We start from the raw sequence: 53590 nt of genomic DNA on the forward strand, positions 1-53590 counted from the left end.
GTTGAGCACTTCTCTCTGCACTTCACCCAGATTTGGAATTATGCAAAATGCTCATATAAATGCTTCTTTTGTTGAGTACAATTATTTTACATGATTTTATATCCGAGTATCAAGATGTGATTTATGGAGTTTAGGGTGGGAGGCTCACGCAAAAGAAGCCATCCCCCTAGAGATGGCTTCAGAGTGAAATAAGCAATTACGCTTGGAAAATCTGATCAATCCGCTCGATTTCCTCCGGAGTCAGCCGGACGGACAAGGTCTTCAGGTTGTTCAGCACCTGCTCCGGCCGCTTGGCGCCCGGGATGAGGACGTCGATGGCGTCCCGGGTCAAATACCAGGCCAGCACGACATGCGCCACTTCGGCCTGCTTCGCTTCCGCTATGTGCCGGACTTGCTCCACCTTCTCCAGATTCGCGGCGAACGTCTCGCCCTGGAACATCGGGTTGCGGGCGCGTCCGTCCGAGAACTGCGAATCCTTCGTATACTTGCCGCCCAGCAAACCTGACGCCAGAGGGAAGTAAGGGATGAACGAAATGCTGTTCTCCGCCGCATAAGGAAGAATATCACGCTCTTTGTCGCGTTGGATCAAGTTGTATTCGTCCTGGATGACGTCGACGTAGCCGTCCTTGTTCGCTTCCCGCAATTGCTCGATGGTGAAGTTGGATACGCCGATCGCCCGAATTTTCCCCTCGTCCTTCAGCTTCTTCAGCGCGCCCACGGCCTCGTCCTTCGGAGTCCGTTCGTCTGGAAAGTGAATGTAGAACAAGTCAATGTAGTCGGTCTGCATACGCCGCAGGCTGCTCTCGACGGCGGCCGTCAGGAAGGAGGGAGAGTTGTCGAGCTCCACTTTGCCGTCCACGAACTTGTGCGCCCCTTTGGTGGCGATCACGATGTCCGATCGGTTGCTCCTCTCCTTGATCACTTCACCGATAAGCTTCTCGGAGTGCTCCGGCCCGTAGATGAACGCCGTGTCCAGAAAGTCGATGCCCTGATCGAAGGCCGTACGGACGACCTCCTTGCCTGTCTCATCGTTCAAGTTCGGGTGAATGTTATGTCCCCCGACCGCGTTGGCGCCAAGCCCAATCGGATTCACCCATAAGTCCGTCTTGCCGATGCGCGTCTTCTCCGTCATTCCCCTTCACTCCTTTGTTCAATGTGCCTATAAGTATAGCAGTTGCGGAGTGCCCCTGGCAAACAAAGGAAAAACGTATACATGCATCATTTTGCCAAGTTCGCCATACTTGCGCCCTGTTCGTGTGGTGTTAAAGATGCGAAGATAGTAACCAAGAGGCCGAGCGGGCATTGGCTTGAGCGGCGCTCCCATCTTCCGGCTATTGCTAACCTTCCTTCTACGTCCCTTACCATGGTTTTAGGGTAGCAGCTTTCCGGAAGATAGCAGACTGCAGTCGCCAGGCTATCGTCTTTCTTCCTTCTACAACAACTTGGGTTATTAGAGGGGCGGCTTTCCTGGCGATGCAGTTCAATGAAAAGGGGTATGCCATTATGCAGAACGACATTTATTTGCGCAGAAGCCGAAAAGTAATCGTGGTCCCGGAAGAATCAAAGCTTCCGGACGCTCATTTGGCGACGGCAATGAAAAATATAGCAGCACTCGGCTTCACCTGCTCTCCAGCACTGCTTGCGGCTCTTCGCACACTATCGGAGGTTTCGTTTATCAGGTGGTACAAAGCATTGATCCATAGCTTGAAAAAGCTTGTTGGCGCACATGTTCCATATCGGCCGATGTATCCGAATTTCCCGCAGCAAGTCATGGAAACCAGCGATGCCGAGTTATATTTGAATGCATGGTTTCATTATGTGACGAATGAAGTGCCGGAGATGGAGCCGATCGATCGGGAGATATTGCAGAGTAAGGTGAATCTGGACATGATCGAACTCGGCAGCGAGGAGGGCTTCTTCCAGTTAATGCGTCAGCTGATGGAAGCTAATACTTCCATCTCGGACACGGACAAAAAGGATCTGGCTTGGGTCATTGAGCATGACCATGACATTGACGCTTTATTGCCGGATGCGATCCGGCATAAGGAGCAGGCTGGTTTTATCGTTGCTACATTGCTGCGTAGCGGCAAAGCGGACGTGACTCGCATTCAACGCTATGTGAAGACCGCGACAGATGTGCTGCGTCTAGCGGTTGCCTGGTCGGATGGCGATGTCAGCCTGGCGGCGAATACGCCATTTCGCAAGTTTACACGTGCAGAGCGGCGGTTGCTGCTTGGCTTGCTGGAGCAATGCCCGAATCCAATCGAAGATATGCTGCGTTATCGCGACCGATGGGTGCGTCTTGGCGAGATTTTGCATCCTTCGGAATACAAGAGCCGTTATCCGCTAAGCCAGGAAGCGTTCGATGTGCTGCGCAACAACCGGCCCTATGCGACATTCGGTCATCGTGTCGAGGAGGCGCTGCGCTATTTCGATACCGATCAGGCCGTGGAGCAGCTATTGGAGCGGCCGGGTGAATTTGCCCGGCGATTGGATCATTTGCTGCGCCTGGAAGGAGCGGAGGCGTCCTGGATTGCATCGTTTTTTGAATCGGTAGCGGATCGGGTGGCGACAGCGGTCTTGCTGCAGGTGATGACGCATTTCAAGTATCGCCAGTCTTCCAATGAACTGCGGCTGTTTTTCCCGAAAGGCAATGTGGCCAAAGCGTTCTCCTTGCCAGATACGCGGCCTCCCATTGCGTCGGATGCATGCGCTGCTGTAGTGGAGATTTGTGAGCAGACGCTGCTCGCCCGCTTCGCCAAGTTGCCTGGTCTCGGGAATGTCTATCTAGATGCCCAATTACAGAACTATATGGTGCCCTTCTCCCAGCGTTCCGCAAGCAAGGCCCTGCGTACGCTCGTGCGCGGCAGCAAGCTAGCCATGCCGGAAGGGGATACGATTCGTTTTTTCCTGTGGTGGAAAGAAGGAGTGGCAGACGGAAAGCCGACAGGCCGTACCGATATTGATCTCTCTGCCGGCTTGTACGATGACGTCTGGAATTACAAGGAGCATATCTCGTATACGAACTTGCGCTCTGCGCGCTACAAGGCGGCGCATAGCGGCGATATCGTAGCTGCACCGCATGGCGCATGCGAATTCATCGACATCGATATCCCCTCTGTCATCAAGTACGGCGGACGATATATTGTTGCCTCGCTGCATTCGTTCACGGGACAAGTGTATAGCGATTTGCCGGAATGCTTCGCTGGCTGGATGATGCGTCAGCATCCGAATTCAGGGGAAGTGTTCGATCCTGCAACCGTAGTAGATCGCATTGACTTGACGGCCAACACGCAGATAGCCATTCCAGCTATACTGGATTTGGCGGAGCGCACCGTGATTTGGTGCGATCTTGCTTTGACCCGTAATCCGAATTTCTATAACAATGTGGAAGGACATCAGACTGGAGTTGTCGCCATGGGCAAAGCGATGACAACGACAGCCAAGCCCAGTCTGTATGATTTATTTCGACTGCATGCGCTAGCGCGCGGACAGCTTGTAGAACGGGAAGAGGAGGCGCAGACGGTATTTGCCCTTCAGCGCGGGATCACTCCGTTCGATATGGAGGAGATTATGGCGTCGTTCTTGGCTTCGTAGGGGGCAGCTACGGTTTGTGTGTAATATCTTCGGAGATGCGGGAAACGGTCGGAGAGATTAGGGGCAGTCCCGTTCCTCTCCTTTCTATCATTTACTCCTATTTGTGAAAGTCAGCTTCCTGATTTGGATTTTTGTGAGGCCAGATAACTTAAAAATATTTGCTTGTGATATACTGAGAAAGACATGAAGACGCACTTGGTGCAAACGAGGGAGTATAAAAAAATGGAATAAAAATGCTGAAAACGGCCAGGTGCGAATGTGAAGCTCACATGAAATCCCGGGGGGGATTCGCACCAATTTTCTAGAAATATTATCCAAAAAAATTGGTGAAAATGGATTTGTTGAAACTTATTTCAATCTAGTTTTCCCATTTCCTATGAAGTTTTTTTAGTAAGAAATGATTGTTTTGTTATATCTTGTGCTATTTTTCGCTGTCGCATCCTACACGGATGCGTGGATTGAAATAACTTTCTCTCGATGTCTTCTCTGGTTGTTGGAAGTCGCATCCTACACGGATGCGTGGATTGAAATCTTCCTGCCCCATCACGATAACCACCACGATTATTAGTCGCATCCTACACGGATGCGTGGATTGAAATCCACTGTCAATCGTCTGTGAAAATGTCACTTTAACTGTGCTATGAAAATGTCATTTGTGTGATCAGAGGTCAGCCTTATCAGGTGACCTCTGCATAGCTATTATGTTGTGAGTACATTGCATCTTGGAATGCACTGTTATTTGTGGTACGCTTAGTTTTGGTTTTAGTATGTATCATACGTGGTTTTCCACGGATGATTCTGGGCGGGTTTGCGTGGCGACGCAGAACTCGCCTTTTTTGATCCAGACGTCCTGCGCTGTGGCTTCTGAGTTTCATTCAGTGCCCAGGGCTGGCCTTGGTGCCACAATAATACGTCCCCTGTTAACGTCTCCCGCACTTCAACCGTCATTTTTGCATCTAGACGAAGGGAAGCAGGCTGGGCAAGGGTATAGCACTTTCCGTTGTACGAGAGGGTGTTTCCGGTCCCGAGTTGCCGATAATTGCGAAGCGTGAACACATGATTTAAATCGATAGACGGCTCAAGCTTCAGGTAAGCCGAAACGGTCATTTTAGGCTCTATGGCAAATTTGTGATTGTGCTTCTGCAATAGGCTAGGCAGAGCCGCGTTCGCCTCTTCCAGCGTCTTGATGCCAAGAAGCCGCAGTTCGATCACCAAGCGATCCTGAAACGTTTGCCAGAGACGTTCCACCCGTCCCTTGGCTTGCGGTGTAATTGCCTTTATGTGCTCAATATGCAAGTCAGCCATCGCTTTGCCGAAGTGGGAGAGCGGTTTGGTCTCCCCAGCGAGCTCTTGCTCGAGCGTCAGCTTTTCGTTAGGCGACCGGAAAATCGTATGCCGATCACTGTAAAGCCCAAGGGGAATCCCGTATTTTTCTATCCCTTGCTGCATGACAAGGGAATAGGCCTCCCGGCATTCGTTCGGACGAAGACGGCACCGACAACCGTACCTGTTGCATCGTCAATCGCAGCATGCAGCGTAAAGGACGGAGCCCGATCCTCCAACCATGCATAAGGAGTTGCGTCAATCTGCCACAGCATGCCGGCTTGCGGTTTGCGTTCGCGTGGCGGATGGGCTTTACTGCGCGCCGTTGCTTGGCCTGCTTAAGCCCGCTAGTTAGAAGGATGCGCCTTACGCTGGAGGCACTCAGTGTCAGCGATTCATGCTCCTCAAGAAGCTCTGCGAAGTGACAGCAAGTGCTCCCGTGATACTTGGCTGTGTACAGCTCAATGACTCGTTCCTTCACTTCATTGGGTAGGGCGTGGCCGTTTCCCCCGATTCTTGTGTATGAGTACTTGTGCCCCTTTTCCGGATTGGTATTTCTTCTTTAATCGAATGACTTGGCGTTCTGATAAACCAAGCGCTGCCGCTCCCTCCCTATTGGTCATCCGCCCATCTATGATTTTCTCCACAACGAGTACCTTCTTCATTTCTGCTTTCGTCAATGTCATTATCTCCTGTCCCATAGTGACATTATCTCAGAACAGTTATAGGGTGACATTATCACAGAAGAACAACAGAGGGCGCGATTACACAGTTAAAATGTTACTAAAAGAAGTACCGGTTCATTTACATCGAAATGTTACCGAAGGGAAGTGTGATGAAAATGTCCATGAAAACACGATGTGAAGTGATTCATCCCCAGGTTACCTGCCCTTCGTTCTCCGAAGGCCAGACCGACGGTCATCAAGCGATAGCCAGTTGTCTAACTTCGCGCACAACCGCCCATGATTGCCTGCGATTGGAATGAAACACGTCCGGGGCGCTAGAAATCGATTTGGTCGAACACAACGGCGAATCTTCGCTCGACTCAAACGTAGAATGAAAAATAAGTAGAAAATTGATCTGATTTGTCGAATATGTGGAATCTATGATATCCTTAAAGGGTGAACGGATCGAGGAGTAGATAATTCGAGATGATACCGATTTCAAAACAACGTAGAGAAAGAAAAAATCCACATTATCCACATTATCAAAGAATAGCTACAATGGATGATGGAGATACGATACAGAATGAAAGAGGCGCATCACATGTTTAATGAGATCGAAAAAGAAGCAGTTTATAATGTCATTCATAAAAGAAGAGACATTCGGAATTTTCTTCCGAATCCTGTACCTAAAGAGATTATCGACCGAATTTTACAAGCGGCACACCATGCACCCTCTGTAGGATTTATGCAGCCATGGAATTTCATTATAGTGGATTCTATGGAAGTCAAAGAGAGATTAGCTTGGGCGACAGAAAAAGAAAGACGAGCTTTGGCGATTCATTACGAAGAAGAGCGCGCTACCCAATTTTTAAGTTTAAAAATTGCAGGAATTAAAGAGGCGCCCTTAACGATCTGTGTCACCTGTGATCCAACAAGCGGGGGCTCGCATGTACTAGGACGAAATTCGATTCCGGAGACGGATATTCTTTCTACAGCATGTGCAATCCAAAATATGTGGTTAGCGGCGTGTGTAGAAGGTTTAGCCATGGGATGGGTAAGTTTTTACAAAAAAAATGATGTTCGAGATATTTTGCAAATACCTCCGCACATTGACCCTGTTGCTTTAATTTCCATTGGATATACGGACGACTACCCTTCTGCTCCCATTTTAGAACAAGTGAAGTGGGAAAAACGAAAATCTCTTGAAAATCTAATATTTCATAATAAATGGGGAGAACAATAAGCGAATGGATTGTAACAAGCTATAGTTATTTAGCTTGTTACTTCTCATCGGCTTTGGTCTGGGCAATTTTGAACATATTACGGTACGAGCAAGGGAAGCGGAAAATTTGACTTAGCCGCTCGATTCATTCGTCACTGGGTGGGGGTAAAGGATTGCCGCCCTCAAGGTCTTAAATTTATTGAAAAACAACATGAAACAAGAACACTTTTTACTGTCAGTTAAAGAGAGCAGGTAGTACTCGAATGATTTCTCCCTCATACGCATCCTCATTTATAAACCGCCCAATCTCCGCCTTATAATACCGCGCTTGCGCAAAGTACAGCCCGTTCTCCTCATACGGATAGTCCGTATAGGAGATGTTCCAGTCCTGGAGCAGGTTCGCCTTGATCTGATCAAGATCGCACTCCGAAGAGTTCAGCAGAACGAAACCGTTAAAAATGCCAGATGATTCCTTTTCAGGCTCTGCAGCATCATTTTGCGCTTGTTCCGCCTCCAAAGCGGCCGCTTGCTTCATCCAATACTCGCGGATCATTTCGACCGTCGCAATCGCTTCCTGCTCCGCAGTAGCTGGATCATAGGGCTGCATCTCACTGAACACATGGCCGCAATGCTCCGTGTCAGACGGAGTTTCATAGCCGCCGCAGACGCCGAGGAGCCATTTTCCGAGCATTATCTTCTTATACTTGAATATGTAGTAGTGCATGTTGTGCAGATCAAATTCCCCTGCGATCTCAATCTTGCTAGGTTTCCGACCGAGTTCATGTTCATCAGCCAGCCATTCTATCATGGATTGCATTGCCGCCTGTTGTTGGGCTATCATTACATCTCTCCTCTCCCTTACCATAATATTGTAATGTGTCGGCGCCATCTTTCAAAGTAAACATTTGTGCGAACGTAGGTGACCAGGAGTCTGATTTTTAAGTTCGAAAGGTGTGCTCCGGTGCTATGGGAACAAAAAAACAGCCGTTTCAAATTGAAACGGCCGGAATATGAATCAATGGGATTCGTTGCTCAACTTTGTGATAATATCTAGTGGAAAGCCCGTGACTCTGGCGATCAATTGCTGCTGGCTGTCCTCAGGCAATTGCTGTATGGTATGCATCAGCTTGCCAAGCCGATTCAGTAGTTCCGCCTGATCAGCCGTCTGAACAAGCAAAAAGGCAGAACCGATGGTATTCGAAGGAGACAACAACTCTTCTTCTGTATATCGAGCAACATCAATGAGGACATATTCAAAATTCAGGAGTTCCGAACCGAACATCGTCTCATTGGCTAACAATTGGCGAAATTGGCGACTGACGGTCCAGCGTCTCTTCCCATTGTACAACACAATCGGCACAATGGGAGGCAGCGGAATGTTTTTAGGCTTGCCCTTCTTTTTTTCCTGTTCTTTCATAAGATACCGCCAGATCTGTACCTGATAAAGCAGCAGGCGGTAAGGCATGAGGAAGTCCACTTTGGACTGTATTTCCAGCAATAAATAAAACACAACATCTTGTCCATTCAGCTTCACCCGGTACAGCAAATCGGCTTCATTACGCTTGAAGTCTTGAAGAACGAAACAATGAGGGATTTCCTGTACGTTCGTTTCATCTATGCGCTCTACCCACTCTTTTTGAACAAAGGAGCGAAGTAACTCAACAAAGAGTTTTTTGCTGGACAACAGGAAGCGGTATGACATATCGTGGCGGTGATGTACCGTATTGTGTTCATCGGTTATACCTGATTATAATCGGTAAGGAACAGATGGGTAAAATCTTCGTCTGCCATGCAGGCGAGGATTTTTCGTTTCAAAAATGGTTGATATCTATGTTATAAATAAAAAAGTCCTGAAGCATATTGAACATCAGCTTAGAAAATGGGATGAAAGTAATACCAATTCATAAAGATAGAGGATTATTTACATAAAAATTGGTAGATCTTATTCGCAGTATGTCCACATGACACAAGCTGATCATTCAACAATGTGCAAAGATCGAGGTGCCGGACTGAGGCTTAGCCATCAGCCAGCGGTTGCGCCATCTCATGGGCAGGGCTATAGAGGTCGTAATCGAATCGGGGGCAAGCAGGTATGGATGGCACGCCTGCTGCAATGGCATGAAAAAAGGGAGATGCGCATGAATGAATAGTGGCATGAGGCAGAAAAGTACACAAGTGCTGGAGGAGAAAGCGGTGCTGGCCGCATTGGAGCAGTCGCTCGCCATGATCGAGTTTAACATCCAGGGTGAAGTTCTTTGGGCGAACAATCTGTTTGCTCAGACGATGGGGTATACGGCGTCAGAACTTGTCGGCAAGCACCATCGGATGTTTTGCACGCAACAGTTTGTCGGCAGTTCGGAGTATGATACGTTTTGGGAGAATTTGCGGAACGGTATAAAATTTCAACAGAAAATCGCCCGGGTAGCGAAAAATGGGGACCTGGTGTGGCTTGAAGCAACGTATATGCCGGTTCTGGATGATACCGGCCACACAGTGGCTGTCTTGAAGGTGGCGACCGACATCACGCCAAGGGAAAACGCCGCCTCCCGAATGAAGGACGAGCTGCGGCTGATGGCGGAAGAGTTGCTGAAGCGGACGGAAGAAGGCGTGGAGCGCAACCAGCAGGTTGCGGCAGCCATTCAGCGCGCGGTGACTGACAGTGAAGAAAACTTAACCCTCCTGCGGCAATTGGAAGATGAATACAAGTCCATCAAAGGAATTGTTCAGATGATCCAGGATTTTGCCTCACAAACCCACCTGCTGGGCCTGAACGCGGCGATTGAGGCGGCCCATGCCGGGGAGCATGGCCTAGGGTTTCAGGTGGTTGCCGCCGAGGTACGGAAGCTGGCGGAGCATGTCCAAGAGGCGGCCAAGGAAGTCCAAGCCGCCATCGAGGGAATCGCCGATAAGGTAGGACATGTCGGCGGGGGGACGAAGAGCTCCCGGGACGCAATCGTCGAATGTCAGCATCAAATTAGGCAAGCCACTGAGGAATTTGCCGAAATCGGTAAAGCAGCGGGTAATCTGGATGCGCAGGCGAAAACATTGAGTTTAATGATGTAACGAGGGTTGGACATTCATATCACAAAGAAATCAAAAAGAGCGTTTTAGCCCGTCAGCAGGCTTGAAACGCTCTTTTTATTGTCCGGCAAATCGACGTGCAATGAGTTCCGTCACAGGCGGCGCTATATCAATCAAGCTATGATTCATCATAGAGATTCACGCAATTCAATTACAGAAAATTCAACCTGATAAAAATTGAATAGAAAACTGAGCGGAGATCAGGGAAAGAGGTGCGATTCCTCTACAGGCCCTAGCTACTGTGAAGCGGACGAAATCCCATTGATGTCACTGGAACCATTTCCGGGAAGGCGGGAAAGTAGAATGATGCCAAGTCAGGAGACCTCCTCTGTTCAGCCTTGCAGCAACTTCTAAGGGAACAGTTGTCTATAGCAGAGAACCCAGGCACAAGTGTGTTCATTTCATAACATACTTGGATACTGCTTTTTCTTCGTATGGACACGAGACCTTTAGGTTTCGTGTTTTTTTGTTCCCTTTTTAGAGGTTGTAAGTTAACTCGGGACAGGAGAGGGAAAGATGGATTACATCAAAAATCCTAAGAAGATTGAAGAAAAAAGCTTTGAAATCATACAGGATATCATTACGGAAACAAGACCTGAATATGCGTTCCGCAATCGTGAAGAGGAGCTGGTCATGAAACGGGCGATTCATACGACGGCGGATTTTGATTATTTGGATAATCTCGTGTTCACGCATGATGCCTTGACGAAAATACGCGAAACGATCCGGCAGGGCGGCATCATTTTTACCGATACGAATATGGCCCTGAGCGGCATGAATAAAAAGCTGCTGGAGCAATACGGCTGCCGCTACCGCTGCTACGTCAATGAGCCGGAAACGGCGGAAGTTGCCCAACAGCAAGGCATCACTCGCTCCATGGCCGGGATTCAGCTTGCTGCCAGAGAGGCAGGGCGGAAATTGTTTGTCATCGGCAATGCGCCTACCGCCGTCTATCAAATTTTAGAGATGGAGGCTGCCGGCGAATTGGATGTAGAAGCCGTCGTCGGTGTGCCGGTTGGATTTGTCGGAGCGGCCGAATCGAAAGAAGCGCTCTATGAAAGTGACATTCCGGCGGTTGTTGCCCGCGGGCGGAAGGGCGGAAGCAATCTGGCTGCAGCCATCATGAACGCCGTGCTGTACGCGATGTAAGAAGAGGTGGCCCGATGGCAGACTATGTGTATTATGAGGGGAAAAAATTGCGCAAAGGCTATACGACAGGCACTTGCGCGGCTGCGGCGGCCAAAGCGGCTGCGGCCATGATCATCAAGCAGGAGAAAATAGCCGAAGTTACGATAATCACGCCGAACGGAACATGCTTGCAGCTTCCGGTGGACAAGCAGCAATTCGATCGGCATACGGCAACGGCCGCCGTTCAAAAAGACGGCGGCGATGATATCGATGCGACGCATGGAATGTGGATTTTTGCGCAGGTCACCTTGAATGCGAACGGGGACATCAGAATCGACGGCGGGCAAGGCGTCGGGCGCGTGACGCAAAAGGGCATTGCGGTCCCGGTCGGGGAAGCGGCCATCAATCCGGTGCCGCGCCGAATGATTACTGCGGCCGTGCGGGAAGAGATCGGCCCCGATCGAGGGGCGGATATCATCATTTTCGCGCCGGAAGGCGAAGAGCGCGCGGAGCGCACCATGAACAGCCGCCTGGGGATTATCGGCGGGATTTCCATTTTGGGAACGACCGGAATCGTAACTCCGATGTCCGAGGAGGGGTGGAAGCAGTCGCTGTCCATCGAACTCGAAATGAAAAAAGCGCAGGGTTTCCGGAAAGTGATTCTGGTTCCCGGGAATTACGGGGAGCGCTTCGTGGAAGAGCAGCTTGGCATTGACGGCAAATATGTGGTCTCCATGAGCAATTTCGTCGGCTACATGCTCAAAGAAACACAGCGCCTCGCGTTTGAACACGTGCTGATGGTAGGCCATTTAGGCAAATTAATTAAAGTGTCCGCCGGTATTTTCACAACGCACAGCAAAGATGCCGATGCACGGGCAGAAATTTTGGTGGCGAATCTGGCGCTTGCCGGCGCGCCTCTTCCCTTGCTCCAGCGAATTGCGGCCTGCACCACGACGGAAGCCGCCGGAGAAATTATGGTCGCGGAAGGGTATAGCGAGGTTTTTCAGACCATTGCGAACAAAGTGAAGCAACGGGCAGAAGAGTTTTTGAAATACAGCAAACCGATTGTGGATATCGACGTCATCACGTTTTCAACCGAACGGGGAATGCTGGCTTCCACTTGCGACATCTCAACCATCAGGGAGGCATGGCGATGATTCATATTGTCGGAATTGGCCCGGGAAGCCCGGAGCTGATGACAGGTGCGGGCGCTTTACTCATTCAGAAGGCAGACGTGATTGTCGGCTCGAAGCGGCAGCTGGGCGAAATCCCGCAGGGCAACCCGGCCGAACGCAAGCTTCTGCCCACGCAGCTCTCGGAGCTGGAAGCATTTTTGCTGGAAAGGATCGGTCAGGACATCGTGCTGCTCGCTTCCGGAGACCCATTAATATATGGCATCGGAAATTGGGCGTTGCAGAAGTTCCCGCCGGAACAGCTTCAGATTGTTCCCGGGATCAGCTCAATCCAATATTTGTGCAGCCGCTGCGGCATTGCCATGAACGACCTGTACATGACGAGCAGTCACGGAAAACAGCCTAACTTCGACTTTCTGCTCGCGCATCCGAAAGTGGCGATGGTCACGGACAGCAAGCTTGGACCGGCGGAAATCGCCCAGGAAATTTTGCGGCGGAAGCTGCACAAAACGCTCGTTATCGGAGAAAATCTCAGCTATCCCGATGAACGGTTGCACCGATTGAAGCCGGAGCAAGTTGCTGCTCAATATGATATGAATGTGGTGGTGATTTTGGATGAGGGATGAAGCTTTTATTCGCGGCAAGACACCGATGACCAAGGCGGAGGTCCGCGCCGTATCCATTGACAAATTAGCTTTGGACGAGACAAGCCGCCGTTTTCTCGACGTCGGAGCCGGCACGGGAAGCGTAGCGCTTCAGGTTGCGAAGATGTTTCCCCATGTATCGGTAACCGCGATCGAACGGAACGAAGAGGCGTTGACCTTAATCGAACAGAACCGGCGGCAGCTGGCGCTTGACAATGTGGAGATTATGGCGGCAAAGGCTCCCGTCCCGCTGGACAATACCGTGTTTGACGCTATTTTTGTCGGCGGCAGCGGGGGGGAATTAACGGGGATCATCGATTGGAGCCATGCCTTGTTGCAGCCAGGTGGCCACCTTGTGCTCAATTTCATCTTGATGGAAAATGCCCTCGAAGCGGCAGCCTATCTCGAAAAAGGGCCCTGGCATGAAGTCGAGGTGATCCAGCTGCAAGTGTCGAAGTGGCATGAACTTGGACAAGGGCATTATTTTAAGCCCCAAAATCCGACCTTTATTATCGCTTGCCAAAAAGAGAGGAGCGGGACAGCATGACGAAAGTGCATTTTGTCGGGGCGGGGCCCGGAGATAAAGAACTCATTACATTGCGAGGGTACAACCTCCTGAAAGAGGCGGATGTCGTCATTTATGCAGGTTCGCTGGTTAACCCGGATTTGCTGGAGTACTGCAAAGAAGGCTGCGAAATCTACAACAGCGCTATGATGGATTTGATGGAGATTATCGATTGCATGGAACAAGGCGTCAAGGCGGGGAAGCAAGTCGTCCGACTTCAGACCGGAGACTTTTCGATCTATGGGTCGATCCGGGAACAAATCGAGGAAATGAAAAAGCGGGATATAGAGTTCACCTGCACGCCTGGGGTAAGTTCATTCCTCGGGGCCGCCTCGCAGCTCGGTGTCGAGTATACCGTGCCGGAAGTGAGCCAAAGCGTAATTATTACGCGCATGGAAGGCAGAACGCCGGTTCCGGAGAGGGAATCGCTGCGATCCTTTGCCGCGCACCGCACTTCGATGGTTATCTTCCTGTCGGTTCAAGCTGTCGAGAGCGTGGTGTCGGAGCTTGTGGCAGGCGGTTATCCGGAAGATACGCCGGCGGCTGTTATCTATAAAGCGACCTGGGCGGATGAAAAACAAGTAACGGGAACCCTGCGGGATATTGCCGACAAAGTAAAGGTACAGGGCATCACGAAAACGGCGCTCATTATGGTAGGGGATTTTCTGGGCGAGACATTTTATTATTCCAAGCTGTACGACAAGGATTTCTCGCATGAGTACAGATAAGAACACCGCCATCATTGCGGTCACGGAACACGGCAAAGCGCTTGCAGCCACGATCAAGGAGGCGCTGGCGGCAGATTGCTTTGTTCCAGAAAAGCTGCAATCCGAAGGATTTGCTGCGCTTCAACCGGATTTTGCAACCGGGATGCGTCTCCTTTTCCAGCAATATGATGCTCTTGTCTGCATTATGGCTGCGGGAATTGCCATCAGGACGTTGGCTCCCGTCATCTTGGACAAGCTGTATGATCCGGCGGTGGTAGTGATGGATGAAAAAGGACATCATGCCATCAGTCTCTTGTCGGGACATGTGGGAGGAGCCAATGAATTGAGCCGGAAGCTGGCGGATCTTACGGGGGCGGTAGCCGTTATTACAACGGCAACGGACGTTCAGAAGGTGGCGGCGCTCGATATGATCGTGCCGTCCGTGCCTGCATGGATACCGGACTTTCGCGAGAACTGCAAGCGAATCAACGGTCTGTTGGCTGCTGGGAAAACAGTGGGCTTATATGAGGAAGTGTCGGTAGAGATAGACCGGCGGGGATTCATCTCGATTACGAATCCGCATGAGCTTCCGGAACAGGCAGAAGCATTGGTATGGGTCACACATCGATATCGTCTGCCGGAATCGAACGTATATACGGTGAAAATGGTCCCGCAGACACGCGTGCTTGGAGTCGGATGCCGCAAACAGACTGCGCCTGAGCACATGATGAAGGCCTTTACTGAATTTTGCATCCAGTATGATACCGATCCGCATTCCTTTTCTGCCATTGCCAGTATCGATATCAAAAAGAATGAACCGGCCATCAAGCAATTAGCGGAAAAATTGAATTGTCCCTTCATCACGTATACGGCAGATCAGTTGCGCGAAGTCGCGGGCAAATACCCGGTATCCGAGTTCGTCAGACAGACCGTGCAGGTTGGCAACGTAGCGTTATCCGCAGCCGATCTGGCCAGCGGGGGCCGGGTATTGACACCAAGGTTCGCCGCCTGCGGGATCACAATGGCCATGGGAGACAGAACGAAAATGAGCAATGGGGTGAAGGCATGATTTATGTTGTAGGAATTGGGCCAGGCGAGAGAGAGATGATGACCGGAGAGGCGCTGGCAGCCATTCAAAAAGCGGATGTGATCGTGGGATACATTACGTATATCCGGCTGATTGAAGAACTTATTCAGGACAAAGAAGTGGTCAAAACGGGGATGCGGAAGGAAATCGACCGCTGTCAGGAAGCCGTCGATATTGCGAAAACGGGAAAAACCGTGGCGGTCGTGTCCAGCGGAGATGCCGGGATTTACGGCATGGCCGGCCTGATTCTCGAGATTCTGGACAAAGAGCAAGCATCGATCGACGTCGAAATCGTGGCCGGCGTCACGGCGAGCATCGGCGCGGCGGCAAGACTGGGAGCGCCCCTGATGCATGATTTTTGCCATATCAGCTTAAGTGATTTGATGACGCCTTGGGAAGTCATCGAGAAGCGGGTGAAGCTGGCGGCGGAAGCTGATTTTGTCGTCTGCTTCTACAATCCGAGAAGCAAAGGCAGGGCGAATCATCTGAAGCATGCCTTGGAATTGATGATGGCCTATAAATCGCCGGCAACGCCTGTCGGCATCGTGAAGGATGTTGGCCGCAAAGAAGAAAGAAAAATCGTGACGACGATGGCGGACATCGACTATGAAGAGGTGGATATGACGACGATGGTTATCGTCGGCAATAAGGAAACCTATGTTTCCGGCGGCCGAATGATCACGCCACGGGGTTATTCTCTATGATCCTGATTTTCGGCGGGACCTCGGATAGTCTGGATATTTGCGATTGGCTGCATGCCCGCGGGCGGGATTATATCGTCTCCGTGGCGACCGAATATGGCGAACAACTGGCGAAGCAGCATGCCGAACATGTCATCTGTCAGCGGCTGGATGAAGCCGGCATGTGCCGGGTGATGCGCGAGAAGGCGGTCTCTCTGGTCATCGATGCGACCCATCCGTTCGCTGTGGAAGTGTCCGGGAATGCAATGAACGCAGCCGATAGCATGAATATTCCTTATGTTCGCTATGAAAGGTCATCCGGCCAGGCAGACCATCTGCATCTCGTTCGCGATATTGATGAAGCGTGCCGCGCCGCATCGGCGTTGGGCAATCGGATTTTTCTGACGACCGGAAGCAAAAACTTGCCGGAGTATGTCGCAAAGCTCCCTGGAAAGCATGTGATCGCGAGAGTGCTTCCTGTGGCGGAAGTCATTGCCGCCTGCGAACAGCTCGGTTTGCTGGCTGACCAGATTATCGCGATGAAAGGACCGTTTTCCCAAGCATTGAATAAAGAGCTTTTTCGACAAACCGGCGCGGAAGTGATGATTACGAAGGAAAGCGGGGCCAGGGGCGGCTTTGCCGAGAAAATAGCCGCTTGCCAAGAGCTCGGAATTCCTTGCGTCGTCATTCGGCGGCCGGCGCTGCCATACCCGGTTGTCATTACAGAAGTAGACGAACTTGAAAAATATGTGTGAAATAAAGGGGGGAAATCGATGAGCGGCAAGGTTGTTCTTATCGGAGCCGGACCCGGCGAAGCCGGTCTGTTAACCGTGAAAGCCCTGGAGTTCTTAAGACAGGCAGATGTTATCGTCTATGATCGCCTGGTGGATCCAGTGCTTCTGCAGGAGCGCAAACAAGACTGCGATCTGATCTACGTTGGAAAAGAGCCATCTCATCATCCGATTCCGCAAGCGGAAATCGAGCAAATTCTCGTGAATCAGGCTAAGCTGAACAAAAAATTAGTCATTCGCTTAAAAAGCGGCGATCCTTATGTGTTTGGGCGCGGAGGGGAAGAAGGTGAAGCCCTGTATGCCGCAGGCATTCCCTTTGAAGTCGTTCCTGGCGTCACATCGGCTATCGGAGGGTTGGCCTATGCCGGAATCCCGGTGACGCATCGGGATTTTGCCTCCAGCTTCCATGTCATTACCGGACATTTGAAGGAAGGAAGCGATCCGCTCGATTGGACAAGTTTAGCCCGGCTGGAGGGCACGCTTATTTTTCTGATGGGGATGACCCAACTTCCCTCGATCTGCACGAACTTGATCCAGCATGGACGCCGCCCCGACACAGCAGCAGCCGTTGTCGAATGGGCATCAAGATCCCGCCAGCGGACCGTTACCGGAGATTTAACGACGATTTGCGGCAAGGTGGCGGAAGAAAAAATCGGGGCGCCAGGGTTGATCGTCGTCGGCGATGTGGTCAAGCTGCGGGACAAATTGAACTTTTTCGAGCGGGCGCCGCTGTTCCGGAAGCACATTCTTCTTCCGCGCGCGCGTGCCGGGAGAAGCGAGCTGGCCGCCAAAATTACGGCGCTAGGCGGAGAGGTTACCCTTTATCCGGGTATTCGGATTGAAAAACTTCATGATCCGGCTCAAATGAACGCGATCATGGCATCATTGCCAGAGTATGAAGAAATACTGTTTACTTCTGCGGAGGCCGTATCCTTGTTCATCGAGGCATTGCTGGATTACGGGAAGGATAACCGCACACTGAGCGGTATCCGCCTGACGGCGATTGGGAAGCAGACGAAGGAGAAGCTGCGTGAATATGGGCTTGCCGCTGACAGCCTCATTGCGAGACGTTCCGTGGAAATCATCCGTCAAGCCTGTGCCGGGAACTGGCAACAAGGGACTAAGGTGCTGCTGGCAGGAAGCGCTAAGCATACGGCGCAATTGGCAGAAGAACTGGGTGGAGATGCTGAGTTCGCTGCTTTGCCGCTATATCGGGAAGCATTGGAAGCGGAGCGGCCTTTTGACTTGAACAGGTATGATATCGTCTGCTTTTCCAGTTCCGCTTCGGTAGATCATCTGCTCTCTGTGTTGAGCAGGGAAGAACAAGCGCTGCTTCGCTCAAAGAAATTGCTGTCCATCGGCCCGATGACCAGCCGGACGATACGCGAGAAGGGGCTGGACGTATATCGCGAGGCGGAAGCAGCGCTGCCGGATTCGCTTATTGAGTTGCTTTTAGAAGAAGCCGGGGAGGTTATGCCGACATGAAACAAGCGATACTGGTCGTCAGCTTCGGAACAAGCTATCCGGAGACGCGTGCCAAAACCATCGAAGCTTGTGAAAATAAGATCAGGGAAACGTTTCCCGATTACGATGTGTTCCGAGCATTTACATCCAACAAAATTAGAAAAAAACTGGCGGAGCGCGATGGCCTTCATATTGATGCGCCTGCGCAGGCGCTCGAAAAATTGAAAGCGGCCGGTTACGCCAAGGTCATTATCCAATCCCTGCATCTCATTAACGGCGAGGAGTTCGAAAAAATCGTATGTCAGGCTCTTCCATACCGGGAGCAATTCTCTCAATTGCTTATCAGCAAGCCTTTGCTGGACAGCTATGAAGATTACGGCAAAGCGATTCAAGCCGTCAAAGCGCAATCGCCGAGCCTGGCCGGGGATGAAGCGCTGGTGCTGATGGGACATGGCTCGGAGCATCATGCATTCAGCGCATATGCCTGTCTCGACCATATGCTTGCCGACGAGCCCATTTATATGGGCACCGTGGAAGGCTATCCCCCGCTGGAAGGTGTCATCGAACAACTCAAGGCAGCGAATGTCCGGAAGGTCCATTTGATGCCGTTCATGCTTGTGGCCGGGGATCATGCGATCCATGATATGGCATCGGACGATGGGGACTCATGGAAATCGCAATTGATGCAGCAAGGATTCGAAGCAGCCGCTTATTTGCAGGGACTTGGCGAGAACCCTCTCATTCAGACCCAGTTTATCGAGCATATCCGAACGGCGATAGAGAAGGAGATGGTAGCGCATGGCTAAGTTTTATGGCATCGGGACAGGTCCGGGAGATAGCGAGCTATTGACGATGAAAGCCGTTCATACTCTGGAAAAGCTGGATGTGCTCTATACGCCTGAAGCGAAAAAAGGCGGAGCCAGCCTTGCGCTGAAGATCGTTTCTCCTTATTTGCCGGAGAGTCTGACGGTGAAGCAGCGCCATTTTCCAATGACTTACAATCAGGAGGAAAAGGAGCAGGCATGGGAACGCATCGCTGCGGAGATTAAAGCGGATGTTTTGTCGGGCAAGAATGCCGGATTTATTACGCTGGGAGATCCGATGATATATAGCACGTACAGCTACTTGCTGGAGCTGCTGCGGGCGGAGATAGAGACGGAGACGATTGCGGGGATTTCCTCGTTCTCCTATATGGCCTCGCGTGTCAGCTGGCCGCTTGTTATGGATGAGGAATCACTGGCGGTCATTCCGGTCACTTCCGGGGAGGATGCGCTTCATCAGGCGCTGACCGGCTTTGACACGATTGTATTGATGAAGGCAGCGAGTAATATGCCGCTGGTGCTCCGGCTTCTGGAGCAGCACCAATTGCTGGAGAAGGCGGTGCTTGTCAGTGATGCATCCATGGCTTCCGAAAAGATTACGTACGGGTTGAACCAGCTTCATGGGGATGAAAAGCTTTCCTATTTCTCCACGATTATTGTGAAAACTGATAAACTTCGTTAAGCGTAATGAAATGCCGGCAAAAAAATGAGTCGCCATCTCTCTAAAACGTAATAATTACACATAAAAATGCTGAAGGTTGTGAAATGATGAAAGAACCGGCAGACTTCCGCCGCCGCTCCTTCTTTTTTACGGCCATTCTATTGGCGCTGACGGCGGGGCTCGTCTTATCGATTACAGTCGCGGTGATGCTGGGGCCTGTGCCGATCGCGCCTGCAACGGTCTGGAAAATTGCCTTCTCCCATATGCCGGGATTCAATGGATGGATCGAGGAGACGTGGGACACGGGACAGGGGCATATCATCTGGGATATTCGTTTTCCGCGCGTGCTGCTTGGCGTCGTCGTCGGAGCGGGGCTGTCCGTTGCCGGTACCGCCATTCAAGCGCTTATGCGCAATTCCTTGGCTGACCCGTACATACTCGGCGTGTCGTCGGGGGCGTCTGCGGCGGCCACGCTTGTTATTCTGTTCGGCGCGTTCCGCTTCTTCGGCCAATATGCGCTTTCCATATCCGCCTTTCTTGGTTCGCTTGCCGTGATGGCCATCGTTATGGTTCTGGCTCGCGTGGGGGGCAGGATGGCAACGAGCCGGCTTTTATTGTCGGGAATCGCGGTTTCCATGATGATGTCGGCCATCACCAATTTGATCGTGACGATGGCGCCTCGCGAAGAAGGTATTCGCTCGGCGATGTATTGGATGATGGGAAGCCTGACGGGGGCCAAGTGGGAGTATTTGACGCTCCCGGCCTTGATCGTGATTGCCGGAACGAGCTTTTTGCTTGTTCAGTACCGGGCACTGAACGCCTTGCTGATGGGGGAGGAGGCGGCGCTTACACTTGGCGTCAATCTCCATGCCTTCCGCAAATGGCTGGTCGTTGTGGTCGCTCTGTTGACGGGAACGATTGTGTCCGTGAGCGGCGCGATCGGCTTTGTCGGCTTGATGATACCCCATATCGTGCGGCTCATGGTCGGTTCGGATCATCGCCGCGTTCTCCCGGTCAGCCTATTGCTGGGGGCCATCTTCATCGTATGGGCCGATGTGTTGGCGCGGCTTGTGCTGGCGCCCGAGGAATTGCCGATCGGCATTGTCACCGCTTTATGCGGAGGTCCTTTCTTTATATGGCTCTTGCGGCGGAACTCATATTCTTTTGGAGGCGGAATATGAACGTCGAAGTGAAAGGCCTGTCGTTCAGTATTCAGGATAAAAGATTGATTGAATCGATATGCTTGGATGTGCGGGAAGGCGAGATGGTCGGCTTGATCGGTCCGAACGGCAGCGGGAAATCGACGCTGCTTAAAAATATATACCGTGTGCTGGAGCCCGATTCAGGCGAGATACTGCTGAACGGACAACGTGTCTCTCGGTTGCCGCAAAAGGAATTGGCCAGACAGTTGGCGGTGGTCGGCCAGGAGTCGTCCGCCGCGTTTGATTTTACGGTCCGCGACATCGTGATGATGGGACGCAGTCCGCATAAGAGAATGTTCGAAGCGGATTCGATGGAGGATTACGAGATTGTGGAGCAGGCGCTGACGCGCGTCGGCTTGCTGCATGCCGCGGGCAGCAGCTTCTCCAACTTGTCCGGCGGAGAAAAACAGCGCGTGCTGATTGCGAGGGCGCTGGCGCAGCAAGCCCGCGTTCTGATCTTGGACGAACCGACCAACCATCTGGATATCCGGTATCAGCTGCAGATGATGGATCTGGTAAAGGCGTTGAAGCTGACCTGTCTCGCCGCGCTGCATGATTTGAACATCGCAGCTTGCTACTGCGATCGCATCTATGTGCTGCAAGAAGGCCGGATGGCGGCTTCCGGAAGCCCTGAGCAAGTGATGCGGCCGGATCTGCTGTACGACGTGTTCGGGGTTAGGACAGAGATTGCAATCCATCCGTTGACGGGGAAACCGTCGATTACGTTTTTGCCGGACATGATCTCCAGCTTATGACAAAGGAAGGGAGGCGAAGCCGATGGCGATGACCCGATGCAGCTACTGCCAATTCATGTATGACGAGTGGTATGGCGATACGCGCAACGGCGTCCCTGCAGGCATCCCGCTCGAGGACTTGGCCGGTACGCTATGCTCCCGCTGCGGTATGCAGGGCATACGGCATGAATGGCAGCCGAGTCCGAAGTACGAGGGGCAGGAGGCGGAATATTATGACCAGTTCGCCGGGAAAGCGGGGATTGCGTTCTACAGACATTGGTTGGAGCAAGCGGCAGAACCGCCGAGCGTGCTGGAGCTTGGCGTCGGCACCGGACGCCTGGCGGTAGAGCTGGCCGGCCGGGCTGCCTGCTACTGCGGCATCGATTGGAGTCCCCTGATGATTAAGGTTGCGGATTCAAAGCGCAAGCGCATGTTCAAAGAGGAAGCGGAGCAGCGGCTGCAACTGGTGGAAGAGGACGTTCTCACGTTTCGCGCTGCCGGCACCTATACCCATGTACTGTGCCCGGACGGGTTATTGCAGCATTTTACGCAGATGGAGGAGCATATTGCTCTACTGCGCAATATTCATCGTTGTTTGCAGGCAGGAGGCTGGATCGCCGTAGATCTGCTCCTGCCTCCAGGCGGCGCCGCTTGGCAGACGCTGGAGCGCAAGCGCGTGCAGCCGCATAAGCTCGTTCATCGCCGGATCGACGGGGCAACCTCATTGTCCCGGCAGCTCTTTCATTGCGCCATCGCTTACGAGACTTATATCGACGGTGCCATGGAATCCCGGTACTTGGTTGAACGCGAATATGCGCTGATGACGCCCAAAGAAGCCGTACTGCTGCTCGCTTCGGAAGGATTTGAAGTGACCCGGATCATCCAGAATTACGGCTTGTCCACGCCGTGGCGAACAGCGCTTCCACCGGGAGTCAACGATAGAGGGATCGAGCCGGATGCCGGAGAGACGATAGAGGAGGCGATCGCGGCAGGGAAGTGTGTGCATCCGCATCGTGAGAATGCATGGGTGGACGGCGGATATCCGCTAGGCGGCGTGATGCCGGATCTATCGCCCGATGCCTCGGCAACGATGACGTTGATTGCCCGGAAGAAATGACAGATGACGAACGAATAGACGGAGGAAAGATTGTATGAATCGGAGAACGTTCACCAATAGGTTTCTACTGCTAGGGATGACCATGATGCTCGTACTGCTGTCGGCATGCGGCAGTCCGGAACAGCCAGATGCGAAGCGCCAGGCGCAAGCTCAGCAGCCGGCGACGCAAGTGTCCGAGAGCAGACCGGTCGAGCTTGAAAATATGGGGGAGAAGCTGAGCTTCCCGGACGCGCCGAAGCGGGTAGTCACGCTGAACCAGCATGCGACCGAAGTGATGCTGGCGCTCGGTCTGGAAGAATCGATGGTAGGAACGGCTTATCTCGACGACAGCATCCTGCCCGAATTCAAGGAGAAATACGACAAGATTCCGGTTCTCGCGGACAAATATCCATCGAAAGAAGTGTTCTTGTCGGTATCTCCCGATTTCGCCTATGCGGGATGGAAGAGCGCATTTGGAGAGAAAGCGCTTGGCTCGCGGGCGGATCTTGCCGATCAGGGCGTGCTGACTTATGTGCAGGAATCATCTAACAAGGCAGCGCCGACGCTGGAGGATGTGTATCAGGACATCTTGAGTATCGGGCGCATCTTCCGTGTGGAAGACAAAGCTGAAGCGGTCGTGAACGACATCCGCAAGAAGCTGGAAGACATCCAGGCGCAAATCGGCAGCGTGAGCGAGCCGCTTAACGTATTCGTTTTCGATAGCGGGGAAGACAAGGCGTTTACGGCAGCCAATACGTATTTGACCAGCTTGATTGCCAAGGTTGGCGGTAAAAACATTTTCGACGATATCGATAAAGGATGGGCCGAGGTCAGTTGGGAGGAAGTGGTGAACCGCGACCCGGATGTCATTGTCATTGTCGATTATGGCGACACGACGGCCGAACAGAAGCAAGAGTTGCTCTTGAACAAAGCGCCGCTTGCCGATGTGAAGGCGATTAAAGACAAGCGATTTATCGTGCTGCCGCTCTCGGCGGCTGCGGAGGGCATTCGCGCGCCGATAGCTTTACAGACGCTCGCTGCCGGCTTGTATCCGAATAAAGTGCAGCCATAAAAAGCAGCAGGGGGAAGGAGAAAATTCATGGCAACATGGAATTTGGAGGAGACCCGCCATCATCTGCTGATATGCAACGGCGGCAGCTGCATGAAGCAGCAGGCCGATGAAGTGACGCAAGCGATCCGGGATGAAATCGCGGCGCTTGGAGCGAAACAGCAGATTCATACGACACGCACCCGCTGCAATGGCCGCTGTGCGGACGCCTGTGTCGTCATCGCCTATCCGGAAGGGGTCTGGTATAAGGAGATGACTCCGGAGCGGGGAAGGGAACTGGTGCGCAAGCAGCTGGCAGGCGAGCGGCTGGAGGAGCATATGGTCTATTCGTACGATCGCCGCTTCATCGCTACCGGCCTCTCTGTGGCTGGAAAAGAAAAAGCACCGAGCTAGCCATTGCAATGGCCGAGTCGGATCCATCTTAGGCAATGTTCAGGACGTTGCCGTCTTTATGAGGGATCATGACACATGCCTGTCATAGTCCGCCTCCACAAGCCCAGGATCAGCTCCTGGGCTGCCGTTTTATATATGGAAATCATGCGGCCACCGGCATCGGCTCAGTCGATCATGCGGTTGATCTCGTCCACGATCAGTTGTGGTGCGCTGAACATGACGAGGTGGCCGGATTGAGCAGCCTCGATCCATCGTCCGTTGGCCAAGGCAACTCCCCCCGGAAGGCCTGCTTACTTTCTTTTATGCGGTCGAGGCGATGTATGAGGATGAAGAATTCTATAACAACCCTGCAACGTGCAGCGTTATTTATTCTACTCCTAAGCGGTTGGGCGGATTGCGACGCACATTCACCCGTCGGGTTAGCTGCGAGCGCCGCGGCTCGTTCCAACAGGTCTGAATGACCTATGGAGTGCCGCTCTTTTTATATTGATTCTATTGAGAGACTTGTCAGACGAGGCGAATTCCGTCTATAAACCTATAAAAAATAAAATTAAAGATTTACAATATATTATATTTTTGCTATATTAAAGAACATGAAATATCCATATATTTCATCAATTACAAATATTTAAGGAGTGATACAAAGTGAAGAAGTTTCTGATCTCCCTGTCAGTGTTGGCCGCTCTCGCTGCGGCTTCGCCGTCGTATGCTTCTCCTGCCCCTGTTCCTGTTGTCTCTGCCGAACCCGTAGTTCAAGAAGGACAGCAATTCATCAAGTACTATTCGCTGCGGCCGAATGAACTCAGTCCATGGGAAGGGGTCTATCTGAAGAAAGGCCAGCAACTAACTATTTATGCTCAAGGCAGCTACTCCTACTATTCGGTGTATGATTCAAGCTATCATCTCGGCGCTTTTTTCAATAGCAACGTAGGAAGAATTTTCACTGCGACAGAAGACGGCTATCTTTATATTCAATTTGCCGCCTCATCTTCGTATACGATGAATTACTTCACGGTTACATACAAGATCAGCTGATAGAAGACTAGAGGATGGTTAGGCTGCATGAAGCAACGTGCAGCTTGCCGCCAATGACCAGAAGGTGAGTCAGGGATGCCCTGATTCACCTTTTATGTGCGCCCAGCATGGGGGGCATCGCTACGGTGGCTGTCCGGAATGGGCAAGTGCGATGGATTTATTTCTGCAAGGATTTCAGGATAATCTTCCTTTTATAAGCTGAATAAGATATAATCGTTGGGGCTTATTTGTACATAAATCCTGTTGAGAGGGGAATATGGGTGAAGACTAGCAAATGGAATATGTTTAAGCGCAGCGTGGTCAGCGGTTTGGCAGTCTTGATCGCCATGCTCGGATTCGTCATACCGGCGCAAGCGAACGAAGGACCTGCGGCCGTTCCACAAATCAGTTCATGGTCGGTTAAAGTTCTGAACGAAGGGGAGAAGTACGGCATTTTTCCGCTTGCGTGGTACTATGACGGTACTTTTAAACAGCCGATCACGCAAGATAAGTTTCAATATCTGATCGAAGCGACTTCAGCCAAATTGGATGCGCTCGAATTAAAGAAAAAAGGGAAAGCCGTTGTACCGACTGGAACAAAGGAAATTACGAGAGAAACGGTAGTGAATGCTGTGTACGGCGTGTTGGCCCAGTATGAATTGCCTGAATCGCTAGAAATTGATAAGTACGAGCCAATCACGTTCTTGCAGAAGAAAGGCATTGTCAACGGAACGGACAAAGGGCTTGAGCTTGATAAGCCGAGCACGGTGGAGCAAGCGGCTGTAATCGCAAGTCGTCTTGTTGAATACACGTATGACGCTGTGGGAGGCGGAGCGAAGGGGCTTCTCTGGAAAGCAACGAAAGGGCAAAATACGCTCTACCTGTTAGGTTCGATTCATTTGGGTATTCCAGACATGTATCCCGTGCAAAAAAATGTAAGAGACGCATTTCAACAGTCCGATACATTATGGGTAGAAGTGAATTTGCAAGGCAACAAAGATATGGTGTATTTTCTTGAGTCGATGGCGTACAGCGACGGCACGGCATTGAAAGATCATGTCTCTAAAGAAACATACGAAAAGCTGCATAAAGTTCTGGAGCAACTGAAATTGCCTAAGGATACCTTTGACGCTTTCAAGCCTTGGGCAATCTCGAACAATCTCGTGCTGTCCAATATGACAGGTTCTTCTGAAGAAATGGCTCAGGCAGCAGCATTAGGCGTCGATATGTACTTTACGAGTTCGGCATTGTTAACTGGAAAGCCGATTCATGAGTTAGAAGGACTCAAGTTCCAAGCTGACCTCTTCAACAATGTGCCGGTTACAGTGCAAGAAAAAGAATTAAACGAAGCGTTGGATCAAATCCTGACGCCGACAGGAAAGCCTGATGATGCGCTTGAGCAGTTTAAGCAATGGCAGCAGCTATGGACCAAAGCTGAACTGGACCAATTCACCCAATCCTTCACGGGTTCGGAGGAAATGGTGAAGAGCGATTCAGCCCAAAGATTGTTCGGGGAACGGGACAAAAATATGACGAAGAAGCTGATGGAACTATTGGATAAAGAAGGTTCTTCCACCCACTTTGTTGTCGTCGGAGCAGGGCACTTCGTTATCAAAGATATGATTATCGATCAGTTAAAAGCGAAAGGTTACGACGTTCAGTTCATAAAATAAAATAATACGACCATGAGAGGCTAATCCGCACGTTATGAACAATGACGCAGGGTTAGCCTTTCTGATTCGTACAACGCACAGAAAGGGACGAACGCCGCATGCCAAGCAAGATCGTGAGTGAGACGCTCGATTGTTCGCCCATACGTATTATGATGAAGTTGCTGGATTGGTGCTGAGCGATGCCCGGCCCGATGATGATGCGCGGGAGATAGCGCCGATATTTATTGAAAATGATAACTATTATCAACTATAATAAAAATGGTTGACCATTGATGTACAGGCGGATCAAGACTGCCGAGGAGTTGATTGAACATAATGCGGTTACGCGAACAGCTTGTACTGTGGAATCAGGCATCCATTAAGGTGATGGATATTCGTCATATCACAATGAGAGCCAACGAGGAACTTCGCTCATATCCATTGCCAGCCAGCAGTTTCTTTTATACCGTGAACGGCAGCGCGAACATACAGTTGGATGACGTGATGCACCAGGCCAACCCATTTTATATCGTACATGGCGGAAAAGGCTGCTGCGTAGACATTTTTCCGACGGAAGAGGCTTTCGAATACTATATTCTATACTATAAAGCGTCAATTTCGCCTCGTGTCCACCAGAGGTTCGGCAAGATGCTGGAGCGAAGCAATCCATTTCTTATCCAGTATGGATTTGCGCCGGGTCATCCTATTTCATTGCTGCGCAGTGTACAGCTCATGCATAAGGAGTGGGAGGAGAACGGGGAGCTGGAACAGTTCCACGTGAAGGCGCTGTTCCATCAATTTGTATACGAGCTGCTATGGCAAATTCACAGCCAGCATATACCGACACGAAAGGCTGATGTGGTGGCACAAGCAATCCAATATGTGCATAGGCATTATGCTGACCTCATTACGATGGAGAAGCTTGCAGCAATGCTGGACAGCAGTCCGCGCCATCTATCCAGGTTGTTCAAGCAGCATACTGGCAGCAGCCCCGTGGATTACGTCATTCAGATTCGCATGGACAAGGCGAGGGAACTGCTCCTTTCAACAGGAGCGAACTTGCAGGAGATCGCAGAGAGTGTCGGGTATTCAGACAGCTATTATTTTGCGAAAATGTTCAAAAAACACGTGGGAGTCGCGCCAATCCGTTATCGCACGGAGAACAGAGGAAAGTCATGTCCGAATGTGCCATCTGCTGTGGCTCGATATGACATTGTGCAGCAGACAAGCCGCTATTATAGTGAATATGAGAATCATTATCACTATAAATCGGGGGGAAACCTATCTATGCATGACAGTCGAACATCTTCTGTGGCGGTCACTCTATTGCTCTGCCTTACTCTATTGCTTAGCGCTTGCTCGACAGGAACGACAGGGAGCACATCCTTGAACGGAAGCGCACAGTCCACACAAGCAGCATCGAATCACACTTCGGAAACACCAGTTGCCGGCAACGCAGATAACAAGCAATCAACAGGGACAGCAGAACAGCCCAAAACCAAAATTGTGTCCACCGTCAAAGGCGATGTAGAAGTGCCGGTTAATCCGAAGCGGGTTGTCGTCTTATATTTGCTTGGTGATGTGCTTGCTTTTGGCGTGGATCCTGTGGGTATCTCAGACGTGTATAAAGGGGCAGCATTTGAAAGTGAATTGGCAGGCATTCAATCATTGGGTGAATGGTTCCAGCCAAGTCCCGAGGCAGTGCTTGCGCTTAACCCAGACTTAATTATCGTTCCTTCCGAAGAAACCTATGCAATGCTCAATCAGATTGCGCCTACGGTTTATTTGCCCTATGAGCAAATGTCTTTAGAAGAACGCTTGAAGAAGCTCGGAGAAGCCTTGGGCAAGGAAGGCGGGCAGTCACAGGCTTTGCTGGACAACTTCTACGCAAAGGTGGTACAGAGTAAGCAGAAGCTGAAGGAAGCTGGCATATTGGACAAGACGGTATCCATTATGGAAGGTGGCGAGGGCAACATGGGTGTCATCTCCAGCAAGCAATATGGTCGTGGATCACAGATAATATATGAATACTTGGGGATGAAGGCTCCGGCAATTATTCAGAAGGAAATAGACAAGAACGGTGAGAAACCAGCGACTCTGCTTCCTGCCTCTATGGAAGTATTGCATGGATTTTCCGGAGATTACATATTCCGCTCCGCGTATGAAGGAATGGAGGATCTTTCCGACAATAAAATTTGGAACAGCATACCGGCTGTGAAGGAAGGCCGACTTATCGACATAAGCTTCGGACTGTCCTACTATAATGACATTTATTCACTAGATAAGCAGCTAGATTACATTGTGAACAGTTTGCTGGAAGCTGCTAAGGCTAAATAACAATCGGATATCGAGAGTAGGGCATCTGTCTTGCGCAGGTGCCCTTCACGCATTGCTGGCATATCGCAGGAGAAGAATGCATGGAGAATTGAAATTTGGATGCGAGAGAGGAGATGATGCGTTGAACGTCAATGAACATATATGGCTATGGAACCTCGCGTCGATTCATGTGCTTGACGTCCGCCATGTCATGATGGAACTTGGGGAGCAGCTGCTGTCCTATCGCCTGCCGGCGAGTGCTTTCTTGTATGCGACGAAAGGAAGCGCGCAAGTATGGCTGGATGATGTTGTACATATGACGGAGCACTTTCATGTCTTTCATGGAGGCAAGGGGACATGTGTGGATATTGCCGCCGGAGAGAACTTTGAATATTACTTAATTCTATACAAAGCAATGGTTCCTGTGATTGGCGGACGCGACATTGTACAGCTGCTGGAGAATGAGAGGCCATTTGATATCCAATATGAGTTCCCACCTCAGTATCCTCTTGCCTTGTACGATTCGATCAGTCTGATGAATCAGGAATGGAAGCAGGGAAGCGCACTGGAGCAACTGCATGTTCGCACGTTATTCCTCCAATTCGTGTACGAGCTGCTATGGCAAATGGATAGGCACGGCATTACAACCGTGAAACCGGATCTGATCACACAAGCTATACGTTATATACATGATAAGTACCCTGAATCGTTATCACTGGATTCGATTGCTCAAGCGTTGAACTACAACGTTCATTATTTTTCCAGAAAATTTAAACGCCAAATGGGACAAAGCCCAATCGCTTACTTGATTCAGGTTAGGATGGAACATGCGCAGAATCTGCTGCTGAATACGAATGCGACGCTGCAGGAAATTGCGGAACGAGTTGGATACACAGACTTGTATTACTTCATCCGGATTTTCAAGAAGCATGCGGGGCTATCCCCAGGAAAATATAGGGATTCTATGTTGAATATGAAAAAGGTTCCGGAGCGTCCATTCAGCAGGTTCAGAACCCCCATTGTGAAGCGAAGTCCTAAGCGATATAGTATGGATGTATGTGAGAATCATTATCGTATTGCAAGGCAATCCGATCGGCGATTTGCTGGCACTTGGCATACAACCGGTCGGGATTGATCGTCGGTTTATTGAAGGTTCGGATATAAGGATAAGGAGCATATACCAGCGAAGGATATCGGCTATCCAACGAATATGGAGACCGTTCTTTCCCTGGATCCAGACTTGACCGTGCTATCCTATATTTTAGACAAGGAATATGAGGAAGCATCCAAGATTTCTCCGGTCGTCGTGTTCGACGGGGCTTTGCCTATGAAGGAACGCTTCCCCATCATTGCGGATATAGTGGGGAAGAAAGCGGAAGCAGAACAACTGCTAGCGAACTACAATCACAAGGCTGAAGCGATGTGGAACAATTTGCGGGACAGCGGTAAGTTAGCTGCTGGTGAGACGGCCGTTGTACTTCAGTATTTCTGGAATCGCTCGATGTATGTGATGAAGACAGGTGGACTTGCTGAACTGCTTTATCAGCCTGCTGGGTTCGCGATGGATGCGAAGGTGAAGACATTAGAGCCTAATAGCGGTCCCTATATTGAGGTGGCTGAGGAAGCCATACACGAAACACTGATCGGAGACCATCTTTTTGTACTGTACACGGGCGATAAAGAGGCTAAGAAGTCATTTGACGAATTGGTGAAGTCTCCATTGTGGAAATCACTCCCTGCAGTAAAAAACGGCAACGTTCATTTTATGGAGGACAAATGGAATAATAATGACATGATGACGAGCGGCATGCTGCTGGATGAATTCCCTAAGGTGATATCTCCGTAAGTCAAGAAGCGGCCAAATCTCTGTCAAGAGAGAGGTCGCTTTTTATTTTATTGATGAATATCGAATGGATACTCAGCACAAATAAATCGTTTCATTTTGTTATGAATAAGAGGATATGGGAATTGCTGCGTGGAGCATCGGCTTATCGTAGTGGATAATGGGTACGGTTGACATGGTTAGATAGTAGCCAGGAAAAAAGGAGAGGATATCCATCCGACATCGTTCTTTCATTGCAGGCTTGCTATTAGTTTTGCTGTTCATTCCCATTTCATCTTCAGCAGATGCCAGTGGGTTCGATGTACAGAAGCATTACTTAGACATTGCTTATTCCTTTAATGATGAGGGGTACACATTCAAGGCCAAGACGACTACCGTCGACTATACGACGGGAAGGATGGCAACCAAGGAAGAAGTCATCCCGGAACTGGCAGAGTGGACCAAGCCAGGACACTTCTATGAGCTGCGGACAGATATAGAGAAAAAACCAGGCACGTATTTGATGTACGGGGTGCTATACGAGCGTGACAAGCCAGATACGGAGCGGGTGTTATTCTCTTATCAGTTTCAGACGCATGAATTTCGGGTAATTAAGCACCTAAAGAGCGGAGAAGGGACCTGGCTGCAACCGTTCATTAGTCAAGGCGTGTATGAAATTGTCCATCAGGATGGGAGCGCGGCGATCTATTCGCTAGCAACCGGAAAATATATTAACAAAGCTGTTGGAACCGTATCTGCATATAGAGGAGAGTTCTTGTACCTGCCGACCGTACAGTATGGCGATCTGCTTTTCTACGATAACAATCAAAAAAGTTACATACACCTGAAATCGGATGGTAAGCTGATTAAGTTGGAGCGGCCAAGTCCTACAGATGAAAATGTTCAATATTCAAGGAAAGTTGGTAAGTCTACTTATCGCAGATATAAGAAAGGATCCGAAGTTCGAGTGGAACTAGTTGCGCCTAGCGGCAAAGTAACGGTTCTCAACACGGTGAATCTGAACATTCGCAATAGCTGGCAATGGACTTACGAGATGTTCTCCCCGCAAGGGAAGTATGTAACCACGTATAAGATATTGAGCAAAGAATCTTCCCGCTTGGAAGTATTCGATACCGATACGGGCAAAAAAATAAATAGTATGGTATTTCAGACGCGGGCACGCTTTTCAGATTCTTATTTGTATTGGCGGCGAACAGGCAGTGATCATATTGTGCAAAGCGCGATGAGTGCAGATTATTATTTTAATTTGAAAAATGGAGTCTACGTTCGGGAATCGAACAGCGGCACAAGCTCCAACTGGACATATTCCTCGTTTCCAGATTCCTTGATGGTTGAGGAAGATCCGATTGCGATCAAGTACAAAGACCAATTCGTCCAGTATACGGGACAAGGAACCTTTGTCAGTAAGAATAGTCAGGAATATGTGCCGGTGCGGGCGTTAATGAAGACATTGTCAGGTACGTTAACGTCGAAGAACGGAGTGACAACGCTATCGTTCAATCAGAAAAAGCTTGCTTTGGACAAAAGTAAAATAATTACGTGGGATAGTCAAACCTATTATCCGCTCCGGGATATTACCAAGGCTTTTGGCTTGCAGATGAAATTTCGCAATTCACGAGCCAATTATGTCGCTAACGGATATCCGGAAATCGAAATCTACTAACCTTCAGCTAATGGAGGTTGAGAGGCTCCCAAAAAGGTCAGAAGGACAGCGCTTTGCCGTCTTTCTGACCTTTTTCAACAGACATTATTGGCAGCATAGCAGGGGAGCTACAGCGAGATCAGATCCCGGGACAGCTTGTTCAGCCGCTCGCAGCCGTTGTCCGTGACCAGCACCATGTCCTCGATCATGATCGAGCCAATACCGTGGCCGTAGTACGGCGTCTCCAGACAGATGACCATGTCCGGGAGAAAGACGGTATTCTCCGAAGGACTCAGGAACGGGGCTTCCTCGGCCGCGAGGCTCAGTCCTGCGCTGTGCCCCAGATGGCCCCGGTTGTAATTCGGGAGACCTGAGCGGCGGATCAAAGGCATCACTTCGTCGAACGCGCGCTTCATCGGCAGGCCTGGCTCGATTAGCTCCAGCAGCCGATCGTGTCCGGCCCGCAACGCGCCGTATATGCGCTTCACCGTGTCCGAAGGAGAGCCGAGCACGAAGGTGCGGGCAATGTCCGAACCGTAACCGGCCACATCGACACCGACATCGAATTTGATCAAGTCGCCCGGCTGTCCCGGACGCGTATCGAAAATATGCGCAGGGGCGAAATGCGCGCCGACGGAAATCATGTGGAAGCGGGATGACGCCCCGTCCGCATGGGTTAGCAAAGCGAGCCGGAAATGGTCGGCAATCTCGGCGGCCGAGCTGCCAGTCCGGATTCCCTTTATCGTTTCGGTGATGCCAATTTCGGCGTAAGCGCAGCTCTTGCGCAGTTGCTCGATTTCCCAAGGCGTCTTGCGTGCGCGCAGCTCGGTCAGTACCGCGCTCGCTTCCGTCAGATCAAGATCCGGTACAGCTTCGCGTAACGCATTCACGGCAGGATATCGCATGGAGCTCATCTCCACAGCTGCCTTGCCGCTGCTTATTCCGTTTTCAGCCAGCACCTGCCGCAGGAGCCCGAACATCTCCTGCACTTGATGGTTTACAGGCCGCCGCCCCTCGTACTTGACGCCGCGCAGCCCAAGCGGATCGTCTACGTCGACCCAGGTCGGATACGTTCGAAGCTCGCATTGGGGCAAATCTTCCGGTACGCCCGCGGCCTCAAACTCATTCATAATGATGACTGTCCGGCGGGTCGGGTCGCGAAACATAACAGCCAGCGCAACTTCGCTCATGCGCAATGTATACATGAACGTGCTGGGGTGGCCGGACAAGTAGTAGAAATTTTCGCAGCTCGATGCCACAAGAGCTTCTACATTTTCCTTCTCCATGATCGCTCGCGCCCGTTCCGCGACATTCTTCAAATGCTCTGCTTTGCCGTGAACCACACTGTCAACTCCTTCGAATCTTTCTCGTTATTCCGTTTCCGGTTCGCTCGCGAGCTGCCGCAAAAACTTGCGAGCCCGCTCCGTCTGCGGCTGAACGAAAAATTGGTCAGGCGAACCTTCTTCCTGGATTTTTCCGTCGCTCATAAAAATAATCCGATTCGCCACTTCCCGCGCAAACTTCATCTCGTGGGTGACGACGATCATCGTCATACCTTCCGTGGCAAGCTGCTTCATGACCGACAGCACTTCTCCCGTCAATTCGGGATCCAGTGCGGATGTTGGCTCGTCGAACAGCATGATTTGCGGCTGCATGGCGAGAGCCCGGGCAATGGCTACCCGCTGCTGCTGGCCGCCGGACAGCCGGGAAGGATATTCATTCTTTTTGTTTAACAGTCCCACTTTGGCGAGCAGAGACTCTCCGGTTTCGACGGCCTGTGCTTTGCTCCTCTTTTTTACAATCGTGGGGGCCATAATGACGTTCTCCAAGGCGGTCATATGCGGAAACAAATTAAACGACTGGAACACCATGCCGGTTAACGTCCGAATGTGCCGTACCGCTTCCTTCTTAGCCGATGCGTCCATCGAGGCGTTCCAAGTTGCATCGCCCACCCGGATCGATCCTTCGTCAGGCACCTCCAGACCGTTCAAGCAGCGCAGCAGCGTGCTTTTGCCAGAACCGCTCGGTCCGACCAAGACCACGATTTCTCCGGAACGAATATGCAGATCGATATCGCGGAACACGACCAGATCGCCGAAGCTTTTGCCAAGTTTGTTTACCTCAATCATGTAAATCACACGTCCTTAATATGCTTTTGACAAACGCGTCTCCATACGGTTCAGAATCGAAGAGAAGAACACGCTCATAATCCAGTACATGAGCGCAATGGCCACATAAAAAGGCATGGCGACATAATATTGCGCAATTAGCAGTTGCGCGGAGCGCAGCAACTCGGTCACGGTAACGACGGACACGAGCGACGTCTCCTTCAGCATTCCGATAAACGTATTGCCGAGCGGCGGAATCGCCACGCGGGCCGCCTGCGGCAGCACAACCCGCCGCATCGTCTGCCACGGCGTCAATCCTAGGGATAGAGCGGCTTCCGTCTGCCCATTGGACACGGATAATATCGCGCCGCGGAACGTTTCGGACAAGTATGCGCTGATGTTGATACTAAGTGAAATAAAGGCCGCAGTGAGCGGCCCAAGCGTAATCCCGAAATCGGGCAGTCCGTAATAAATAATGAAGATTTGCACTAGGATCGGTGTTCCCCGAATGATGGAAACGTAACCTTTGGCCAAATTACGGACGAACCAATTTCCTTTCAAGCGGGCAATGGCGACGATCATCCCGATGAGGAGTCCGAAGAACATGGAAACGATGGTGATCAAGAGTGTGTAGTACGCGCCCGTTAATAGAAATTGAAAGTTTTGTGTAACGAGTTCCATTTCCTGTACCCTCCCGGTTCGTATGAATTAAAAGTTCGGATTCACGCCAAACCATTTTTGGAAAATCTCTTTAAATGTGCCGTCGGATTTCATCTCGGTGAGCGCTTTATTGATTGCATCGAGCAGCTCCGGATTGTTTTTGCGGATCGCGATTCCGGCGAAATCCTCTTTGATCGGCTCTCCGACCGCCTTGACGTCGAAGTGATTTTTCTCGATAAGCGGCTTGATGGCGAATACGTTATTAATGGTCGCGTCGATGCGGCCGACGTTCAAATCTTGCAGGGACGTGATGACATCGTTATACGTGGCGATTTCGAACGTACCGACTTTTGGCATCGCGACGTCACGCAAATATTTCTCATCGTTCGTGCCGAGCCCGACGCCAATCTTTTTGTCTTTGAAATCTTCAAGTTTCTCGATCGTCGTATTATCGCTTTTGACGAGGACATTCACGGCGTTTTTCACGTAAGGCGTCGAGAAATCCATCTTTTGCTTGCGATCCTCCGTAATCGTTACTTGGCTTACAAGCGCATCGTATTTATCCTTCTGTAGTCCTTCGACCAGCCCGGAGAATTCGCCGGTGATGAACTCCACTTCCACGCCGAGGCGTTTCGCCACTGCTTTAGCGACATCCGCATCGAAGCCGTCGACCTCGTGCTTGTCGTTTAGGAAGTTGTACGGGGCATAGGTGCCCATGAGCCCAACTCTGATTTTTCCGGCCTTCTTGATTTGCTCGAGCGCGTTTGCGGCGTTCGCATCTTGGGCCGCCTTGCTTCCGCATGCAGCGAGTGCGATAGATAGAACAGTGAGCAGCAAAGCGGCTTTGACGAATTTTTGCAGTTTGACAGACATGATGATAGCCTCCATTATTGTACGACCTCTTATGGGGTCTTCATATAAGTAAAATGGGTTATCCGAGCAACCCCCGGAATTCGAACTTAGCGGTTTCTTCGGCTATTTCAGATGGGGAATAGACGGACTTAAAATCAACCTCGTGCATCGGTCCGAACAACCATTTGGATAGCACGCCCGTAATTAAACAGACAAGAATGTTGGCCCGAAGCGACAGATCATTCGTACGGGGAAGCATCCCTAGCTCCATAGCCCGCTGAATGTTGTTCTTGAACGCTCCTTCGAACGCAATCCACGTTTGCGAGACAGCTTCCCGCACTGGAGGGTCGGCACCCTGGCCTTTCATGAGCAGCAAAGCCATCAGATCCCGGTCCCGGTCGGCGAATGTGAACAAATCCGTGAGCAGCCGTGCGGACGAACTGACCATATCGTCTATCGTGCCTGCGTGCTTGCGGTAGCCTTGCTCAATCACCTTAATCAGTTTCTCTTTTCCGTCTTCGATTAATTCCAGCACGAGCTGTTCTTTGCTTTGAAAATACCAGTAGAACGTTCCTTGCGACACTCCTGCGGCTTTGACCACATCGGATATTTTAGTGCTGTGATATCCCTTGCAGGCAAATATCTTCAGAGCGGCGCTCATCAGTTGATGACGGCGCTCCTGATCTTGCTTTGGTGCGGCAGCCAGCTTCCATCGCCCCTCTCACTTAACTGACGAGTCAGTTAATGATAATTCCGATGGGATTACTATATTTTAAAGTTATCTTTGTGTCAAGCCATATTTTTAAAAGTGTTGGACCATGCCTCGCACTTATCATGCGAAGCTTATACAGTCATTTCTGGACGAGATGAAAGAGCGAGTGCACAACTCAGTCTTAAGGGGGCAGATATCATGAATGAAAAGTCTTAGTTACTTGATAAATTCAACGAATGGAACCGTTTTGTTCTCCAAATTATAAATATGGAATGGCAAACACCAATTGATGGAGGAAAATGGACGATTCATGACATCGTCAGCCACATTATGCTGTGGGATAAATACTTTTATGAAGAAGCCATCTATCCAATCGCAAATGATAAACAAATGACGGTTAGTCATCTTGATTTTGATGCATTTAATAAAGAGGCAATCGAATATGGAAAAACGATAACAAAGGATGAATTAATCCAATTAACAACTCATTATCGCAATCTATTATTGGAAAGTGGGTTGATGCGTGAACTGAATGTTGATAGGGTTGCTGCTGACATAGAAAGCTGGTGCTGTAAACGAACAGTCACCAGCTTTTTTGTGCCGAAACTTCAATATTTTCTGTAAAGGGAACCTTGCCCCGTTTTTGTCCTTCCCCATAGTTCTTCATCCGAAAGGGTAGTTTGAATCAGCTCGACAGGGACGCCTTCATCATTAATGATGGCAACAAATAATCATCAATCGGCTCATATGGCTTTGGTTGTTTTCATAGTTTGATGATTGTTGTATAATGGAAATGCATGTAGGGAACTAATGTTCGCAAAATGTTTTAGCAGCTTCGTTCGCAGGACTCTCGAAAACAACGCTAGAATTGGTATTATAAAATACATATCGGCATCACCAGTTGAAGCTCTGCTCTGACCAAGAGACTTCCCTAAGAAAGGCGGTTCGAACATGTATATTGTATCTCAACAGTTGACTCCCGTTCCGTCCGGTTTGATCCGTCAAGTCGAACAAGACATGCGGGTTGCTTTTCCCGATGAATATAGCTGCTTTCTCCAAGAATACGGCGAAGGCACGTACAAAGGCTGGTTCAATATACAAGCGCCCGACCCTGAAGTATTGCGGCCGTTTGCCGAATATGGTCTGTGGGAGCATGATGAGACAAGCCCGATAACACAGGAACAGATTCGCCAATGCGTGGTCATCGGGACAACGATTGACGGCGATTTTCTTGCTGTGCATCCGCAGGTAGAGGGGATGGTGTGGCTGCCGAGACATTCCGAGACAATTGGGGTCATACCGTCCAGGGCTGCTTCCTATACGGACACGTTGGACCGAATCTATCAAGAGACGTTCGACGATGACGAGTCTGTGCCGGCTTATTTTGAACCATGGAATGATACGAAAAAACATGCCTTTTTTCTGTTCACTCCCGAGAACGACAGCAGCCTGACCTTGCGTGAACTGGGCAAACGCTGCCGGGACTTTTTCAAACCGGATCTGCTGATCGAAAATGAAAACATAGGTAAGGTCTTCATACGGGAACTGGGTGGCTACATCCGATTGAATTATGCCTACGGCCGGGAAGTTGCGGTTTTTTATGAAGAGGAAGCGGCTGAGCGGTTCCGGGAGATCGCCCATTTTCTGCTGCAAAATCATTGCCGCACCGCTCAATGGTGAGCTTACGAGGCCTTAAGGGAGGAAGCGCTTATCTATGATGCATACTGAACTGGAAATCACGAATATGATCTTCCGCACGCTCCGGCAAACGTCCATTTACGATGACTCCTATGAGAAAATGGTTACTCAGCCGTTTCAGTGTGATTATTATGGCGATCTTAGTCCATGTGTGAGGATCAAAGAACAAGAGTATGAGCTTGTTATGTATGAAAGAGGCGTGCAGATGCTAAGCAAAACCACGAAAAATGTGGATGACGTGCTCTATTGGATTTTGGAAGAGACTCTGAACACGATCGCCCATGTGAAGCTGTTGCGCAAATCTAAGGCGGACAATGTGAATACCCGCTTAACATACACCAAGGATATTGTTAATGAGCTGACAACCATGGTCAATCAGGCATTTCATGACATTGGCGGTATCTACGAGGAGTGGCACAAGGCTGGCAGACGGAATCAGTTGGAATCGAACCGTCCATTGTGAAGCCGGAAAAGCACACGGTATGCTGAGATCCGAAGTGAGGGAGTTATGATGAAGGTGGAGTCGCTAGATTATTTACTAGACACAATACACGGAGACCTTTTCTTTGAAAGAGTGTTTTCATCAGAATTAGATTGGGACGATCTGTTAGATAGACGCGACGCAGGTGAATTCGATGAGAACTGGACCGTGAACAATGAATTATTAAAAACAGTCGACGTCAAAATGTTTTCCGACTCCGAAATTGACCGTCTGCGGGAATTCGTATTTAAGAAAGTCTTCGCTATCACGCAACACTCCGAGCTGGCGGGCTACGTTTCAGATGATTTCGGTTTGATTGGAGAGGCTGTGCAAAGAAATGCCTTCCGTCCTTGGGTTAGAGGGTTGATGAATCATTATATAGAAGGAAAATTTCCGACATCTTCGAGAGAAGACGAGGATGAAACCCATGAATAGAGGTGGCATAATGGGCCAAGAACTAATGAAGCATTTCGAAAGAATCGAATTTACCCATTTCTGGGATGATTCTGATTACGCACTAGAGGAATATGTTGACGAACCGCCGACAGATGAGCTCATTGCTTCTATCGAGGAGGAACTCGGCTACAAGCTGCCGGCGTCTTATATTGCGATGATGAAGATACATAATGGCGGGATTCCGGTGAATACCTGCTTCCCGACAGACGAAGCAACCTCTTGGGAGGTGGAATATATTTCCATTACAGGGATTATGGGAATTGGACGCGAGAAGCCGTATTCCTTAGGCGGGGAGTTCGGCAGCCTATTCATGATTGAAGAGTGGGGTTATCCCGACATCGGCGTTGTTATTTGCGACTGTCCTTCCGCCGGCCATGATGTGGTAATGCTCGATTATCGGGCATGTGGCAGGGACGGGGAGCCTGCGGTAGTCCATGTCGATCAGGAACAAGATTATGCCATTACGTTTCTAGCTCCCAGCTTCGCCGCTTTTATTCAAGGGCTGGTGAATGAGGAGGAGTTCGATACTTCCGAGGAGGACAAGCAGGAGGACTTGCGGAGAGTAGCTCACGGTCAATTTTCACCGTTGCTGTCGGAATTATGCGCCAATGTTGTTGAAGTGGAGCATATAGAAGGTGTCATCCGGACGATATGCGCAGAAATCGTAGAAGAGAAGGGGCATTTTTCATTTCATGCAGATGAACGGTCGATGTTGATGTACGATCTGCAATTTTGGCTGTATACGAAGGCGTATCCGCAGACTACCCGGGAGCAATACTTGGCCATATATGAGAAGATGATTGCTTTTGGCGGTGCATTTGGCACGGGAGGCTATGCGCCGGCTTTTATTACCGATTGGCTGGATGCTCGATTGCAGCAAGGCCAGATTACGGACAGCTACGGCATACTGAGGTTTACAGCATCAGCAGCGCAACAATTGATCGGGCGACTGATTGCCGTTGTTGTGGCTGATGTGCACGATGAATTCTCTCGAACCTGAAAACGGCAGTTTTCCCGCTTACAGTCGGGGGTGCCCGACAAGCCCGTTTTTTTCAGTCAGGTGAACGTTGGGAAAGTCATTATGAGTCATGGTATCTGAATAGTCGGAACACGCGAAGGGCAAAGGCTTGGATCGGAGGGCGTAACTTATCGCATTCATTGACGATGGAGCGTGGCTAACACCCTTCGCACAGTGTTCTGATTATCCTATTCATACATCATGCCAAGTATGATGTAATGTAGTCTCCGAAATCGGATAGAAGGGGATGACTGCTTCATCGTTCCAGACAAAAAATAATTGATCCTCATTTCGAGCTACGGTGGCTTTACAGCCGTATCCTTCGTACGTCCCCATATAATTAGAATAAATTCTCTCATCGAGAGTATAGGATTGCGGACGAGGTGGAACAGATATTTGCTCCCCAAACCGTATCCCTGTTAATGACTCAGTAAGTTTGAACACGGGAACAAAATCATAATTCGTCAACATAATTACGGTAGTGTGGTCATCTGGGAAGCCGTAATTAAAAACATTGGATTGAAGGGCAAGGTCCATCGTCGTTTTCGATACTAATTTTTCAGAGTACAAAGCTTGATCCCATTTGTACAAAACGTCGACTGTTGAATACATGGCCCCTGCAGAGAAGCTGGAACTCATATCCATGTACTCGCACTGGATGAAATCTTCCCAATTGGAATGATACGGCGAACTCATTTTGTTGATTACCTTTTTGTTGTTGTCGATTCTGGTGTTCTCCATCCCGAGAGGTCGGGGCAGTTTAATTGAAAAGAGTATCTAAAAAAACTATAATATATTTTTAAAATTAAACGGATTGGAGGAATTAAAAATGAGTGGTATTGTAAAAACTCCTCAACCACCCTATTATGCCGTGATATTTACTTCACAGCGAACTGATGGTGACAAAGGTTATGGAAAAATGGCAGAAAAAATGGAAGAATTAGCTTCTCAACAGAAAGGTTTTTTAGGTGTAGAAAGTGCTCGTGACAATGAATTGGGAATTACAGTTTCATATTGGGATTCTTTAGAGGCCATAAAGAATTGGAAAGAAAATTCAGCCCATAAAGTTGCACAAGAAAAAGGTAAAGCAGAGTGGTATACGAACTACTCAGTGAGGATTGCTAAAGTAGAGAGAGCTTACTCTTTTGAAACGTAATTTTATCTTAAGCAAACGGGTAGCTTTACTTAAATATTCGAAAGTCGAAGTAGTTAAAATATAATAGACTTGGTTCTACTGAAAAAGAACCAAGCCTATTTTTTATTTCGGTGTAAATCAACATTAAAGTTTAACAGAGCCATTCTATTAAACACAAAAACACCGGCATTAGCCGGTGTAAGCTTGTTGAGTGAATTTCCGTTTCTGTCTATGTCGACTTAAAGAGCTTGGAGGCTTCATCAAAATGTCGCCCGAATATCATCCAACAGATAGCGCTGGCTCAATTTCTCCAATCGCGCGAACTCTTCCTCCAGTTGACTTTTCAGTTTACTGTCAGGCACATATTGGGGCGTCAGTACCTGATGCTGCTGCAGACTGAGTATTCTGTACTGGGTCGGAGGGTGAGTGGAGTCCAGTTGAACAGCGATGGAATCGCGAATTCGTTGTATTCGCTTCTGCTCGCTTGCAGGTACGTGCTCCATCTTTTGCCGGAATTCCCCGAACAAATCCGAAGCATAGCGATATCGAGCCACTCGCTCTGCCGTCAACCAGAACACAGGAGCGAAGTGTAGCTTGCTCAAGGCAGAGCTAGCGGCATCTGTTCCCGCGACCTGACCAGCAACTCTGTCAGCCAAATACTCGGCTCGTTGGCTCTCATCCCAGACCGCTGCACCTAGAAAGTAATACAGGATGAAAATGAGATTAGCCAGCTGCAGTTGGGCATAACGAATCGGAGTGGAGAGCGGTCCGAGCTTTTCGTCCTCTTCGCAGTATGGAAGCACAAACTCGTACCAGGAAGCCATAATATACATCGCAGACCCGATAAACCATGTGCGGGTAACATCCTTATGCGCATGATGAGCGGTTTCGTGGGCGAGTATAGCGATTTTCTCAGGCAGATTCAACGCGGAAAACAAAGGCACCCCAATCCCGATTACCTTGGTTTTGCGTCGGGTGATCATTGTAAAATACGCATTAAATGAATTATCCATTCGAATCACGTCGATGGGCGGCGCTTGAACGGCTGCAGCAATGTCATCCAGCAGGCGGTACAGTCCAGGATATTCATCCCGTCGTAAAGGCTGGCCCGAATGCTTCCGCCTGTAGGGCAGCATGAGTACGATGAAAATGAGAAACAGGACGAAGGCAAGCTGGGTAAACATTAACGAGTTGCTATAAAAAAACCAATTAACCGCAACAATCGGTATGCTGAAGGTAGCCGCATGGATCAGTCCGGCTAACAGATAGGCGAATGCTTTGCTCCAGGTAAAGGGGTACGCGATCCGATCGGTTTGCAAATTCTCCTCAAGCAATTGATGTGACTTTTTGATACCCATGCGAAAGTTAATCCGATCAAAGAGGGCGAGCGAAGATACATGCCTCCAATTCGGATCGATGTTCCAATTGCATTCCTCGCACTAGGTTACGTACCCCGGCACGACTTCCATTCGGTGCTCGCATTCGGGACAGGATTCCGTCGTATGGTTTGTCATTTTTCCACTCCATAATGATGAATTAATAGAAGCATGCTGTTCCCTTATTATTTATCGGTAAAAGACACCAAAGGAAAAGGGTTGTCCTGCATTGGGTGATTATTGGCTTAAAGATGTGGTATTCTTTGTAGTAAGTCAGCATGTATCGAGAGAGGAGCTGCAAGCGATGAGCGAAGAGAGAGAAGAATGGTTAGACTTGGATGATGAGAAAATTGAGGATCCTGGACATTTCCTGCTGCACCGCGGGATGAGAGGGATTTTTGAGGCGGAGGAGATCGTAGAGGGAGATCGGATAGTTATTCCGGAATGGGAGCTCACGATTCGTCCTCATGTGGCAAGATGGTCAGATCAATCCGTTATGCTTCAGTTTCAATTGAGTTCTCCGAAATGGGATCGCGATATATTCGAAACCTCGGCAGGCATTGGCAGCAGCTTAAAAAATGCCCTTGGCATGGCAATCGGCGGTTTTGCATTTTCGTTAATGGAGGGTATCGCATCAATGGAGCAAGATAGGGAACCTGACCAGCTCCACACGACATACGGGAACACTGTACATAATTGGAAGGTTTATAAAAGTAATATCGTTGGTCTGGGCGAGTCATCAGATGAGATGCGTGAAACCCCATATTGGGAAGCGCTCAAGGATGAGATTGCGAAACGGGTTGGCAACCAGAAGCTTTGTTATATTAAAATCTATGGTGCTAAAAATGGTGACGATATTACCGGCGAATGCCGCATTAATGATATTCCAAGCCCTGAGCTGGGCAATATTGTAGCAGAAATGGTAAGCAAGTGGCAGGTAGAAGAATTTGCCTCACAAAAGCAATTTATTTTTTTGCAGCAGTCTGAGGAGACGTACACACCGTATCCATATGAAGCCGGGCACATTGCTGCTGCTACTCGGACAGCTGTTCACATGTTCATGGAGTGTGACACGCAGGAGCGGTATGACGAATTTCCGGAGAGATTAGCTGAGCGCTTGCAGGATACTAACTTAGCGGAGGAGCTGTATTCTTTTTTACCTGAAATTTGTGCAGAGCATGCCTTCGAGAAGCTTACATATACCGAGGAAATGTCGATGCTTAAGGGCGAGGAGTCCTTTAGTATTTATCGGACTCAGCTTGCCAGCTATTATCTAATTTATGATGCTTTGTTTGAGGGCTTTCGTACGGAGCAATTTGATGATGAGGTATATAAGCAATACATCGGTGTCAGTTCAATATACAGTGTTATTTGCAATGCCAGAGAGCAGGGAGCGGATTTGGAGGAAAATGGCGGCGTGCTGACGCTTTCCTTTGCGATGTCAGACCATTATCAGTTTAGATGAACAAGGGATGCGCGCGCATCCATCATGATAGAAACTTCTGTCTTCGGTAATGGCAGGAGTTTTTTTCATGGAAATAAAGGTTGAAGCGGGTATAAAGTTGAGCACGGATAAAGCCGATAAAATCGTAGCATCTCGACGAAGAAGCAAGCATACCGCGCACAAAGGGGGTCAAACGGACAATAGCCCGCTAACCCCCTTTTGCCATATAAACTTATGAAATTAAACCAGCATGCCGCAGCCCTTGGCGGATTCCGCCTTCATCTACGGAAGAGGTGATGTAATCAGCATAAGGCAACAGTTGTGGATGAGAGTTGCCCATCGCGATTCCAAGCCCCACTTGCTGGAGCATCTCCATGTCATTGAGTCCGTCGCCAAATGCGACGGCATTCTCTGGAGTCAGGTTCAAGCGTCGCAACATGGCTTCTATTCCGATGGCTTTGGAGCCGCCTTTTATCGTTACGTCCATCGCTTTTGGATGCCAGCGTATCAATCGAAGGTCGTCGAACACATGGTCATACAAATGCTCATCTTGCGCTTCGCAATGGAGGAACGCTTGATAGATATCTGTTTTACTCCAGAACTCAGGATCAAATCCAGGCTGCTCAACTCGAAGGGAATCTATAGATTCCACTACAAATGGATGAGATTCGGAATTAGCATAAAACTGCTCATTGCCTTCAAACACAAGGGGGTGATGGTTGCGACTTGCATATTCAACAAGCTTCTCTACACTGCCGCGCGGAAGAGGGCGTTGATATAGAGGTTCCCCCTTATAAACTACATAGGCTCCATTTAAGCTAACAAAAGATTCAATATGAAGCAGCTCGGCAAGCGGCTTAAAGAAGTAAGGGGCACGTCCCGTTGCGATCACAGGTTCAATCCCGTTTTCTTTAAGCTCAGCGATCGCCTCGATTGTGTCTTGCGGCACTCGTTTCTCATCATTAACCAGTGTGCCGTCGATGTCAAAAAATACAACGTTATAACTCATGTCAGGTCTCTGCTCCAATCTCTGTCTATGTCGATGCTGTATGCTTCCAGTGTAACATTGATTTGGGTCTGCAATAAATAGCTTAGTTTGAACAATGTGTACCAAAGCTCAGCTCAGTTCAGTTCGATGTAAAAACAAGCTGGGATATTTAATAGAAGCAGCAGGGGGAATACAGCGATATGAAGGTAAACCAATTATCCATGCAAGCGAATGAATTCATTCAGCAATGTGATAGAAGAACAACGATCACAGACAAAGAAATAGTAAAAGAATGGCTCAAGCAGAATGGGATTCCTGTCTTCCAGGCTTTACTGGATTTTCAGGAGAAGTATGGAGGGACTAACTATTCCTTTGGAGGAAAGCTGAACCACAGTTGCACATTAGATGTAATGAGGCATTCTGCAACGGGCTGCGGCATGCCCAAGGTCTTCAAATATAAGGACCAATATATGGTGGAATGTCTCCATTTTATCTATGAGGGCGTCCATAAAAGCGGTTATATGGACCGTGCCGGAAAATTGTATTATGTAAACTCAGGGAACCCTTATCCTTTCGTGAACAATATACAGGAATTGTTGGAGAAGCATGCGATTTATTACCGTTTATTGCAGAAGCAAAAACAATGGGTGGTAAGAGAACTTTATGAGTCCGATGTTACTGCATGGCTCTCCAATGCGGAGCAGAAACCTATCCCTTTGTTAGAGGCAAGTCAAGAAGATTCCACGTGGTGGCAAAGTCACGATGGCAAATTATTTGTATCTATTCATCGTGTTGCGGGGTCACGTTTTGCAGCTAAAGCGTATGCTGCGGATGCTGCTGTTTTGCAGCAGCATGGTCTTTCCAGCAATTTGTCACTCCAGGGATTCCCTTTTTCCTGCTATTATGACCCGGAGAAAGAAACCGTTGAAATGGAGAATACGAAGGAAATCTATTGCTTCAATCAGCGATTATACAGAACCTGCAATTATTCCAGAGTTACTATTCAACAGGTGAAGGAAATCAAGGAGGTGCCTTTGTATCTATCGGGGCAAAAGGATATTAAAGTAAAAAATCACGTGGAAGAGTTTTTGCTGAAGCTTCCAAATCTTGTACTCCCTACAGATGATTATGATCCTTCCCTGATTGAGTTTGCTAGGCAGAGTGGGGATGAAATGATATTAAAGCTAATCTCTTATTTAGCTGATATGAAGCATCCGGACGACAGAAATAGAAGAACACCGGCAGAACATAACCTGGATCGATTGTTATACCAAGAATATTTGCGGCGTATGTCTGTAGTAGCGGAAGGGCAACCGGTAAAAGTAAACCCATTATTTTTTTACCCTTATCATATAGCAAGAGCTCCAGAAGAGTTCGATATAGAAAATGATTATTTCGTAATAAAAAGAATGAGGCATTCCTATGTACGATCCATTAGCAAGTTGGCGTTTTTTTATATGAAGTGTGCGCAGCAAGGAAATGAAGCTGCTTCTCAAGCCTATCGCGTATATGAACCGCTGCTGCTGTTGTATTGTCTAGGAGGTTATATTCTCAAGGAGCATGGTTTTATTGAGGTGGGCGGCGGGGCATTCCATCAGCACAGTTGGCAGCTACTCATTGGCAAAGAGCCCATTGACATCTATCGGAGGGCCACTGAAGCTTGGGAACAGCGGAATTGGGAGCACGCGATAGCTCAAATTCAACGGATCAAATGGGCAGAGAAGAACGTCGCTCAGTCCCGTGTAAGCGATGAGATGTGGAATGTGGCGTTTGCTCGCATAGAACGTAAAATCGGGATCGATCCTTCCGAGTTTGCATTTCGGTCCGTTGATGAACAGCAGCTAGTATTTAAGCTTTTTGCAGCTTACCCTGAATTACGCAGAGTACAAGGCACCCTTGCTCACTGGATTTGTGACAGCTATCTTCAATGGGCGGTATTGCTGGATCGGAAGCACCCTGTTGCGATGAAGTATCCATGCTTGTATGAACCGTTCATTGAACTGCTGCGTGATGAGAATCAGGCAGAGGCGTGGGAAGAACAGACGATGCTGTTGATTGCATTGCTGGAGCAGGAATCTATATTAAATTATGCTGATGCCTTACGGGGTAACGACCATTAAAATTCTACATAACGATTGGAGTACTGGCGATGGGATTGGACTTTCAGTTTGTTGTGGTGATGAAGGATAAAAATCGTTGCTGCGATATGGAAATACGTAGAGGAGCACGGTGGAAATAAAGATGATTATATTATTGCTCATTTCGGGATTCCGTCTCGATTCACCGCTGGTTTATTGGACTGAGCCAGACTGCGGATGCGGTTATGACCTATCTTGATTTGGAATATGAAGGAGAACGGCTCATTTATTATTGGGGTAACGAGATCAACATTGGACTCAAGGGTGAGGGACACTTGGATGTGGGTAAACAGAGGTTTCTTGAAATCATAGAGGCGTATGCTAATCGAACCGTGCATTTTGAGGGAGTTGAAAAATGAACAAGAAATATGGATGAAAGTTTCGAATCATAGGAGGGGAAAGTGTGGGTCAGCGAGCGAATTTGATTCTAGTTAGAAATGGAAGTTATAAGTTGTACTATAGTCATTGGTGTGCCAATACGTTACCAAGGGATTTATTCTGGGGACCGGAGGAAACCCTTTCTTTTATTGAGGGACAGCAGCCTGCAGAGGGATGGCTTGATGACAGATGGGCAGAAGGCGGAGTAATTATGGATATGGACCATCAGGTATTACTCTGGTATGGCGGAGAGGATATCATATATGATATTCCGCTTAGGCGGCAATTGTTTGCATTAATGCAGCCTTTATGGAGTGGTTGGGAACTAAGATGGGCCAAGGCGGGAATTGTTGATATGGCAATGTATTTACATTATCCGCTGGAGCATGTCAGATCGGTTGAATATACTACGGAATTAACATCATTAATCGAACCAGAGCCCAAAGATGGATTCATTCGCATAATTGCCAGCATCGTATTTCCAAATGGGGAATTGCGGATATTCCCGCTAAGCGGAACATTTGATGAATATTTATTAGCAGGTCCATCCTCATTTATTCAGGCTATAAGCCCGGCATCGGGGCAGCCAGAGCTTCGTGTGGCGGAATGGAGTGAGGACTTCCCGGATCAGGGATTTCATTTGGATACGAGACGTAGAAGCTTGGATATATGGTATGCAGGTGATGATTCTGACATCATTACGCATGTGAAAAAGTGCTGGCCAGACTGGACAGTCACGGATTTGGCTGATCAATATGAGGTACAAATCGTTCTAACTGGAAACGCTGTTATTTTTTCTCCACAATCTCAAAGTAAGCTTATCAGTCAGTTACAGGAAATGCTGCTCTACTCTGCTTCAAGCAGTCCTGTAGATAGTATCAAGCTTTTTGCGGATTATCATGAAAAAGCGGGCAGGGAGGTTGAGGTAAACCCGCTGGCTTTGATTGATCATCCGCAGGGGGTTGCCTTTAACACACGCGAGGACAAATTTAAATTTACGCTATCCCAAGCAATGCTTAATCAGGATTGTGATGAAGCTTTAAACTATAATGCAACCGGTTCATTTCATGATACAGTGAGGATATTTGCAAAATATGCTGAAAAGGATTGGCTGTCATCCTCATCACAGCAAAGCTGGCTGATGCATATGCAGGCATTTTTTCTATATATGGAAGCCCTTCTTTACATTGGACAGGTGCAGGATGTAGAAAATATACAATTGGATTTATACAAAAAAATGCATACTGAGGGAACCCAACGTTTTGGATATATCAATTCTTCGTCCGTGTTACTTCAGCTGGTAGAGGGAAGTTTGCTGCTATTTCAGCCTCATGGCAATACCGAACAAGTCATGCGAACATTGGGGCCATTGCTGGAACGGGAGCAATTGATGCCCGAGCATAAGTTTAAAATAACCTATTATATGGCATTGGCTAATATTCAGGATGGTAATTTTGTGGATGCAAAAGCCAAGCTGGCAGAGGGAATGGAGACGAAGGAACCTTTTTGGATCCGTAAATTGCAAGAACTTAACGACAGTATAGAAGAATACGAAAATCCACAGTCCGTATTATTGGAGGGTAAGAAGGGGAAGTGTCCTTTATTTGTGGAGCTGGCTCGTGGTGAGCAATGGGTCGGAGCTACCTCTTTAAGTCCAGATGGCTCTTTAACTGCTGTAATGTATATGGATGGATGGTTAAAATTGTCCAGAACTGCCGATGGGGATGAAATCGCTGCTTTTTCCGATAGTGTCTCTCTTTTTCAAGAGGAGAAGGCCACCAATATGAGTCTTGTGTTTAGTCCTGATGGTCATTTTTTGGCAGTGGGATTAGGTGTAGGCATTGTGAAAATATATGATGTACAGAAGCTTAAGTTGCATGCAGAGCATTTGCACCCGGGACTTGATTGGGAGCAATTAGAGCGAAACGCTTATTATCATGAATATACATATGTGCAGTTTAGTGTAACTGGAAAATATATGGTTATTGTCCCTACTGCTGAGGATTATGACCCGCAAGGGGATGACGGCTATCCAATTCCTTTGTATTACGGTACCTTTTACGTGATCGACTTCAGCACTGGAGAGGTTGTATTGGAGCATAGCTATAAAGAACGAAAAATTGGGGCTATTATGTTTAGTCCGGATGAGCGGTTGATTGCAGTTGGAATGTTTGGTAAAGAAGTCGTTGTGTGGGATATACAATGCCGGAAAACAATATTAGAACGCGATGATTTCGTCTGGCTAGGGCTTGCAGATTGTGTAGGCATGACTCAAACCTTAGCATTTACCGTGTATAGTGACAAACTGGTATATGCCTCTAAAAACGCTAAACTAACGGTGGTCGATCTCCTAGGTGAAGGCTGGAGCCATTCGGTTGCCTTTGAGCATAATTATGTTACTTGTGCTCTTTATGTGGACTCCAAAGATTACATTATTGCCGCTAAATATGCCCATTATAAACCTGTGATCATTACCAGATGGAAAATAGGTGACCCGAAGGAAGAGGTTTTGTTTATTGTCAGTCCCTATGTCGTGAAGGAATTTTCTGTGGATGAAGCTCACGATGAACTATGGGTGAGCAGCACGTCTACTGCAGAGCTTCGAAAATACAGCACTGGAGAGCTGGTTCGTAAATGGACTCCATATTCCTGGTGGTATTCCTATGGTGTGATCTATAATTCAATTTCTGTCAACAGCCAAGCCGGTATGGTAGCAATAAGCCATCAAGAGGGGATTCGGATAGGGCGTTCGCGTAATTTTTAAGTATAAAGCGCACATCGTGTTCTAAAGTGATTTGTGATAGATCAAAAGACTTGGAGGGAACGAAATGAACGAAATGACCATTGAACAAAAAGTGCAACAGTTTATTACAGAGTTAGAAACTCGGGAGAGTATCGCAATAGAGTCTGTAAACTCTTCTGTGTAAACCCTCAATCTATCTATTAAACTAAGAGGAAAGGTTGGATCGAGAGGATGAGCACAGTGGCCCCTAAATTTAGCAAGGATCAAAAAAATTCCAAAGAAAGTAGCTGGATCTCAACTACAATTTTTTCAAAGGAAAAATATTGAAGTACTTTGAGTAAAGTTTCTTTTCAGCTATGGGGAATAATTCCTGTTTTTTAGGACATATAGAGCCTTCCAAAGTGAACAAAAATTGTGGAAAAATTACCTTTTAGGATATCGCTATCTTAAGAGGTGATTTTTTTGTCTATACGGAAACGGCTTAATCAAATAAAGAAGAAAATCAAAGAAGGAAGAGGAACGGGAAGCGTTTCAGAATATATACGGTATCTATTCAGACGTCTCTTCAAGTGGGAGATCCACGTTTTATAAATTGAATTTAAATCCTGTAATGTATATTATAAGTTTAAATAGAATTGATAGTAGGTGATTCATCAGTGAATAATAATTTGCTTCTGATAAAAGAGTTTAGCAAGTTAACTGGCTTATCACGAAAAGCTTTGTATATTTATGATGAACATAATATTTTGAAGCCTGTGTTTATTCATCCAGATAATGATTATCGATATTATGATAAGAATCAGTTACTAACTGCTAAACGAATAAATTTGTTGAAACAAGCAGGATTCACCTTAAATGACATCAGTAAAATCATTCATAGAAAGTTATCAGATGATGAAATAAATAACTTGATAGAAGAAAAGCTTCAACTGGAAATGAATAAGATAAAAGAGGCAAATCAAGCAATTAATAAATTGAAAGAGCTGAATCATGCGATTGCGATTTTAAATAATGAAGTCAATGAAGAGTATCTAGAATCATTGATCGTATATGAATATGAGTTATTACCAAATGAAAATATATGTGTAGCGCTGAATAATTCAGAGGAATTGATTAATGAACTTAATGTTAAAAAAAATGAAAAAATCATCAAATATAAAATGACTGATAATAAAATTCACCCTGTTAGTATCGCCCTACCATTAGAAAATCAGGAATTGAATCAATCGGGAGTGACAAGATATTTTGGTTTTCAAACGCAAAAGTTTTTCTGTGAAATTGATCCTTATCAAGAAGAGTCGGTATTAAAGATAAATGAAATAATGAAAAATAACGAATTAAAGTTATCCGAACCATATATTTATGAACGTATATTAACCCCGGATGATTATCTGTATTCCTCCAAGCGCCTTTCGGAATTTATTTTTCCTTCTAAGTGTTAAGTAGTTGACCTTACCCTTAGGTTAACCTTTAGACTCTCTTTAAAGGAGGGGTTAACACATGAAGAACAATAATTACGCATTGGTAACAGGAGCTTCTAGAGGGATAGGAAAGGCAATCGCAATCCAACTTGCAAATGATGGGTTCAATTTATTATTACATTATAATCAAAATATTGAAAAAGCCAATCAGGTCAAAGAGGAAATTGAATCAATTTGCAGACAAGCAAAGTTAATTCAGGGTGACTTCAATTCCAGTGAAGGAATTAAAGAATTTATTGAGAAAACTAAAAAATTGATAATCCAAGATAATAATGTATCACTGCATACAATCGTTCATAATGCTGGACATGCTACATCAAATGGATTTGGAGAAGTGGACTATGATGAGTTCGATCGGCTATTCAATGCAAATGTTAAAGCACCATATTTTATTACACAATCTCTAATCGGACTTTTAGAATCCAATGGCAGGATAATAAACCTATCATCAGGTGTGACACGTATCGCATTTCCCCATATGATGGTATACAGTATGACAAAAGGCGCAATGAATACAATGACATTTACACTAGCAAAGGAATTGGGTGAAAAAGGAATTACGATCAATTCCGTAATGCCTGGAATCATTGATACGGATTCAACTGCTAACTGGCTGCATACAGAAGAAGGTCAAGAAAATGCAAAGAATATGAGTGCTTTAAAAAGAGAGGGTCAACCAGAAGAAATTGCAAATGTTGTTTCGTTTCTAGCGAGTGAAAAAGCGAGTTTTATTACTGGTCATAATATGGACGTAACTGGTGGAAGTCATTTGTAATGAGTTAAATGGTTTAACTAGAGACCTGATTTATTTAGAACTCAGAATTAGGAATTTTTAAGTGTAATGTGAACAGTTAAAAAAGAATACTCTATGCAGTTAGAAGATGGCTCCTGAATTCGAATTCGTCAGGGGTCATCTTTTTCAATGTCCATTGATAACGCTAGGTATTGTAAAAGTGCACATACGCCTCTATTCGTGTGCGCAGCTCCTCAAGAAGACCTGCTTCGCCGTGTGCAGCATACGTAGCCCGCCAACGTTTAAGGCTTTCTTTAGGCTTGTGGGGATCAAACATATCTACATTCGAACCAATACGTTAATACGTTGTTATACGTAGTTGCTAACCTCCATCCAGATTACTATAAATCCTGTGTTAATTTCATTATATTTATTTATCTCCTGAGCTAGCGAAAACTCGGTCGTCAGATGTATTTCAAGAGGCGGTTTCATACGATACATCTGGGAACCTAACCGCGTCGCGGCCGGGACCCTGGATCCCTTTAGGTTCTCGGGTTCGTGAATGCCATAACGTTATAGGGAATCGGCAAGTGTTCAAAGAAACACTTGAGCATTTTGCAGTAATCTAAGCCCTTGCTACACAAGGACTTTCAGCAATA

General features: G+C 48.4%; 46 protein-coding genes, 2 pseudogenes and 1 riboswitch. Of the genes and pseudogenes, 36 read left to right on the forward strand and 12 right to left on the reverse strand.

Going from position 1 to position 53590, the window contains the following annotated elements; all coding sequences use genetic code 11:
* Positions 1-196: 196 nt before the first annotated feature.
* A complete protein-coding gene (locus LQV63_RS26870) occupies positions 197-1132 on the reverse strand; it encodes an aldo/keto reductase (protein ID WP_233698983.1) in 936 nt (311 codons plus the stop codon).
* 341 nt (positions 1133-1473) lie between these two features.
* Between LQV63_RS26870 and LQV63_RS26875 the strand changes: the two genes are divergently transcribed.
* Entirely contained in the window at positions 1474-3597 is a 2124-nt protein-coding gene (locus LQV63_RS26875) for a TerD family protein (RefSeq protein WP_233698984.1), read from the forward strand.
* A gap of 762 nt (positions 3598-4359) precedes the next feature.
* Here LQV63_RS26875 and LQV63_RS32370 read toward each other — a convergent pair.
* Positions 4360-5600 (reverse strand): annotated as a pseudogene (locus LQV63_RS32370) (ISNCY family transposase).
* Between the two features lie 586 nt (positions 5601-6186).
* Between LQV63_RS32370 and bluB the strand changes: the two are divergent.
* Positions 6187-6828 (forward strand): 5,6-dimethylbenzimidazole synthase, encoded by a 642-nt coding sequence (bluB, locus tag LQV63_RS26890; protein ID WP_019418913.1) that lies wholly within the window; start codon positions 6187-6189, stop codon positions 6826-6828.
* Between the two features lie 352 nt (positions 6829-7180).
* On the opposite strand, the pseudogene LQV63_RS26895 reads toward bluB, so the two are convergent.
* A pseudogene (locus LQV63_RS26895) lies at positions 7181-7648 on the reverse strand (DUF4261 domain-containing protein); the annotation flags it as partial.
* 174 nt (positions 7649-7822) lie between these two features.
* The gene (locus tag LQV63_RS26900; protein WP_267934214.1) at positions 7823-8509 is read right to left on the reverse strand and encodes an Rpn family recombination-promoting nuclease/putative transposase; all 687 of its coding nucleotides are present in this window, start codon (positions 8507-8509) and stop codon (positions 7823-7825) included.
* A 440-nt stretch (positions 8510-8949) separates the two neighbouring features.
* On the opposite strand from LQV63_RS26900, the gene LQV63_RS31870 reads away from it, so the two are divergent.
* The 23 genes from LQV63_RS31870 to LQV63_RS27015 all read left to right on the forward strand — a co-directional run bounded on the left by LQV63_RS31870 (position 8950) and on the right by LQV63_RS27015 (position 32551).
* Positions 8950-9870 (forward strand): methyl-accepting chemotaxis protein, encoded by a 921-nt coding sequence (locus LQV63_RS31870; RefSeq protein WP_233698988.1) that lies wholly within the window; start codon positions 8950-8952, stop codon positions 9868-9870.
* Positions 9871-10058: 188 nt separating this feature from the next.
* Positions 10059-10230, forward strand: a riboswitch (cobalamin riboswitch).
* Positions 10231-10404: 174 nt separating this feature from the next.
* Positions 10405-11037: a cobalt-precorrin-8 methylmutase gene (locus LQV63_RS26910; protein ID WP_233698989.1), complete on the forward strand. Its 633-nt coding sequence runs from the start codon at positions 10405-10407 to the stop codon at positions 11035-11037.
* A gap of 14 nt (positions 11038-11051) precedes the next feature.
* Positions 11052-12173, forward strand: a complete 1122-nt coding sequence (cbiD, locus tag LQV63_RS26915) for a cobalt-precorrin-5B (C(1))-methyltransferase CbiD (RefSeq protein ID WP_233698990.1) — start codon at positions 11052-11054, stop codon at positions 12171-12173.
* Positions 12170-12775, forward strand: a complete 606-nt coding sequence (locus tag LQV63_RS26920; RefSeq protein ID WP_233698991.1) for a cobalt-precorrin-7 (C(5))-methyltransferase — start codon at positions 12170-12172, stop codon at positions 12773-12775. The genes cbiD and LQV63_RS26920 overlap by 4 nt, the downstream gene beginning before the upstream one ends.
* A complete protein-coding gene (locus LQV63_RS26925) occupies positions 12765-13340 on the forward strand; it encodes a decarboxylating cobalt-precorrin-6B (C(15))-methyltransferase (protein WP_233698992.1) in 576 nt (191 codons plus the stop codon). The genes LQV63_RS26920 and LQV63_RS26925 overlap by 11 nt, the downstream gene beginning before the upstream one ends.
* Complete coding sequence (locus LQV63_RS26930) at positions 13337-14086, forward strand: cobalt-precorrin-4 methyltransferase (RefSeq protein ID WP_233698993.1); 750 nt, start codon at positions 13337-13339, stop codon at positions 14084-14086. Before LQV63_RS26925 ends, LQV63_RS26930 begins: the two co-directional genes overlap by 4 nt.
* Positions 14073-15134, forward strand: coding sequence for a cobalt-precorrin 5A hydrolase (locus LQV63_RS26935; protein WP_233698994.1), 1062 nt, complete (start codon positions 14073-14075; stop codon positions 15132-15134). Before LQV63_RS26930 ends, LQV63_RS26935 begins: the two co-directional genes overlap by 14 nt.
* Positions 15131-15856 (forward strand): precorrin-3B C(17)-methyltransferase, encoded by a 726-nt coding sequence (cobJ, locus tag LQV63_RS26940; protein ID WP_233698995.1) that lies wholly within the window; start codon positions 15131-15133, stop codon positions 15854-15856. The genes LQV63_RS26935 and cobJ overlap by 4 nt, the downstream gene beginning before the upstream one ends.
* On the forward strand, positions 15853-16587 hold the full coding sequence (gene cobK / locus LQV63_RS26945; RefSeq protein WP_233698996.1) for a precorrin-6A reductase: 735 nt from the start codon (positions 15853-15855) through the stop codon (positions 16585-16587). The genes cobJ and cobK overlap by 4 nt, the downstream gene beginning before the upstream one ends.
* A gap of 18 nt (positions 16588-16605) precedes the next feature.
* Positions 16606-18108 (forward strand): uroporphyrinogen-III C-methyltransferase, encoded by a 1503-nt coding sequence (gene cobA / locus LQV63_RS26950; RefSeq protein WP_233698997.1) that lies wholly within the window; start codon positions 16606-16608, stop codon positions 18106-18108.
* Positions 18105-18893 (forward strand): sirohydrochlorin cobaltochelatase, encoded by a 789-nt coding sequence (locus LQV63_RS26955; protein WP_233698998.1) that lies wholly within the window; start codon positions 18105-18107, stop codon positions 18891-18893. Before cobA ends, LQV63_RS26955 begins: the two co-directional genes overlap by 4 nt.
* Entirely contained in the window at positions 18886-19590 is a 705-nt protein-coding gene (locus LQV63_RS26960; protein WP_019419683.1) for a cobalt-factor II C(20)-methyltransferase, read from the forward strand. Before LQV63_RS26955 ends, LQV63_RS26960 begins: the two co-directional genes overlap by 8 nt.
* Positions 19591-19673: 83 nt before the next feature.
* Positions 19674-20750 carry a FecCD family ABC transporter permease gene (locus tag LQV63_RS26965; protein WP_233698999.1) on the forward strand — a complete coding sequence of 359 codons (1077 nt, stop codon included), beginning with the start codon at positions 19674-19676 and terminating at the stop codon, positions 20748-20750.
* The gene (locus LQV63_RS26970) at positions 20747-21526 is read left to right on the forward strand and encodes an ABC transporter ATP-binding protein (RefSeq protein WP_233699000.1); all 780 of its coding nucleotides are present in this window, start codon (positions 20747-20749) and stop codon (positions 21524-21526) included. The genes LQV63_RS26965 and LQV63_RS26970 overlap by 4 nt, the downstream gene beginning before the upstream one ends.
* Before the next feature lie 22 nt (positions 21527-21548).
* Complete coding sequence (locus tag LQV63_RS26975; RefSeq protein WP_233699001.1) at positions 21549-22622, forward strand: methyltransferase domain-containing protein; 1074 nt, start codon at positions 21549-21551, stop codon at positions 22620-22622.
* A 34-nt stretch (positions 22623-22656) separates the two neighbouring features.
* Positions 22657-23673, forward strand: a complete 1017-nt coding sequence (locus LQV63_RS26980) for an ABC transporter substrate-binding protein (protein ID WP_233699002.1) — start codon at positions 22657-22659, stop codon at positions 23671-23673.
* 27 nt (positions 23674-23700) lie between these two features.
* Positions 23701-24063 (forward strand): (2Fe-2S) ferredoxin domain-containing protein, encoded by a 363-nt coding sequence (locus LQV63_RS26985; protein ID WP_233699003.1) that lies wholly within the window; start codon positions 23701-23703, stop codon positions 24061-24063.
* Positions 24064-24708: 645 nt separating this feature from the next.
* On the forward strand, positions 24709-25098 hold the full coding sequence (locus tag LQV63_RS26990; protein WP_019419675.1) for a hypothetical protein: 390 nt from the start codon (positions 24709-24711) through the stop codon (positions 25096-25098).
* Positions 25099-25358: 260 nt separating this feature from the next.
* Positions 25359-26750, forward strand: coding sequence for a TraB/GumN family protein (locus LQV63_RS26995; protein WP_233699004.1), 1392 nt, complete (start codon positions 25359-25361; stop codon positions 26748-26750).
* 315 nt (positions 26751-27065) lie between these two features.
* The gene (locus tag LQV63_RS27000) at positions 27066-29066 is read left to right on the forward strand and encodes an AraC family transcriptional regulator (RefSeq protein ID WP_233699005.1); all 2001 of its coding nucleotides are present in this window, start codon (positions 27066-27068) and stop codon (positions 29064-29066) included.
* Between the two features lie 121 nt (positions 29067-29187).
* Complete coding sequence (locus tag LQV63_RS27005) at positions 29188-30180, forward strand: helix-turn-helix transcriptional regulator (protein ID WP_157259438.1); 993 nt, start codon at positions 29188-29190, stop codon at positions 30178-30180.
* Positions 30181-30255: 75 nt separating this feature from the next.
* On the forward strand, positions 30256-30891 hold the full coding sequence (locus tag LQV63_RS27010) for an ABC transporter substrate-binding protein (protein WP_233699006.1): 636 nt from the start codon (positions 30256-30258) through the stop codon (positions 30889-30891).
* Positions 30892-31129: 238 nt separating this feature from the next.
* On the forward strand, positions 31130-32551 hold the full coding sequence (locus LQV63_RS27015; protein WP_233699007.1) for a copper amine oxidase N-terminal domain-containing protein: 1422 nt from the start codon (positions 31130-31132) through the stop codon (positions 32549-32551).
* Positions 32552-32658: 107 nt separating this feature from the next.
* Here LQV63_RS27015 and LQV63_RS27020 read toward each other — a convergent pair whose 3' ends face one another.
* From LQV63_RS27020 to LQV63_RS27040, 5 genes are read right to left on the reverse strand one after another with little or no spacing between them, the layout of a single operon-like run.
* Entirely contained in the window at positions 32659-33873 is a 1215-nt protein-coding gene (locus tag LQV63_RS27020) for a M24 family metallopeptidase (protein WP_233699008.1), read from the reverse strand.
* 27 nt (positions 33874-33900) lie between these two features.
* A complete protein-coding gene (locus LQV63_RS27025) occupies positions 33901-34659 on the reverse strand; it encodes an amino acid ABC transporter ATP-binding protein (RefSeq protein ID WP_019419666.1) in 759 nt (252 codons plus the stop codon).
* Between the two features lie 15 nt (positions 34660-34674).
* Positions 34675-35319 carry an amino acid ABC transporter permease gene (locus tag LQV63_RS27030; protein WP_019419665.1) on the reverse strand — a complete coding sequence of 215 codons (645 nt, stop codon included), beginning with the start codon at positions 35317-35319 and terminating at the stop codon, positions 34675-34677.
* Between the two features lie 27 nt (positions 35320-35346).
* Positions 35347-36171 carry a transporter substrate-binding domain-containing protein gene (locus LQV63_RS27035; RefSeq protein WP_233699009.1) on the reverse strand — a complete coding sequence of 275 codons (825 nt, stop codon included), beginning with the start codon at positions 36169-36171 and terminating at the stop codon, positions 35347-35349.
* Positions 36172-36229: 58 nt separating this feature from the next.
* The gene (locus tag LQV63_RS27040) at positions 36230-36811 is read right to left on the reverse strand and encodes a TetR/AcrR family transcriptional regulator (protein WP_233699010.1); all 582 of its coding nucleotides are present in this window, start codon (positions 36809-36811) and stop codon (positions 36230-36232) included.
* A 318-nt stretch (positions 36812-37129) separates the two neighbouring features.
* On the opposite strand from LQV63_RS27040, the gene LQV63_RS27045 reads away from it, so the two are divergent.
* The 5 genes from LQV63_RS27045 (at position 37130) to LQV63_RS27065 (ending at position 40497) form a co-directional block, all read left to right on the forward strand.
* A complete protein-coding gene (locus LQV63_RS27045; RefSeq protein ID WP_157259437.1) occupies positions 37130-37486 on the forward strand; it encodes a hypothetical protein in 357 nt (118 codons plus the stop codon).
* A 327-nt stretch (positions 37487-37813) separates the two neighbouring features.
* On the forward strand, positions 37814-38542 hold the full coding sequence (locus LQV63_RS27050; RefSeq protein ID WP_233699011.1) for an SMI1/KNR4 family protein: 729 nt from the start codon (positions 37814-37816) through the stop codon (positions 38540-38542).
* A gap of 34 nt (positions 38543-38576) precedes the next feature.
* On the forward strand, positions 38577-39023 hold the full coding sequence (locus LQV63_RS27055; RefSeq protein WP_233699012.1) for an Imm63 family immunity protein: 447 nt from the start codon (positions 38577-38579) through the stop codon (positions 39021-39023).
* 45 nt (positions 39024-39068) lie between these two features.
* Positions 39069-39476 (forward strand): hypothetical protein, encoded by a 408-nt coding sequence (locus LQV63_RS27060; RefSeq protein ID WP_233699013.1) that lies wholly within the window; start codon positions 39069-39071, stop codon positions 39474-39476.
* Between the two features lie 10 nt (positions 39477-39486).
* The gene (locus tag LQV63_RS27065; RefSeq protein WP_233699014.1) at positions 39487-40497 is read left to right on the forward strand and encodes an SMI1/KNR4 family protein; all 1011 of its coding nucleotides are present in this window, start codon (positions 39487-39489) and stop codon (positions 40495-40497) included.
* A gap of 210 nt (positions 40498-40707) precedes the next feature.
* Here the strand turns inward: LQV63_RS27065 and LQV63_RS27070 are convergent, their stop codons facing one another.
* A complete protein-coding gene (locus LQV63_RS27070; protein WP_233699015.1) occupies positions 40708-41211 on the reverse strand; it encodes a hypothetical protein in 504 nt (167 codons plus the stop codon).
* Between the two features lie 133 nt (positions 41212-41344).
* Between LQV63_RS27070 and LQV63_RS27075 the strand changes: the two genes are divergently transcribed.
* The gene (locus LQV63_RS27075) at positions 41345-41671 is read left to right on the forward strand and encodes an antibiotic biosynthesis monooxygenase family protein (protein ID WP_233699016.1); all 327 of its coding nucleotides are present in this window, start codon (positions 41345-41347) and stop codon (positions 41669-41671) included.
* Between the two features lie 239 nt (positions 41672-41910).
* Here LQV63_RS27075 and LQV63_RS27080 read toward each other — a convergent pair whose 3' ends face one another.
* The gene (locus tag LQV63_RS27080) at positions 41911-43008 is read right to left on the reverse strand and encodes a M48 family metalloprotease (RefSeq protein ID WP_233699017.1); all 1098 of its coding nucleotides are present in this window, start codon (positions 43006-43008) and stop codon (positions 41911-41913) included.
* Between the two features lie 322 nt (positions 43009-43330).
* On the opposite strand from LQV63_RS27080, the gene LQV63_RS27085 reads away from it, so the two are divergent.
* Complete coding sequence (locus tag LQV63_RS27085) at positions 43331-44491, forward strand: DUF6348 family protein (RefSeq protein WP_233699018.1); 1161 nt, start codon at positions 43331-43333, stop codon at positions 44489-44491.
* Between the two features lie 211 nt (positions 44492-44702).
* Here the strand turns inward: LQV63_RS27085 and LQV63_RS27090 are convergent, their stop codons facing one another.
* On the reverse strand, positions 44703-45479 hold the full coding sequence (locus LQV63_RS27090) for a Cof-type HAD-IIB family hydrolase (RefSeq protein WP_233699019.1): 777 nt from the start codon (positions 45477-45479) through the stop codon (positions 44703-44705).
* A gap of 179 nt (positions 45480-45658) precedes the next feature.
* Between LQV63_RS27090 and LQV63_RS27095 the strand changes: the two genes are divergently transcribed.
* The 4 genes from LQV63_RS27095 to LQV63_RS27110 all read left to right on the forward strand — a co-directional run bounded on the left by LQV63_RS27095 (position 45659) and on the right by LQV63_RS27110 (position 52973).
* Positions 45659-47578 (forward strand): hypothetical protein, encoded by a 1920-nt coding sequence (locus tag LQV63_RS27095; RefSeq protein ID WP_233699020.1) that lies wholly within the window; start codon positions 45659-45661, stop codon positions 47576-47578.
* Positions 47579-47999: 421 nt separating this feature from the next.
* On the forward strand, positions 48000-50738 hold the full coding sequence (locus tag LQV63_RS27100; protein ID WP_233699021.1) for a WD40 repeat domain-containing protein: 2739 nt from the start codon (positions 48000-48002) through the stop codon (positions 50736-50738).
* 635 nt (positions 50739-51373) lie between these two features.
* Positions 51374-52159: a MerR family transcriptional regulator gene (locus LQV63_RS27105; protein WP_233699022.1), complete on the forward strand. Its 786-nt coding sequence runs from the start codon at positions 51374-51376 to the stop codon at positions 52157-52159.
* Between the two features lie 58 nt (positions 52160-52217).
* Positions 52218-52973: an SDR family NAD(P)-dependent oxidoreductase gene (locus LQV63_RS27110; RefSeq protein ID WP_233699023.1), complete on the forward strand. Its 756-nt coding sequence runs from the start codon at positions 52218-52220 to the stop codon at positions 52971-52973.
* The last annotated feature ends 617 nt before the right edge of the window (positions 52974-53590 follow it).

The sequence above is a fragment of the Paenibacillus profundus genome, from assembly GCF_021369635.1.
GTDB lineage: Bacteria > Bacillota > Bacilli > Paenibacillales > Paenibacillaceae > Paenibacillus_B > Paenibacillus_B profundus.

Excerpts from the sequence above, each read along its gene's own strand:
- LQV63_RS26870 (WP_233698983.1), bottom strand. The coding sequence starts at position 1,132 with ATGACGGAGAAGACGCGCATCGGCAAGACGGACTTATGGGTGAATCCG.
- LQV63_RS26875 (WP_233698984.1), top strand. The coding sequence starts at position 1,474 with ATGCAGTTCAATGAAAAGGGGTATGCCATTATGCAGAACGACATTTAT.
- bluB (WP_019418913.1), top strand. The coding sequence starts at position 6,187 with ATGTTTAATGAGATCGAAAAAGAAGCAGTTTATAATGTCATTCATAAA.
- LQV63_RS26900 (WP_267934214.1), bottom strand. The coding sequence starts at position 8,509 with ATGTCATACCGCTTCCTGTTGTCCAGCAAAAAACTCTTTGTTGAGTTA.
- LQV63_RS31870 (WP_233698988.1), top strand. The coding sequence starts at position 8,950 with ATGAATAGTGGCATGAGGCAGAAAAGTACACAAGTGCTGGAGGAGAAA.
- LQV63_RS26910 (WP_233698989.1), top strand. The coding sequence starts at position 10,405 with ATGGATTACATCAAAAATCCTAAGAAGATTGAAGAAAAAAGCTTTGAA.
- cbiD (WP_233698990.1), top strand. The coding sequence starts at position 11,052 with ATGGCAGACTATGTGTATTATGAGGGGAAAAAATTGCGCAAAGGCTAT.
- LQV63_RS26920 (WP_233698991.1), top strand. The coding sequence starts at position 12,170 with ATGATTCATATTGTCGGAATTGGCCCGGGAAGCCCGGAGCTGATGACA.
- LQV63_RS26925 (WP_233698992.1), top strand. The coding sequence starts at position 12,765 with ATGAGGGATGAAGCTTTTATTCGCGGCAAGACACCGATGACCAAGGCG.
- LQV63_RS26930 (WP_233698993.1), top strand. The coding sequence starts at position 13,337 with ATGACGAAAGTGCATTTTGTCGGGGCGGGGCCCGGAGATAAAGAACTC.
- LQV63_RS26935 (WP_233698994.1), top strand. The coding sequence starts at position 14,073 with ATGAGTACAGATAAGAACACCGCCATCATTGCGGTCACGGAACACGGC.
- cobJ (WP_233698995.1), top strand. The coding sequence starts at position 15,131 with ATGATTTATGTTGTAGGAATTGGGCCAGGCGAGAGAGAGATGATGACC.
- cobK (WP_233698996.1), top strand. The coding sequence starts at position 15,853 with ATGATCCTGATTTTCGGCGGGACCTCGGATAGTCTGGATATTTGCGAT.
- cobA (WP_233698997.1), top strand. The coding sequence starts at position 16,606 with ATGAGCGGCAAGGTTGTTCTTATCGGAGCCGGACCCGGCGAAGCCGGT.
- LQV63_RS26955 (WP_233698998.1), top strand. The coding sequence starts at position 18,105 with ATGAAACAAGCGATACTGGTCGTCAGCTTCGGAACAAGCTATCCGGAG.
- LQV63_RS26960 (WP_019419683.1), top strand. The coding sequence starts at position 18,886 with ATGGCTAAGTTTTATGGCATCGGGACAGGTCCGGGAGATAGCGAGCTA.
- LQV63_RS26965 (WP_233698999.1), top strand. The coding sequence starts at position 19,674 with ATGATGAAAGAACCGGCAGACTTCCGCCGCCGCTCCTTCTTTTTTACG.
- LQV63_RS26970 (WP_233699000.1), top strand. The coding sequence starts at position 20,747 with ATGAACGTCGAAGTGAAAGGCCTGTCGTTCAGTATTCAGGATAAAAGA.
- LQV63_RS26975 (WP_233699001.1), top strand. The coding sequence starts at position 21,549 with ATGGCGATGACCCGATGCAGCTACTGCCAATTCATGTATGACGAGTGG.
- LQV63_RS26980 (WP_233699002.1), top strand. The coding sequence starts at position 22,657 with ATGAATCGGAGAACGTTCACCAATAGGTTTCTACTGCTAGGGATGACC.
- LQV63_RS26985 (WP_233699003.1), top strand. The coding sequence starts at position 23,701 with ATGGCAACATGGAATTTGGAGGAGACCCGCCATCATCTGCTGATATGC.
- LQV63_RS27000 (WP_233699005.1), top strand. The coding sequence starts at position 27,066 with ATGCGGTTACGCGAACAGCTTGTACTGTGGAATCAGGCATCCATTAAG.
- LQV63_RS27010 (WP_233699006.1), top strand. The coding sequence starts at position 30,256 with ATGGAGACCGTTCTTTCCCTGGATCCAGACTTGACCGTGCTATCCTAT.
- LQV63_RS27025 (WP_019419666.1), bottom strand. The coding sequence starts at position 34,659 with ATGATTGAGGTAAACAAACTTGGCAAAAGCTTCGGCGATCTGGTCGTG.
- LQV63_RS27030 (WP_019419665.1), bottom strand. The coding sequence starts at position 35,319 with ATGGAACTCGTTACACAAAACTTTCAATTTCTATTAACGGGCGCGTAC.
- LQV63_RS27035 (WP_233699009.1), bottom strand. The coding sequence starts at position 36,171 with ATGTCTGTCAAACTGCAAAAATTCGTCAAAGCCGCTTTGCTGCTCACT.
- LQV63_RS27040 (WP_233699010.1), bottom strand. The coding sequence starts at position 36,811 with ATGAGCGCCGCTCTGAAGATATTTGCCTGCAAGGGATATCACAGCACT.
- LQV63_RS27045 (WP_157259437.1), top strand. The coding sequence starts at position 37,130 with ATGGAATGGCAAACACCAATTGATGGAGGAAAATGGACGATTCATGAC.
- LQV63_RS27050 (WP_233699011.1), top strand. The coding sequence starts at position 37,814 with ATGTATATTGTATCTCAACAGTTGACTCCCGTTCCGTCCGGTTTGATC.
- LQV63_RS27055 (WP_233699012.1), top strand. The coding sequence starts at position 38,577 with ATGATGCATACTGAACTGGAAATCACGAATATGATCTTCCGCACGCTC.
- LQV63_RS27060 (WP_233699013.1), top strand. The coding sequence starts at position 39,069 with ATGATGAAGGTGGAGTCGCTAGATTATTTACTAGACACAATACACGGA.
- LQV63_RS27065 (WP_233699014.1), top strand. The coding sequence starts at position 39,487 with ATGGGCCAAGAACTAATGAAGCATTTCGAAAGAATCGAATTTACCCAT.
- LQV63_RS27070 (WP_233699015.1), bottom strand. The coding sequence starts at position 41,211 with ATGAGTTCGCCGTATCATTCCAATTGGGAAGATTTCATCCAGTGCGAG.
- LQV63_RS27075 (WP_233699016.1), top strand. The coding sequence starts at position 41,345 with ATGAGTGGTATTGTAAAAACTCCTCAACCACCCTATTATGCCGTGATA.
- LQV63_RS27080 (WP_233699017.1), bottom strand. The coding sequence starts at position 43,008 with ATGGGTATCAAAAAGTCACATCAATTGCTTGAGGAGAATTTGCAAACC.
- LQV63_RS27085 (WP_233699018.1), top strand. The coding sequence starts at position 43,331 with ATGAGCGAAGAGAGAGAAGAATGGTTAGACTTGGATGATGAGAAAATT.
- LQV63_RS27090 (WP_233699019.1), bottom strand. The coding sequence starts at position 45,479 with ATGAGTTATAACGTTGTATTTTTTGACATCGACGGCACACTGGTTAAT.
- LQV63_RS27095 (WP_233699020.1), top strand. The coding sequence starts at position 45,659 with ATGAAGGTAAACCAATTATCCATGCAAGCGAATGAATTCATTCAGCAA.
- LQV63_RS27110 (WP_233699023.1), top strand. The coding sequence starts at position 52,218 with ATGAAGAACAATAATTACGCATTGGTAACAGGAGCTTCTAGAGGGATA.